The organism is Aliivibrio thorii, from assembly GCF_057368585.1.
The window spans coordinates 749,729-807,399 of the sequence record NZ_CM170655.1 but is presented as its reverse complement, the minus strand read 5'-3'; the positions used below and the strand labels follow the sequence as shown (position 1 = coordinate 807,399).

Annotated in this window: 49 protein-coding genes, 3 pseudogenes and 1 riboswitch (2 of these 53 running past the window's edge); of the genes and pseudogenes, 27 read left to right on the top strand and 25 right to left on the bottom strand. The window is 37.7% G+C overall.

What is annotated here, in order from left to right; genetic code table 11:
• Together AC2IP4_RS17710 and AC2IP4_RS17705 are read right to left on the bottom strand one after the other, a co-directional pair.
• Nucleotides 1-479, bottom strand: the 5' portion of a protein-coding gene (locus AC2IP4_RS17710; RefSeq protein ID WP_486310780.1) for an ATP-binding protein. 3,970 nt of this gene lie to the left of the window's left edge; the window shows 479 of its 4,449 coding nt (coding positions 1-479); the start codon lies at nt 477-479; its stop codon lies off the left edge, out of view.
• Nucleotides 480-489: 10 nt separating this feature from the next.
• Entirely contained in the window at nt 490-1,512 is a 1,023-nt protein-coding gene (locus AC2IP4_RS17705) for an HD domain-containing phosphohydrolase (protein WP_375319866.1), read from the bottom strand.
• A gap of 236 nt (nt 1,513-1,748) precedes the next feature.
• Between AC2IP4_RS17705 and AC2IP4_RS17700 the strand changes: the two are divergent.
• Nucleotides 1,749-2,277 (top strand): annotated as a pseudogene (locus tag AC2IP4_RS17700) (DUF3332 family protein).
• Between the two features lie 81 nt (nt 2,278-2,358).
• On the opposite strand, the pseudogene AC2IP4_RS17695 reads toward AC2IP4_RS17700, so the two are convergent.
• Together AC2IP4_RS17695 and AC2IP4_RS17690 are read right to left on the bottom strand one after the other, a co-directional pair.
• Nucleotides 2,359-4,122: pseudogene (locus AC2IP4_RS17695) on the bottom strand (methyl-accepting chemotaxis protein); the annotation flags it as partial.
• Nucleotides 4,123-4,480: 358 nt separating this feature from the next.
• The gene (locus AC2IP4_RS17690; RefSeq protein WP_375319868.1) at nt 4,481-4,927 is read right to left on the bottom strand and encodes a DoxX family protein; all 447 of its coding nucleotides are present in this window, start codon (nt 4,925-4,927) and stop codon (nt 4,481-4,483) included.
• Between the two features lie 140 nt (nt 4,928-5,067).
• Between AC2IP4_RS17690 and AC2IP4_RS17685 the strand changes: the two genes are divergently transcribed.
• Complete coding sequence (locus AC2IP4_RS17685) at nt 5,068-5,958, top strand: LysR family transcriptional regulator (protein WP_375319869.1); 891 nt, start codon at nt 5,068-5,070, stop codon at nt 5,956-5,958.
• A 72-nt stretch (nt 5,959-6,030) separates the two neighbouring features.
• On the opposite strand, the gene AC2IP4_RS17680 is transcribed toward AC2IP4_RS17685, so the two are convergent.
• From AC2IP4_RS17680 to AC2IP4_RS17665, 4 genes are all read right to left on the bottom strand, one after another.
• Nucleotides 6,031-7,998, bottom strand: coding sequence for a GGDEF domain-containing protein (locus tag AC2IP4_RS17680; protein WP_375319870.1), 1,968 nt, complete (start codon nt 7,996-7,998; stop codon nt 6,031-6,033).
• Complete coding sequence (locus AC2IP4_RS17675; RefSeq protein ID WP_486307346.1) at nt 7,995-9,158, bottom strand: sugar ABC transporter substrate-binding protein; 1,164 nt, start codon at nt 9,156-9,158, stop codon at nt 7,995-7,997. Before AC2IP4_RS17675 ends, AC2IP4_RS17680 begins: the two co-directional genes overlap by 4 nt.
• Before the next feature lie 136 nt (nt 9,159-9,294).
• Nucleotides 9,295-9,894, bottom strand: a complete 600-nt coding sequence (locus AC2IP4_RS17670) for a response regulator transcription factor (RefSeq protein WP_375319872.1) — start codon at nt 9,892-9,894, stop codon at nt 9,295-9,297.
• A gap of 21 nt (nt 9,895-9,915) precedes the next feature.
• Complete coding sequence (locus AC2IP4_RS17665; RefSeq protein ID WP_375319873.1) at nt 9,916-11,745, bottom strand: sensor histidine kinase; 1,830 nt, start codon at nt 11,743-11,745, stop codon at nt 9,916-9,918.
• Between the two features lie 191 nt (nt 11,746-11,936).
• Here AC2IP4_RS17665 and dsrO point away from each other — a divergent pair, with 191 nt between their 5' ends.
• The 9 genes from dsrO (at nt 11,937) to AC2IP4_RS17620 (ending at nt 23,154) form a co-directional block, all read left to right on the top strand.
• Complete coding sequence (dsrO, locus tag AC2IP4_RS17660; protein ID WP_105055711.1) at nt 11,937-12,713, top strand: sulfate reduction electron transfer complex DsrMKJOP subunit DsrO; 777 nt, start codon at nt 11,937-11,939, stop codon at nt 12,711-12,713.
• The gene (gene nrfD / locus AC2IP4_RS17655; RefSeq protein WP_486307344.1) at nt 12,710-13,780 is read left to right on the top strand and encodes an NrfD/PsrC family molybdoenzyme membrane anchor subunit; all 1,071 of its coding nucleotides are present in this window, start codon (nt 12,710-12,712) and stop codon (nt 13,778-13,780) included. The genes dsrO and nrfD overlap by 4 nt, the downstream gene beginning before the upstream one ends.
• A gap of 10 nt (nt 13,781-13,790) precedes the next feature.
• Nucleotides 13,791-16,883, top strand: coding sequence for a molybdopterin-dependent oxidoreductase (locus tag AC2IP4_RS17650; protein WP_486307343.1), 3,093 nt, complete (start codon nt 13,791-13,793; stop codon nt 16,881-16,883).
• A gap of 190 nt (nt 16,884-17,073) precedes the next feature.
• Nucleotides 17,074-17,694 (top strand): c-type cytochrome, encoded by a 621-nt coding sequence (locus AC2IP4_RS17645; protein WP_486307342.1) that lies wholly within the window; start codon nt 17,074-17,076, stop codon nt 17,692-17,694.
• Nucleotides 17,695-17,705: 11 nt separating this feature from the next.
• On the top strand, nt 17,706-18,740 hold the full coding sequence (locus AC2IP4_RS17640; RefSeq protein WP_486310779.1) for a c-type cytochrome: 1,035 nt from the start codon (nt 17,706-17,708) through the stop codon (nt 18,738-18,740).
• 172 nt (nt 18,741-18,912) lie between these two features.
• Nucleotides 18,913-19,488 (top strand): hypothetical protein, encoded by a 576-nt coding sequence (locus tag AC2IP4_RS17635; protein WP_486310778.1) that lies wholly within the window; start codon nt 18,913-18,915, stop codon nt 19,486-19,488.
• Nucleotides 19,489-19,629: 141 nt separating this feature from the next.
• Nucleotides 19,630-21,156 carry a YjjI family glycine radical enzyme gene (locus AC2IP4_RS17630; RefSeq protein WP_375319878.1) on the top strand — a complete coding sequence of 509 codons (1,527 nt, stop codon included), beginning with the start codon at nt 19,630-19,632 and terminating at the stop codon, nt 21,154-21,156.
• A gap of 12 nt (nt 21,157-21,168) precedes the next feature.
• Entirely contained in the window at nt 21,169-22,080 is a 912-nt protein-coding gene (locus tag AC2IP4_RS17625; protein ID WP_375319879.1) for a YjjW family glycine radical enzyme activase, read from the top strand.
• A 66-nt stretch (nt 22,081-22,146) separates the two neighbouring features.
• On the top strand, nt 22,147-23,154 hold the full coding sequence (locus AC2IP4_RS17620; RefSeq protein ID WP_375319880.1) for a substrate-binding domain-containing protein: 1,008 nt from the start codon (nt 22,147-22,149) through the stop codon (nt 23,152-23,154).
• Between the two features lie 55 nt (nt 23,155-23,209).
• Here the strand turns inward: AC2IP4_RS17620 and edd are convergent, their stop codons facing one another.
• Both edd and AC2IP4_RS17610 read right to left on the bottom strand, forming a co-directional pair.
• Nucleotides 23,210-25,006: a phosphogluconate dehydratase gene (edd, locus tag AC2IP4_RS17615; RefSeq protein WP_486307339.1), complete on the bottom strand. Its 1,797-nt coding sequence runs from the start codon at nt 25,004-25,006 to the stop codon at nt 23,210-23,212.
• Nucleotides 25,003-25,557 carry a gluconokinase gene (locus tag AC2IP4_RS17610; RefSeq protein ID WP_486307338.1) on the bottom strand — a complete coding sequence of 185 codons (555 nt, stop codon included), beginning with the start codon at nt 25,555-25,557 and terminating at the stop codon, nt 25,003-25,005. Before AC2IP4_RS17610 ends, edd begins: the two co-directional genes overlap by 4 nt.
• Before the next feature lie 154 nt (nt 25,558-25,711).
• On the opposite strand from AC2IP4_RS17610, the gene AC2IP4_RS17605 reads away from it, so the two are divergent.
• From AC2IP4_RS17605 to AC2IP4_RS17595, 3 genes are all read left to right on the top strand, one after another.
• On the top strand, nt 25,712-26,326 hold the full coding sequence (locus AC2IP4_RS17605; protein ID WP_486307337.1) for a bifunctional 4-hydroxy-2-oxoglutarate aldolase/2-dehydro-3-deoxy-phosphogluconate aldolase: 615 nt from the start codon (nt 25,712-25,714) through the stop codon (nt 26,324-26,326).
• Between the two features lie 114 nt (nt 26,327-26,440).
• The gene (ascF, locus tag AC2IP4_RS17600) at nt 26,441-27,904 is read left to right on the top strand and encodes a PTS cellobiose/arbutin/salicin transporter subunit IIBC (protein ID WP_486307336.1); all 1,464 of its coding nucleotides are present in this window, start codon (nt 26,441-26,443) and stop codon (nt 27,902-27,904) included.
• A 74-nt stretch (nt 27,905-27,978) separates the two neighbouring features.
• Nucleotides 27,979-29,409, top strand: coding sequence for a 6-phospho-beta-glucosidase (locus AC2IP4_RS17595; RefSeq protein WP_486307335.1), 1,431 nt, complete (start codon nt 27,979-27,981; stop codon nt 29,407-29,409).
• A gap of 60 nt (nt 29,410-29,469) precedes the next feature.
• Here AC2IP4_RS17595 and AC2IP4_RS17590 read toward each other — a convergent pair whose 3' ends face one another.
• Together AC2IP4_RS17590 and AC2IP4_RS17585 are read right to left on the bottom strand one after the other, a co-directional pair.
• Nucleotides 29,470-30,234, bottom strand: coding sequence for a class I SAM-dependent methyltransferase (locus AC2IP4_RS17590; protein WP_486307334.1), 765 nt, complete (start codon nt 30,232-30,234; stop codon nt 29,470-29,472).
• A 61-nt stretch (nt 30,235-30,295) separates the two neighbouring features.
• Nucleotides 30,296-31,222 carry a LysR family transcriptional regulator gene (locus tag AC2IP4_RS17585; RefSeq protein WP_486310777.1) on the bottom strand — a complete coding sequence of 309 codons (927 nt, stop codon included), beginning with the start codon at nt 31,220-31,222 and terminating at the stop codon, nt 30,296-30,298.
• Nucleotides 31,223-31,382: 160 nt separating this feature from the next.
• A riboswitch (yybP-ykoY riboswitch) is annotated at nt 31,383-31,508 on the top strand.
• 93 nt (nt 31,509-31,601) lie between these two features.
• Between AC2IP4_RS17585 and AC2IP4_RS17580 the strand changes: the two genes are divergently transcribed.
• From AC2IP4_RS17580 to AC2IP4_RS17570, 3 genes are all read left to right on the top strand, one after another.
• On the top strand, nt 31,602-32,159 hold the full coding sequence (locus tag AC2IP4_RS17580; RefSeq protein WP_375319890.1) for a TMEM165/GDT1 family protein: 558 nt from the start codon (nt 31,602-31,604) through the stop codon (nt 32,157-32,159).
• 102 nt (nt 32,160-32,261) lie between these two features.
• On the top strand, nt 32,262-32,984 hold the full coding sequence (nfsA, locus tag AC2IP4_RS17575) for an oxygen-insensitive NADPH nitroreductase (RefSeq protein WP_486310776.1): 723 nt from the start codon (nt 32,262-32,264) through the stop codon (nt 32,982-32,984).
• 224 nt (nt 32,985-33,208) lie between these two features.
• Nucleotides 33,209-34,579 carry an L-serine ammonia-lyase gene (locus tag AC2IP4_RS17570; protein ID WP_375319892.1) on the top strand — a complete coding sequence of 457 codons (1,371 nt, stop codon included), beginning with the start codon at nt 33,209-33,211 and terminating at the stop codon, nt 34,577-34,579.
• A gap of 81 nt (nt 34,580-34,660) precedes the next feature.
• On the opposite strand, the gene AC2IP4_RS17565 is transcribed toward AC2IP4_RS17570, so the two are convergent.
• From AC2IP4_RS17565 to AC2IP4_RS17555, 3 genes are read right to left on the bottom strand one after another with little or no spacing between them, the layout of a single operon-like run.
• Entirely contained in the window at nt 34,661-35,452 is a 792-nt protein-coding gene (locus tag AC2IP4_RS17565; RefSeq protein WP_486307332.1) for an ABC transporter ATP-binding protein, read from the bottom strand.
• Nucleotides 35,449-36,489 carry a FecCD family ABC transporter permease gene (locus AC2IP4_RS17560; RefSeq protein ID WP_375319894.1) on the bottom strand — a complete coding sequence of 347 codons (1,041 nt, stop codon included), beginning with the start codon at nt 36,487-36,489 and terminating at the stop codon, nt 35,449-35,451. The genes AC2IP4_RS17565 and AC2IP4_RS17560 overlap by 4 nt, the downstream gene beginning before the upstream one ends.
• A complete protein-coding gene (locus tag AC2IP4_RS17555; protein ID WP_375319895.1) occupies nt 36,489-37,406 on the bottom strand; it encodes an ABC transporter substrate-binding protein in 918 nt (305 codons plus the stop codon). The genes AC2IP4_RS17560 and AC2IP4_RS17555 overlap by 1 nt, the downstream gene beginning before the upstream one ends.
• A 277-nt stretch (nt 37,407-37,683) precedes the next feature.
• Between AC2IP4_RS17555 and AC2IP4_RS17550 the strand changes: the two genes are divergently transcribed.
• From AC2IP4_RS17550 to AC2IP4_RS17540, 3 genes are all read left to right on the top strand, one after another.
• Entirely contained in the window at nt 37,684-38,271 is a 588-nt protein-coding gene (locus AC2IP4_RS17550) for a hypothetical protein (RefSeq protein WP_375319896.1), read from the top strand.
• A gap of 53 nt (nt 38,272-38,324) precedes the next feature.
• A complete protein-coding gene (locus AC2IP4_RS17545) occupies nt 38,325-38,876 on the top strand; it encodes a cobalamin adenosyltransferase (protein WP_375319897.1) in 552 nt (183 codons plus the stop codon).
• Between the two features lie 340 nt (nt 38,877-39,216).
• A complete protein-coding gene (locus tag AC2IP4_RS17540; RefSeq protein WP_375319898.1) occupies nt 39,217-40,803 on the top strand; it encodes a diguanylate cyclase domain-containing protein in 1,587 nt (528 codons plus the stop codon).
• Between the two features lie 9 nt (nt 40,804-40,812).
• On the opposite strand, the gene AC2IP4_RS17535 is transcribed toward AC2IP4_RS17540, so the two are convergent.
• Entirely contained in the window at nt 40,813-42,006 is a 1,194-nt protein-coding gene (locus tag AC2IP4_RS17535) for an MFS transporter (RefSeq protein WP_486310775.1), read from the bottom strand.
• A gap of 113 nt (nt 42,007-42,119) precedes the next feature.
• On the opposite strand from AC2IP4_RS17535, the gene AC2IP4_RS17530 reads away from it, so the two are divergent.
• Both AC2IP4_RS17530 and AC2IP4_RS17525 read left to right on the top strand, forming a co-directional pair.
• Nucleotides 42,120-42,989: a LysR family transcriptional regulator gene (locus tag AC2IP4_RS17530; protein ID WP_375319900.1), complete on the top strand. Its 870-nt coding sequence runs from the start codon at nt 42,120-42,122 to the stop codon at nt 42,987-42,989.
• A 212-nt stretch (nt 42,990-43,201) separates the two neighbouring features.
• Complete coding sequence (locus AC2IP4_RS17525) at nt 43,202-43,813, top strand: toxin-antitoxin system YwqK family antitoxin (RefSeq protein ID WP_375319901.1); 612 nt, start codon at nt 43,202-43,204, stop codon at nt 43,811-43,813.
• A 152-nt stretch (nt 43,814-43,965) separates the two neighbouring features.
• Here the strand turns inward: AC2IP4_RS17525 and potE are convergent, their stop codons facing one another.
• Both potE and speF read right to left on the bottom strand, forming a co-directional pair.
• Complete coding sequence (potE, locus tag AC2IP4_RS17520) at nt 43,966-45,285, bottom strand: putrescine-ornithine antiporter (protein WP_375319902.1); 1,320 nt, start codon at nt 45,283-45,285, stop codon at nt 43,966-43,968.
• Between the two features lie 53 nt (nt 45,286-45,338).
• Nucleotides 45,339-47,531 carry an ornithine decarboxylase SpeF gene (gene speF / locus AC2IP4_RS17515; protein ID WP_375319903.1) on the bottom strand — a complete coding sequence of 731 codons (2,193 nt, stop codon included), beginning with the start codon at nt 47,529-47,531 and terminating at the stop codon, nt 45,339-45,341.
• A gap of 399 nt (nt 47,532-47,930) precedes the next feature.
• Here speF and AC2IP4_RS17510 point away from each other — a divergent pair, with 399 nt between their 5' ends.
• From AC2IP4_RS17510 to AC2IP4_RS17495, 4 genes are all read left to right on the top strand, one after another.
• The gene (locus AC2IP4_RS17510; protein ID WP_486307330.1) at nt 47,931-48,404 is read left to right on the top strand and encodes a hypothetical protein; all 474 of its coding nucleotides are present in this window, start codon (nt 47,931-47,933) and stop codon (nt 48,402-48,404) included.
• 499 nt (nt 48,405-48,903) lie between these two features.
• Nucleotides 48,904-49,059, top strand: a complete 156-nt coding sequence (locus AC2IP4_RS17505) for a DUF5993 family protein (RefSeq protein ID WP_219843872.1) — start codon at nt 48,904-48,906, stop codon at nt 49,057-49,059.
• Nucleotides 49,060-49,067: 8 nt separating this feature from the next.
• Nucleotides 49,068-49,616: a disulfide bond formation protein B gene (locus AC2IP4_RS17500; protein WP_105055669.1), complete on the top strand. Its 549-nt coding sequence runs from the start codon at nt 49,068-49,070 to the stop codon at nt 49,614-49,616.
• Between the two features lie 119 nt (nt 49,617-49,735).
• On the top strand, nt 49,736-50,155 hold the full coding sequence (locus AC2IP4_RS17495; protein WP_486310774.1) for a transposase domain-containing protein: 420 nt from the start codon (nt 49,736-49,738) through the stop codon (nt 50,153-50,155).
• 20 nt (nt 50,156-50,175) lie between these two features.
• On the opposite strand, the gene AC2IP4_RS17490 is transcribed toward AC2IP4_RS17495, so the two are convergent.
• The 6 genes from AC2IP4_RS17490 to AC2IP4_RS17465 all read right to left on the bottom strand — a co-directional run bounded on the left by AC2IP4_RS17490 (nt 50,176) and on the right by AC2IP4_RS17465 (nt 55,188).
• Nucleotides 50,176-50,607: an NUDIX domain-containing protein gene (locus tag AC2IP4_RS17490; RefSeq protein ID WP_375319905.1), complete on the bottom strand. Its 432-nt coding sequence runs from the start codon at nt 50,605-50,607 to the stop codon at nt 50,176-50,178.
• Complete coding sequence (locus AC2IP4_RS17485; RefSeq protein ID WP_375319906.1) at nt 50,604-51,914, bottom strand: adenylosuccinate synthetase; 1,311 nt, start codon at nt 51,912-51,914, stop codon at nt 50,604-50,606. The genes AC2IP4_RS17490 and AC2IP4_RS17485 overlap by 4 nt, the downstream gene beginning before the upstream one ends.
• A complete protein-coding gene (locus tag AC2IP4_RS17480) occupies nt 51,896-52,576 on the bottom strand; it encodes an HAD family hydrolase (RefSeq protein ID WP_375319907.1) in 681 nt (226 codons plus the stop codon). The genes AC2IP4_RS17485 and AC2IP4_RS17480 overlap by 19 nt, the downstream gene beginning before the upstream one ends.
• A 44-nt stretch (nt 52,577-52,620) precedes the next feature.
• A complete protein-coding gene (locus tag AC2IP4_RS17475; RefSeq protein ID WP_375319908.1) occupies nt 52,621-53,655 on the bottom strand; it encodes a hypothetical protein in 1,035 nt (344 codons plus the stop codon).
• Complete coding sequence (locus tag AC2IP4_RS17470; RefSeq protein WP_375319909.1) at nt 53,645-54,412, bottom strand: 1-(5-phosphoribosyl)-5-[(5-phosphoribosylamino)methylideneamino] imidazole-4-carboxamide isomerase; 768 nt, start codon at nt 54,410-54,412, stop codon at nt 53,645-53,647. Before AC2IP4_RS17470 ends, AC2IP4_RS17475 begins: the two co-directional genes overlap by 11 nt.
• Nucleotides 54,413-54,690: 278 nt before the next feature.
• Nucleotides 54,691-55,188, bottom strand: coding sequence for a hypothetical protein (locus AC2IP4_RS17465; RefSeq protein ID WP_375319910.1), 498 nt, complete (start codon nt 55,186-55,188; stop codon nt 54,691-54,693).
• Between the two features lie 327 nt (nt 55,189-55,515).
• Here AC2IP4_RS17465 and AC2IP4_RS17460 point away from each other — a divergent pair.
• Nucleotides 55,516-56,367, top strand: a pseudogene (locus AC2IP4_RS17460) (ISAs1 family transposase).
• A gap of 209 nt (nt 56,368-56,576) precedes the next feature.
• Here the strand turns inward: AC2IP4_RS17460 and AC2IP4_RS17455 are convergent.
• A protein-coding gene (locus tag AC2IP4_RS17455; RefSeq protein WP_375319911.1) for a hypothetical protein crosses the window boundary here: on the bottom strand, nt 56,577-57,671 show its end. It continues 1,185 nt past the right edge of the window; only the last 1,095 of its 2,280 coding nucleotides appear in the window; the start codon falls outside the window, past its right edge; its stop codon occupies nt 56,577-56,579.

Sequence of the window (57,671 nt, the reverse complement as noted above, 5' to 3'; positions counted from 1 at the left end):
GGTGTTTTCCAATCAGGTTTGCTTTCACCTCTAATCAAAGCGATTTTAAGATTAAGTATCTGATCTATCCTATTAAAACTAGCTCTTTGAGATAACGTAATCAAAGAATGTTGAAAAGGAAGATACGATATACTGCTATTTACATCTAACCATTGAGCTTGGTCGCCTCGACCAAATAAATAAACATCCCCTAAATTATTTAATAATGCTTTATTAGCTTCTTCACGTGTATTAACTCTAAGGAATCGTATATTTAAATCATAAGAAATACGTAGAAGTTCAGCATATTCTTTTATTATCCCTTTTAATTTATGAGCATTATCAAAATAGGAATAAGGATAATTATCTGATAATACGACAATAGTAATGGTAGGATTATACTCAAGCCATTTATTTTCACTGTCGGTTAAATAAATTTTACTTTCAGACAAAGAATTAAAACTTATTAGAATAAATAAAAAAATAATTACCCTAGCCATACCTATTCCCTTAATCTCTAAACTTTTGTTGATATTCTATAATTAGAGGTAAGTTAACGAGAAACAAATCAACGAGTTCAGGATCAAAATGTTTTCCTTTCTCATCTTTCAAAAGTCCCACTGCTTTTTCAATGCTCCATGCTTTTTTATAAGGTCTCTCGGATATTAATGCATCAAAAACATCAGCAATAGTAGATATTCTCCCGACTAAAGGGATATTACGTCCAGCAGTTCCTCGTGGATATCCTGAACCATCCCATTTCTCATGATGATTTTTTGCGACATCAATTGCCATTTGCATTAACAGTGAAGTGCTTTCTTTACCTAGGATCTCAACGCCAATATCCACATGCAGCTTCATCACCTCAAATTCTTCGACAGTTAACCTACCCGGTTTTAACAAAATTGAATCTGGGATCCCAATTTTTCCTACATCATGCATTGGCGCTGCACTTCTTAATCTTTCAGACTCTTCCTCACTCAATCCAAAAGCTTTTGCTAGTACATAACAAGAATATCCCATTCTTTTTACGTGCATTCCTGTCTCGTTATCTTTGTATTCGGCGGCACGACCCAGGCTAGATAATGTTTCAAGTTGCCCTCGATTAATTTCTTTTGTTTGTTCTTTCACTTTATAGTAAAGAGATCGCTGTTGATTATATAAACTCAGTTGAGTTTTAACGCGTTGTAATGTTACCGCAGGTGTAATAGGTTTTGAGATATAGTCAACCGCACCACATTCTAGCCCTCTTAACTCATCTTGGGATGATATTTTTGAAGTAACAAAAATAACAGGAATATGACGAGTTTGAGGTTGAGATTTTAATACCTTACATACTTGATAACCATCCATCGCTGGCATCATGATATCCAATAAGATCAATTCTGGTTGTGGCTTTTTCTCTGCAAGCTTAATCGCGAGCGGACCATTAATAGCAACTCTTACTTGATAGTTTGAACCTAGAATCCCTGTCAGTACATCAACATTATCGGGACTGTCATCAACAACAAGTATAATTGGTTTATCTTCCATAATTCTCCAAAAAATATTGCCCTAGCTATTAATTAAATATAGAAGACATATCAGTGATAATCATTAATTTCTTTCATGTTTATTACCCTTTGAGCAACATTCAGAACCAGTATTTATTTGAAATATACATCCGATAAATATTATCTGGCACAAAATGGTAAGTATTTTTCTGTAACGAAAAGCATAATAGTGCCAAGAAAACACATCACTGATTACTTACTTTTTGGGTCTCAATTATGAAAAAAACATTTATTAAAACTGCAGGCATTATTATTCTATCGACAACATTAACAGGTTGTATTGGTAGCAACGCAGTAACAGGGAAAGTAATGAAATTCAATGTTGAGGTGGTTGATAACCGCTATGCCTGGGGTAAATTTACTTCTTGCACCAGTTTACGGAATTACGACTGCGGTTGATTATGTTGTATTTAACTCATTAGAATTTTGGACAGGTAAAAATCCAATCTCTGGTAGTCCACATATTTTTGATTCAAAAACAGACACTCATTTTAAAGTAAATGATGAATTAGACCCATCATTGCGTAATGCGCCTATTGACCCATTGGTAAACCAAAGAACTATTTCTACTGGTGAAATGAAAAAGATTGACAATAATACCATTCAAATGAACATCACCTATAACACAGGAGAAACAGGAATTTTGCGAGGGATACGTGATGGTAAAAATGTAAATTACTATATTGATGGGGAGCTTATTTCTCAAACAACTATCGCCCGATTAGAATATCTACAAGAGAGTTAAGACTGATAATTTAAAGTGAAAAAGTCACCCTTATATTGGGTGACTTGATATTACTTACAGTACAGAAATACCGGATTAATGCTAAATTTTAAAAAAGGAAAGGATATCTTTTTGCCTTATCGATAATTCCGACAATTCCTCACTTGCTTTCGCACTTTGATAAATACCACTCACATTTTGAGTCACTAATTCAGAGGCAATATTGATATTTTGTGCAATTTCATTCGTCACACTCGATTGCTCTTCTGATGCTGCAGCAACCAATGTATTCATGTCTGAAATGTCAGTAACAGAACTCGCAATTCCCGTAAATGCACTTGCAACCTTCTCTGCAACCACTTGTGACTCGATCAGTAATTGAGCATTCGATCTCATATAGATATCAGCTTTATCTGATTGCTCTTGCAACTTAGCTATAATCTCTTGAATATCAACCGTAGATTGTTGTGTCTTTCCAGCTAAAGAACGAACCTCATCAGCAACAACAGCAAAGCCACGACCTTGTTCCCCTGCTCTTGCCGCTTCAATTGCCGCATTTAACGCTAATAAATTGGTTTGCTCAGAAATACTATTAATAACATCAATAACCCCACCAATTTCTGTTGAGTATTCTTTTAGTTGATTAACAATTACCACTGAATCTTCTACTGATGAGCTAATCTTAGCCGCTATTGCTGTAGAACTAGATAACGCTTCATGTCCTAAGGCTACATTACTCTGAGCAGCACTTGCAGCACCCTCAGCATTAGAAGCATTTATACTCACCTCAGAAGCGGTACTCGATAACTCGCTTACTGCCGTTGCTATCTGCTCTATTTGTGCAGTCTCTTGTTGAGCATTCACTTCAGATTCCGTCATCACAGAAGCAAGTTCAGTTGAAGCCGTCGAGACATTTTCAGATATCTGATGGCTACCTTCAATTACACGCTTTAACTCTTGTATCATAACAACCGCACTAGCATAAATCCCCGTATTCTTGCTAGATGAAGTTAACTCCATACTTAAATCACCCTGAGAAATACACTTGATAATATGTTCAATATGTTCTGGTTCTCCACCTAATGGCTTATATATATAATCCATAATTACCTTATAGATAATAGAAGAAAATAATGCAATAGACACCAAAGTGATCAACATAGAAATAAATAAGGTGTTATTACTTGGTTCAAGAATAACCTCATTATATTCAAATGATGCCACCATCCAATTTTGACTTTTTTCTACAGATGAAACGACATAAATAGTATCGTCCTGACTATAAGAATCGTAAGTCATTGTTCTATTAGTTGGTGATAAAACAGAATATTGAGGTCTCACATCATGCATGTTTTTACCGATATATTCTGACTTTTTTGATGATAAAATATAACCATCTTTTCTATATACATAAACTTGATTACTATGCGTTAACTCGCGAATAAAATCAGAAAAAATAGAAAGAGGAACGGATGCAGCAAGAACACCAACAATTTGGTTATTTCGTTTAACTGGTATAGCGAAAGAAAAAACTTGATCATTCTCAGTATCAGTATAAACATCAGTAATTACTTTATTTTCACCAGAAAAAACTCTTTTATACCATTCACTCGATTTACCATTGAAATTAGGAATTATACCTTTTCCATCAGAAGAAACCGTCAAACCAGTTTTATCTGCATAAAATATATTATCAAAAACACCCAACTCATTGTTAATATTAGATAATATATTTGATGTTCTATCAATATCAACCAATCTTCCACTAGAGTCAACATCAAGATAAATTGAATTTATTATATTAAAATACTCGGTTATTTTTGATGTTAAATTCGTTGAAATTAAATCTGTTTTCTCTGTCATTGTTCGATTGTAAGAAGAAAGACTTTCTTCTTTAAAATTGAAATATCCAAACCCTGATAATCCAAAGCAAACCACAACACTCATGCTTATAAAAATAAGCATTAACTTCCCTTTTAACGTTTTCATAAATAATTTAACATTTTCATTAATAAGTAAGTAAAGACTACCCAAACAAAAAGTAAATAACAATAAGGTCAATAAGAAATATAGAACAAATATAATAATAAAATAAAATAAAAGCCAAATTTAGCTATGATACCTATCAATAACAACAAATACATACAAAATCTGTATATGATTTTTAATTACTTATCGGCAGGATCAATAATTGCATAGGGAAGAATTTACTGAATAAGTTAGTCTATTTCATTATTTGTTTATTTAACCAAATATCTAACGCCACTTTACCAGATCCAGATAACATTAATGATATACTTGCTGCAAATAACGCTAAACCAAATTCATAACCGCCATTAGACATAAATAGACCATTAGACAAGTGTACGCTTACAATGGCAATTAACATTGTAAATGCAAGTACAAATGCTGAAGGGCGCGTTAATAAACCAAATAAGATAAATAAGCCACCAAAAAACTCAGCACTACCAGCCAAAAATGCCATTGCTATCCCAGGAGCCAAACCTATCGATTCAAAAAACTGACCAGTCCCTTCTAAGCCATAGCCACCAAACCATGCAAATAATTTTTGAGCACCATGAGCCATAAAAATGATACCAATAGGAATACGTAGAGCAAGTGTGCTAAAACCAGCATTAGATGATAATAATTGTGCTATTTTTTGTTTCATAATAATGTCCTAAAGCAAATATATTTATATGAGGTTTCCCCCCTAGTTGTGAGCTAGTATAAATATGTTACCCTCAAAGAAAATTGGAACAATTTGAGCAAGTAGTTCAATTTTTTTGAATACACAAAATAAGGATATACATGAATTCCCTCATTACCCTAGATGCTTTACGTGCCTTAGATGCTATTGACAGAAAAGGAAGCTTTGCAGCAGCTGCTGAATCATTATTTAAAGTTCCATCGGCCCTCACTTACACCATTAAAAAACTCGAAGAAGATCTTGATGTTGCTCTATTTGACCGCTCAAAACAAAAAGCAAATCTCACCCCAGCAGGTAAGCTAATCTTAGAGCAAGGTAGAGAGATTTTAATTGCGACGGATAAACTTGAATCAGCAGTGAAACAACTGACTTCTGGTTGGGAAAGAGAAATAAAAATAGTAAGGGATACGATTATGCCTCTTAATCCCCTCTTAGAGACCATTATTGGGTTTAATAAATTAGAACAAGAGACTGAGATAACCATTTCAGAAGAATCACTCAGTGGAGGCTGGGATGCTCTCCACAGCAACCGTGCCGATATTGCAATTGGCGTTTCTGACCACTTACCAAAAGGCGAATATCAAATAACCGAAATTGGACGCGTGGATTTTCTCTTTGCCGTTGCTAAACACCACCCATTAGCTTCATTAGAACGAATCATTGAAGCGGATGATTTACTTAAATACCCTTCAATTATTGTTTCTGATTCTGCACTTTTATTACCTACTCGAGATACAGGGTTATTTAAAAGTAAACAACGCATTCGTTTTCATACTATGCAAGCCAAAATACAGGCACAATTAGCTGGTGTCGGAACTGGATTTTTACCAAGGCATTTAATTCAACCTTACCTCAACTCTGGAGATTTAGTTGAAAAAAAATGTTCAGTTCCACGAGTAAATCCCCCGCTCTTTATTGGCTGGCATAAAAGCAATGATGGCAAAGCATGTGAGTGGTTTACAAGAGAATTAGCACTTAAGAAATGGTTGTAAATACTTCTTAATGTAACATCTTTATTACTACTTTTTACAATCCACTCGTCGTAATAAAAACAAACCACCTGTTTAGACATTCAGATAATAAGCCTTCTTCTCTCGGTACATATGCTCATCAGCAACGGTAAACATCTTAAATAGTTCCGTAGTATCCGAGCATGACCAGCCTAGGGAGTAATGAGCTTCATAGCTTGTCCCCTCTCTGTCAAAAAAAACTAAGCTCTTTTGGTGTAACTGTAACTTTTCAGCTAATGATGCACATTCTTTCCAAGTCATTCCTTTGGTCAAAAGAGCAAATTCATCTCCACCTATGCGATAAAATGTTTCATTTTTTGTTAATAACTCTGAGATATAGCGACTACTTACCCTGATCAACTCATCACCTAAATCATGTCCATGTTGGTCATTAACCGCTTTTAATCCATTCACGTCTAAGATGAACAATCCAAAATTCCACTCAGCTTCAGTGTCTCGATAACGCTTTTGATAGTGTGCTAAATCTTCATCAAACGCTTTCCTATTTCCACACTTTAATAAGCCATCACTTCTTGCTACATCCACTAACTCTAACCAAGACGACAGTTGCTTCACAAAAAGTTTAAATACTAACTGATGCTCCTCTAATTGAGGTGTAGATATAAAACGCAAGCTTGCAAGCAACTTATCCTTACTCGATAATATTTCAATTCCTGAGTACTCTCCTAGTGATCTAAACCTCAACTGCCAATCAATGTCAGGGAAAAGCTGTTGCAGCTGCTGCTCTACTTTATTTGGTAACTCGCGGTAACTTAGTGTCTTATATATTGAGCCAAATTCTATTACTGCTGCTAAGTTGTTCTTATTTTGCTCTTCTCTAAGTAACGCATCACTAAGTTGAGCAGTCTGTTTCGTTACTTGAACTTCTAACTCTTGGTTAAAACTAGAAAGCTTGTCATTATTTCGCTCTATTAACTCTTGAGATTTATTAAGTTCATCATTGGTATTTTTTAATTCTAGCAGTTGATTTTGAATCGTTATTCTCATTTTACTAAGCACTATTGCCATGCGATTGAATTCAGTAAATTGAAACTGTTTTTCTTTCGGTTCTTGATTTGATGCATAGCTAACAATCGTTTTCTCTATCTCAAGAAAAGCTTTTGATATCCAACGAGTAATCCCCATTGAGATAAAAAGAACCGTGACCAATGTCCACCCAATCACAGTAAACAATGCAACTAACGTTGATTTCATCTCTTTTAAACGAGAAAAATCTGAAAATTGATAAGCAATATCTAACTTTAATGGCGATGAAAAAAACGTATTATTTAACACAAACAAACGTTCAATGCTGTCACTGTCATCGATTTCAAAATTTATTTCTAGATTTTCGCCTACATGTTCTTTAACGCTAAAACTTTCATTTTTAAGTAGAAAGTGCTGGAAATGCTTTTCAATTGTATTAAATGAAATCAATACCACAACATAACCAGAAGCACGATAACGACCAGAACCTTCTAAGTTATAAGGTAGCATGGGAGTCACTAAAGCAACGCCGTTTGATGTAGGTATTCCTTTAATTAAATTAGGTTCTGTGTAAAATCTTGCTGTCGTTAATCCTTGTTCATAAATCGATTTATCTTCACTGATCTCTTGCAGTAATTTGCTGTTTTCAAAATAATATGAGCGTCCATTTAAGTCATATAATGGTTCCCACTCATCATTTAATATATAAACACTATTAATTAAGCTTGATAGTTCGCTAAAGCGCGTAAGGTTATGCATCACTACGCTAGAATATAGAATGTTATCAAGTGCTTGAATATTAAATCGATCACGCGATAACCAATTTAGGCTTTGTTGAATACGATCAAATTCAACCACGATCTCTTGAGCAATCGTTGATACCGCATTTTGTATTTGTTGTTCTTTTTGATTTAATAGTTTTTCACCAATACTGTTTGTCAAAAAATGGCTAATAAACAGCAGTGGGACTAATGTTGTAATCAACAAAACATAAGTAAATACTTTACGTAAACTTAAAAATGGACGACGGATCATTGCTCCTCCACTTTTTTCGAGAATCGATCAATTAAGTTTTCAATATATACCATAGTCTCTTCCTTAGGCATTCCATCTGAATGGCGAGATGCCCCTCTTGCTAGTGCTTCCCAAATAAATGAAACACGTAAGCTAGTAGGAATAGGTTGAGAGCGTAAATATTGTTGATATACAGAATACATCACCGCTTTCTTCGGCGACATTGAAGTATGATTCACTTTGGCGGAAGCTGAGATATATTGGTGTTCATTAATCAATTGAGTTAAGAATTGTTCATCTTGAGAAATCAACATTAATTGCTTAATCATTTCTCTTTTTTCTGGGTTTTGGTAACCGCCTTTTGTAATAGTTAAGATTCTCCCGCCTGATAATGATCTCATTGGAATACCTTGATAGCTCGGCAATGAAGTAATTCCAAGATTATCACCAAACGCTTCCGTTAAACTATTTACAGCCCAGTCTCCATCAATTAAATAAGATGCTTTACGCTCAATAAATTGCTGGCGTCCGCATACATTACTGCATTCAACGCCGATATTATTAAGTGCCGCCATATCATGATAAAATTGCAAGGTATCCATGCTTTTTTCATCATCAAAGATAATCTTATCGAACGAGGTCTCTGGATGAAATAAGCTAAAAAACGACGAAAAAAAGTACATGTCTTTCACACTAAAAACAATATGTGTTTTAGATGGTTCTTGTTGCGAGAGGGCTTGTAATTGCTCCCAGCTTGTTACTGGCTCTTTAATTTTGCTTTTATCATAAAAAAGCATTAGGTGATTACCAAGAAAAAGAGGTAAGCCCATATACTCATTACCCACCATTGCACTTTGCTTCGCTTCAGTTTCAAGTTGATCTTCTTTGACCCATTCTTTAGGAATTATCTTTAAACCTATAAACTTATGTAAACCTAAAAAATCTGAAGGAACCCATGCAACATCTGGCATGTAATTTTTTGAGCGTGATGCTAATAGCAATTCTGCTTTCATTTCATCAATAGAAAACTTACGGATCATCAATTGATTTCCCGTTCTTTTTTCGAATTCATCAGCAAGTTTTTTATCGACGTTATCTCCAAAAGCACTCCAAAATTCAAGTACTCCAGCTTCAGATGAGAACGAAACAATAAAAACAATTAATACGAGGAATTTACGCATGACAGTTAAATAATATCTATTTGAAATGAAAAGAGAGACACAAGCTTCCAATCTATGTCACGAACCGATAATTATATCAGAAAAAAGAGCAATAAACGTTGGCTACCCACAAATGGTCATACCACTAATATGATTCTTATACGTGTATTTTTGCATAAGTCATCACCAAGTCTGCAACCGTTTCAGCATTCAGTTTTTTCATTAAACTAGAACGATGCACTTCTACTGTACGAACCGCAACGAATAGTTCTGCCGCAATTTGTTGATTTCGTTTTCCAGCCACAATTAAATGTAAGATTTCAGCTTCTCTTTCTGTAAGTGACCCAAATACTTTTTTACTTTCTTGCTTATCATAAAGACTCATAGAAGCGACAATAGCTTTACTAATTGCCAGCGCTAATTGTTCGCCATCAACAGGTTTTTGAAAAAAATCAACCGCGCCTAATTTTAAAGCATCCACAGCCATTGGAACATCCCCATGCCCTGTTAGAAAGATCACTGATAAGGGGCTTTTTTGCTGATTCAGTAAAGCATGTACTTCTTGACCGCGAAGGATTGGCATCCTGCTATCCAGAATCACACAACCGGGTTTCATCAAGTCAATCTTATCAATAAAATCTTGCCCATCATTAAAAGAAACGACATAAAAATCATATCCTTCCAACATAAAGATTAAAGAATCACGTACAGATTCATCATCATCAACAATATACACTGGCACGACTAACTCAGACATTTACTTCCCTTATCCAACGCATTATTTCTCATTCTCTTTTTTATTAGGCAATAGTGTACTTAACCGTGGAAATATTACTGTGACACAACACCCTTGTGGTGACGCAGGTTCCAATAAAAATTTCCCTTGGTGCGCTTCAATCACGTCACGACAAATCGCAAGTCCCAATCCTAACCCGTTCTCTTTTGTGGTAAAAAAGGCTTTAAATAATGACTCGCTATCTTCTTCAAACCCAATACCATTATCTCGTATTTTAATCATGACTGTAGAATCGTTACACTGTACGTCAATATCAATATGATGCGGCACTTCTTCACGTTGTAGACACGCATCTGCTGCATTATTAAAGATATTAAGTAACACTTGTTGTATCCCTACCGCGTCTCCCCATAAAGTATAAATTTCAGTGGAATGCTCTCGGGTAATATGAATTTTTTTCTTTTGAAAGTCATATTCTAATAACGCTAAAGTATCACTAATAATACTATTGATTTCACATTCTACTTTGGCTATTTGACGCTTATTAATCAGTTTTCGTAAACGTTGAACAATACTGTCTGCGCGAATAACCTGCTGCTCTATTTTTTCTAAAATAGGGATTAACTCTTGAGCTGATTGCCCTTTTTTAAGGCGTAATAACCCCCCTTGACTGTAATTACGAATAGCGGCTAATGGTTGATTAATTTCATGGGCCAAGCTACTTCCTAATTCTCCAACAATACTTACTCTTTGAGCATGTTCTAGCATTGAGTTTTTCTCTTTTAAACTATGGAGAGTACTTTCTAGTTCACGTTTGCTACGACTGAATCGATACTCCAATAAAAAATGATAGACATTAAGTGAAAGCACTAAAATAAATAACATCCATCCCCACTGTTGATTCAGTTTTAACCATGCGACAGCTTCCTGCCACCACGGTTTTTGCAGTGGATGCATATCCAAACCTTGGTACAATTTATCCACCGAAAGCTGGCTAATGGGAGATGTCCAACCCAGCGAATTAGCAGCAAGAGCCGCATCCTCATGACTCGGTAATGATAATAATGCTCTGGTGATCGGCTTTGCTAATCGTTCATCCCCTTTCCCTGTTTTAGCAAATGACCAATTTGGATAGAGTGGTGTTGAAGTGGCGCAAGAAAAATCGTCAGGAGCGATATTATTGATCACTCGATAGTTAAAGAAATCTATCAGGCCCTCTTTGTTCATTCTTTCAATTAAACACACTGGCACAATCGCGGCATCAATATGTTTATCACGTAATTGATAAATTAAAGCATCCAACGGGAACCCTAAAAATTGAGTATCGGAAAAATACGTTGATTGCCTTAACCCGAGTTTATTAACCTCAAATCGTAAGGTCAGATAACCGCCAAAGGCATTTTCATCGACCGCCGCTAAGGACTGTCCGCTTAATGATTCAATAGTCATAAACGATGAATCACGACGTACCACTAACGCCGAGCCAATTGCATGAGTGGTTCCATTTTTACGAGTGGTGTTCGCGCTGTTTAATGTCGCAAGCCAAGAGAGTGGGTATTGTCTGCCTAATCGTACGGCCTGACCGGGGTTAGTGATAACAAAATCAACGGTTTGGTTCTCGACTGCTTGTTCCATTTGTTGAAGTGTAAAAGGATGCAAAACAAAATGAGTATTAGGAACGCGTTCACTCAACCAATCCAACGTCGGCTGCCAACGGTGTTGCGCCTCTGCTCCGCCACGAGTGGCCAACACTCCGACATCTACATTAACGGTTTGTGCTTGAGCAAAGACTGCATGAGATAACAAACACAAATACCCTACCCACAACGATAGACTGATTTTACGACCCTGTATTTGCCATCCATTGCTCATTATCTTTTCGCTCTTATTTGAAATACTTGCCAAGAATAGCAACTTCAGTGTTTTTCCCAACTCTTTTTTCTTGTTTTAGATCAACCCACCTTACGCTATGTGGAAAACCACAATAGGCGGAACTGACATAATTTTCAATAATCCATTCATATTATGAAATGCACTCTAACTCCTAACCAAAAAGGTGTTTTATGGACAATACCAAACGTCGATTTCTCAGTCGTCTTGGCACCCTTACCGCAGGCGCTGCCATTATTCCTGTCGCTGGCGCAGGCACATTATCAGCCAATACCATTATCCGTAATAATAACCAGCCAGACCGCAAAGGCATGGTGGGTAAACGTTATGCAATGGTTGTTGATTTACGAAAATGTGTTGGCTGCCAAGCCTGTACCGTGGGTTGTTCCATCGAAAACCAAGCCCCTATTGGGCAATTTAGAACGACCGTAAAACAATACGAAGTCACGCTAGATAATGGCGATACTGAAGTTCAAAACGTCAAATCATTCATGTTACCGCGTTTGTGTAACCACTGTGAAAATCCCCCTTGCGTTAAAGTTTGCCCAGTTCAAGCGACCTTCCAACGTGAAGATGGCATTGTCATGGTGGATAACGAACGCTGCGTAGCCTGCGCTTATTGTGTTCAGGCTTGTCCTTACGATGCCCGTTTCATTAATGAAGAAACCCTAACCGCTGACAAATGCACCTTCTGTGCTCACCGCTTAGAAAAAGGCTTATTGCCCGCTTGTGTCGAAACTTGTGTGGGTGGCGCGCGAGTGATTGGGGATTTGAACGATCCTAGCAGTGAAATTGTGCGTTTAATGGCAGAAAATCAAGCAGACATTAACGTACTAAAACCAGAAGAAGGAACACAACCGCACGTATTTTATATCGGCATGGACGAGCGCTTTACCTCTCACATTGAGGGTAAAGCGGCGATTTATGATCCAAAAGGAGAAAATGCATGAACATCACTGAAGTTTTAATTCAACCACAAGCAACCACGTGGCTTCCGTGGGCCGTGCAATATTTCTTATACATTGGCTCTGCTTACGCTGCTGCTATTTTATTTTTACTGAGCTTGGTATTTCAACAATTCACCAGCCATAAAATGCGCTCGGCATTGGTATTAACCCTTGCGATTGGCGCGATTGTTGGCCCGTTAGCATTAACTGGTGATTTGCATCAACCAGGTCGCGCTTGGCATTTCTTCTTCCATCTTACGCCTTGGTCTTGGATGTCTCTTGGTTCGTTGTTCTTACCTCTTTTCTCAGGGCTAGGAGTACTCACTGCATGGCTATATTTACGTGATGACATTGCCCAATTGAAAAACAGCACCAATCCAATCGCAAAATTAGTGGGCTTAGTCACTCTGGGTGATTGGAAAATAAGTGCCGTACAAATGAAAATCGTCGCGGCGATCACGGTTTTATTAGGGTTAAGCATCGCGCTTTATACGGGCGCTGAAATTGCCATTGTAGAAAGCCGTCCATTATGGAATCAAGCCGCTTCTCCTCTACTTTGGTTTATCACCGCTTTCTTAGGTGCGATTGGTTTCTCTGCAATTTTATTGTGGCTGTTCCCATCAGAAAATAACGACGTCATGAAGAGCGGGGATTTATCCCTCATCAAACGCGTGACGACATTAAGCTCACTGCTTGCTTTTATTCTTGTGCCGCTTTGGGCTTCAAATAACCCGTACTTTTCATTGTACGAAAACAGCGATTGGATCACTCGATTAAGCATTGTCAGCATGGGTTTTGTCCTTTGTTTTATTGTGGCTCAAAACATCAAAAAACTGCATCGATTGAGTTTCGCAGTGATTGCATTCAGCACTTTATGTACGAGCTTTTATTTACGCTGGGTCACCATGATGGATGTACAAACCATTCCAAAATTTGATGTCGGTGCTTATCCATACGAACTGCCAATGGGTGGCTCTGGGCTGCTGGGTATTATTGGCATGTTTGGCTTATGGATGGCATTAGCGCTTGCTGCATCTGAACTCATCAACACAACAAAATCAACCAAGTAAGGAATTGAACATGGATAACAAACGTCGTCAGTTTTTAAAATCAGGTCTTGCTGTTGGTGGTGTTGGTGCTTTTGCAGCAGGCTATGCAACAACAGCGAAACACATAGCCCATGGGATGATTGAAGGTACCGCAGGTAAGAAGACCAATCATATTCATCATGGTAATTCACTAGAACCAGAATACACAGTAACAGAAAATGGCAAGTTGATTGCAAATCCAAAGCAACGCGTAGCACCCTCTATGTGCTTTGGCTGTTGGACATTATGTGGCTTACGTGTTCGTATTGATAATGACAGCGATAAAATCTTACGTATCTCTGGCAATCCTTATCACCCGTTATCACACGAGCAGCAAATCCCATTTAATACGTCGGTAAAAGACGCGTACATTGGCTTAGCCGGAGAAACAGGCATTGCTGGTCGCTCAACGGCATGTGCCCGTGGTAATGGCATGATGGAAATTCGTAACAGCCCATATCGTATTACTCAACCATTAAAACGTGTCGGTAAACGTGGTGAAGGTAAATGGGTGCCAATCAGCTATGAGCAACTACTAAAAGAAGTCGTAGAAGGCGGTGATCTGTTTGGTGAAGGTCATGTAGAAGGTCTGCGTGAGATCCGCGATATTAAAACACCATTAGACTCAAATAATCCTGAGTACGGCCCAAAAGCCAATCAATTATTAGTCACCAATGCGGGTAACGAAGGTCGTGATGATATTTTAAAACGCTTTGCTTTCAACAGTTATGGTACACGTAACTTTGGTCATCATGGTTCATATTGTGGTTATGCGTTCCGCGCAGGATCTGGCGCATTAATGAATGACTTAGACAAATTCTCCCACGTAAAACCGGATTTAGAACACACCGAATTTGCGATCTTTATTGGTATGTCTCCCGCACAAGCCGGTAATCCATTTAAACGTCAAGCTCGTCAATTAGCGGCGGCTCGTACTCGTGGTAATTTTGAATACACCATTATCACACCAAGCTTACCGGCAGGCTCATCAAGTCTAGCAGCAGGTGATAACAACCGTTGGATGCCAATTAACTCAGGCACGGATTCCGCCTTAGTGTTAGGTATGATCCAATGGATGATCACGAATGAGCGTTATAATAAAACCTTCTTAGCGCAACCAAGTGCGAATGCAATGAAAAACGCAGGCACAGCCCATTGGTGTAATGCCACTCACCTTGTTATAAGCGATGAATCCCATCCTAGAAATGGGGCATTTTTACGTGCCTCTGAAATGGGGTTACCATACGAAGGCGAAGCACTGTCTGATTCAGATCCTTATGTGATTATTGATGCTGAAACAAACCAATTAGCCATCAATACACAAGACCAACCTGCAATATTATTTGTTAGCCAACAAGTAGAAACCACCACCGGTACAGTAATGGTTAAGTCCTCATTGCAACGCTTAAAAGAAGAAGCGTTTAAATATGACTTGGCGTTCTACAGTGAACAATGTGGTATCTCACAAGAAGATATTATTGCTTTAGCTACTAAATTTACCAGTCATGGAACCAAAGCCGTTGCCGATACTCACGGCGGTAACATGCACAGTAATGGCTTCTATAATGCTTATACTATTTTAATGTTGAACGCCCTTATCGGTAACATTAATCTAAAAGGCGGAACGATGGCAAAAGCCGGCGGATATCCAACCTCTACAGCAGGTCCTCGTTATAATTTCGCTAACTTTAAAGGTAAAGTGAAACCAAAAGGCGTGTTCTTATCGCGCAGCAAGTTCCCTTACGAGAAAACAAACGAGTACAAGCGAAAAGTAGCAGCTGGCCAATCGCCTTACCCAACTCGTTCACCTTGGTATCCTATCTCTGCGCCATTATTAACCGAGCATTTATCTGCGGCGATTGATGGCTATCCATACAGAGCAAAAGCATGGATAAACCACATGGCTAATCCACTGTACGGTGTTCCAGGGTTAAATAATTTATTGGGTGAAAAACTAAAAGATCCAAAACAACTTGGGTTAATCGTCTCTGTCGATGCTTTTATCAATGAAACTACCGCACTGTCTGATTATTTAGTCCCTGATACCGTGACTTATGAAAGCTGGGGAATGGCAACACCTTGGCACGGCGTTCCAACCAAGGCACTGACCGCTCGTTGGCCTATTGTTAATCCATTAACAGAGAAAACTACCGATGGTCGCTCTATTAATTTAGAAAATTTCTTTATCGATGTTGCAAAATCAATGGAACTTGGTGGTTTTGGTGATAATGCAATGCCTGATACTCAAGGAAATTGGCACTCTATTCACTCAGCAGAAGACTTCTATTTACGTTCAGCAGCAAACTTAGCGTATGCGGCTAATGGCGTACCAACCGCTACGGCTGAAGACATTATTCTTTCAGGATTAGAGCGCCTAGTCCCTGATATGCAACGAGTATTAACGCAAGAAGAGTTTGGCAAAGTCGCTTACATCTTTGCTCGTGGGGGTCGGTTTGAAGACGCAACAGAAGCGTACAAAAATGATGAAATGAAATACAAATGGAAAAAAACATTAGCGATTTGGAACGAGAAACTCGGGACCTCTCACAACACCATGACAGGTGAGCAATACAGTGGTTGCCCTACGTGGTATCCACAAAAGCTCGCTGATGGCACACCGTTAAGTGATAAATACCCAAAATCAGAATGGCCATTTACGTTAACTAACTTTAAATCCAACATTCACAGTGCGGTGTCTAACTTATCTCCTCGCTTGAATTCAATTAAAGGCGTAAACCCTGTTTATATTCATCCGACAGATGCACAAAAACTCGGCGTCAAAACTGGCGATGTATTCACAATAACCACACCAAGCGGCTCAACCAAAGCGTTAGCGATGTTAGTTGATGGTATTCAACGTGGCACACTAGGCTTTGAACATGGGTTTGGTCATAAAGAGTTAGGTGAACGTGCCCATTGGATTGGCGATACTCAACAACCAGTAAAAATGAAATCAAACGATGGCGTAAATATCAATGACATTGGTTTGATAGACCCTACTCGTGAAGGCAAAGGTGTCTTACTCGATTGGGTGGTTGGTGCAGCAGCAAGACAAGCTCTTCCTGCTAAGATCAGCCTAAGCTAAATTACTCTCTACAATGGTGGCTGGTGTAGTTCTACACATCAGTCACTGTTCACTACCGTAAATGACATTCATTTCATTAGTATCACAGGCTGCATAATAAATGTGGAAAACCACAATACCCAAGGCTATAAATAATATTGATAATAAAAAGAAAACACCTCTAAAAATAAAGCAATTTTGTGGAGCAAATATGTCGTTAACCAAAATAGTTCAAGGCAGCTTAGGGTTAGGAGTGTTACTTCTATCCATCAGCTCTGCTTTTGCAGCCCCCATCCCCCCATCAGCAACAGTATGTACTAGCTGTCATATGCCTACAGGAATGGGATTACCTAATATGGCACCTATGATTGCAGGAAAAAATGCCAAGTATCTAACACGTCAAATAGATTTATTTCTCGGAGGTGAACGCAACGATCCTCTAATGACACCAATGGCAAGTCTCATTGTGGATCCACAAAAGAAAGCCGAAGCCATTAGCTATTTCGCCTCTTTATCTGCTCCTGAAATTAAAACCCCAGAACAACGTGGCGACCATGTCATCATCTCAGATCCCGCTCGAAAGCTGGTCTACCAAGGCGATTGGAGTCGTAATATTCCCGCTTGCTCTACTTGTCATGGCGCAAATGGCATCGGTGATCAAGATTTCCCACGGTTAGCAAATCAACACCCTGACTATCTTGAAGAACAATTAAAAGCATGGAAAAACAAAACACGTTCAGGGGATCACAATGATGTTATGGGCAGTATTGCCAGACAGCTCACAAATACTGAAATCTCGCAATTATCTCAATATTTTGCCAACGTGAAATAAGGATGATGACAATGATAAAATACCTAATTACTTTGGCTGTCGCTGTATTATTATCAAATAACGCTTTAGCAAATACAGATTTACCAGATAAACAAACAGAATTACCTGCACATCCCAAAACAGAAAAGTCGGATCACTTGGTTCCACGTGATTTCAGTACAATTCCGAATACCCCTTTTGGTGACAAAGTTAAACAAGGCTATTCTTTATTTGTAAACACGCAAACCTTGCAAGGTAAATACGTTAATAGCCAACAAAATTGCGTAAACTGCCATATGCAAGCGGGTATGAAAGCCGATTCAGCGCCACTTTGGGGGGCATTCATGGCCTACCCTGCTTACCGCTCGAAAAATGACAAAGTAAACACCTACGCTGAACGTATTCAAGGGTGTTTCACTTATTCCATGAACGGAACTCCGCCACCAAAAGACTCACCTGAATTAGTTGCATTAAGTGCGTATTCTTATTGGTTAGCCATGGGGGGGTTATTAGACAAATATGGAATGCAAGATACTTCTATTCCTGAGTTATCAGATGCTGCGGTTCAGCTTGGCGGTAATGATGAAACGTTCATCCTACCTACTGAAATGATGCAAGATTTACCCGCTGGTAAACGAGGTAAACTTGCTGGTCGTAGTTTTCCTAAGTTAGATAAACCAGAACAAGTGCCTTCTATGAATCGTGGTGAAATTGTTTATAACACCACGTGTGCAAGTTGTCATGGTGCCAATGGCGAAGGCATTAGAGATCACGGCGTGCAATCTTTCCCACCACTATGGGGCAAAGACTCATTTAACTGGGGCGCGGGCATGCACCGTGTTAATACCGCCGCTTTCTTTATCTATGAAAACATGCCACTTGGGAAAAGCATTCAGATCACCAAACAGGAAGCATGGGATGTGGCAGCCTTCATGAACAGTCATGAACGCCCTCAAGATCCTCGCTTTAGAGGTGACTTAAAAGCAAATAAGGAAAAATACCATAACCACCAAGGTTACTACGGTAAAGAAGTAAATGGCAAAGTATTAGGCGAACATTCATTTTAATAAAAATACCTAATTAACATAATAAATAGCAACGTCTATTAGTTAAATAAAGCCCTTATTAGTTCGATAATAAGGGCTTTTTATTGTAATTTTGTTAACATCATCCCTGTTTATTAAAATAAAATACGTTATATTCTCGCGAAATTAATCCTTATTGACAATTGAGTCCATAATGAAACTCAGCGTTAACACACTACTTATTTCTACTCTATTCGCTTCTTTTTCTGCTTTTTCCACCCCTGTTGAATTTCAAAAGATCCCAGAGATCATGACAAAATTTGAATCTGCTCAACTGTTTGTTAAAAGCTCACCAACTTTAGGCCGATTACCAAAAAAGGCTGAATTAGGAAAAGAGTTTCCAACTTACGTTTCAGATGGCAAAGGCGGTTACCACCTAGAAACAAGCAATACAATAATTAAAGAAGTTGTTGTCGCTAGAATGCCAACTGCAGTTATCGATGATGTCTATAATGAATGGTTAGTACCTCAAGATAAATGGAAAAATACTTATGGTAAATTACCAACATCTACGGAGTTCGCATCATTTAAGCGTATTAAAACTATCAAAGCGGTTAAGATTGACGATGAAATGCTCAAATTGATGGGCAGTGAAAATGGTAAAACAGCCACCATTAAAGTAAGTTGGGATGATAAAGGAATGACAGTCTACAAAGACGGTTATCTTGCTGATTATGAATACGGTATTGCGCCAGAAGAAATGAAAGAAAACTATGAACTAGTAAAATAATGCCAATAAAAAGGCCGCCCCCATTACATAAAGTGAGCATTTAAATTTTCCAAAATGGAAAAGAATCATTGAATTAATTTCACTAACTGAAATGACATTCTTGGCTCATAATAAACCCATACTAATTAAAAGGGTTTTATCATGAGTCAAGAACGTTTCTATAGCATCATTACTGACGCCAGCTTATCGCCAAAACAAAAATCACAATATTTAGCGTTAGAAGCAGAGGCAAGTCTACCTTACATGGAGATTGACTCAGAAACCCAACAAGCCTTAAGTGATGGCGTATTATGTGACATGTTTGAAGGTCACGCTCCGTTTAAACCTCGCTATGTATTGCCTGATTACGCAAAGTTCTTATCTCAAGGTTCTGAATACCTAGAGCTATCTGCGGCCGAAAATTTTGATGATGCATTAAACTTACTGACGATTATCTATCATCATGTCCCTTCCGTTACTTCTATCCCTGTTTACCTTGGCCAGCTTGATACTGTACTTATGCCTTACGTTGGTGCCCTTAGTGATGAAGAAATTTACCAAAAAGTAAAACGCTTCTGGATCATGCTAGATCGCACCCTTCCAGATGCCTTCATGCACGTAAACATTGGTCCAACAGATAACATTATTTGTCGTACTATCTTGCGTGTTGATGCTGAATTAAAGCAAATCGCACCTAACCTAACCTTTATGTATGATGCTGACGTTACGCCTGATGACTTACTTCGCCAAGCGGCATCAAATATCTGTGAATGCAGCAAGCCACACATTGCTAACTATCCTATTCATGCAAAAGCGTATAACAACACTGGTTTTGGCATTGTTAGTTGTTACAACTCTCTGCCACTTGCTGGTGGTTCAAATACGCTAGTTCGTATGAACCTAAAAGAAGTAGCAAAAAAATCACAAAACAAAACAGATTTTGTTGAGAATATTCTTCCTCATTACTGCAGCGTAATGTTTGGTTTGATGGACACTCGTAGTGAGTTCTTACATGAAAAATCAAATTTCTTTGAAGGCTTCTTAACAAAAGAAGGCTTAATCAACGAAGACCGCTTTGCACCAATGTTCGGCATTTTCGGCATGGCTGAAGCGGTAAATATCCTAATGGAGAAAGAGGGTGTTGAAGCAAAATACGGCCATGACGAAGCAGCAAATCTATTAGGTCATGCTATTTCTAAGCAGCTTTCTAAAATCGTTGATGCGACTGATGTAAAATACGGTTACCACAAAAAAGCACTACTTCATGCTCAAGGTGGCATCAGCTTAGATCTTGATGTTACTCCAGGCGTTCGTATTCCTTATGGTACAGAACCAGACCCTGTTTCATATGTACAAGCAACCGCTGGCCACCACCAATACTACACATCAGGTATCAGTGATATTTTAACGATTGATGAAACCGTTAAATCAAACCCTGAAGCGATGTTTAATTTGGCAAAAGGCGCACTGCAATCAGGTTACCGCGAGTTTACGGCTAATGTTGCGTCAAACGATTTGGTACGAGTGACTGGTTACATGATTAAATTGTCTGATATTGCAAAATACGACAATGAAGGTTCTCGCACTAATACCACATTCTTAGGTGCTGAAGCGGCTAAAAATACAGGTATTCTAGAGCGTAAACCTCGTGTTGCGGCATTAGAAATCACACCAACGTACGCAGAATAAGCTAGATAGTATATGGTTGACGTTATCACTCAACAGAGCAATACCATCAACTATGACAAAACAGGATTGGTCAGTAAAATACTGACCTTTTCTTGTGTCGATGGTCCAGGTAATCGCCTTGTGATTTTTTTACAAGGCTGTAATTACGATTGTATAACTTGTCATAACCCTCATACCATTAACCATTGTGATCACTGTGGTGATTGCGTTGAACCTTGTCCTACAGGTGCATTAACCTTTGATAATTCTCCAAGCAGAAAAGTCATTTGGAATGAAGCCTTATGCACTCAATGTGATAAATGCATTGATGTCTGCCCAAGTAAATCCAATCCAAAAATAACGACATATTCGGTAGAAAAGCTGCTTGAATTCACTAAGAAACACGCCCCATTTTTAAGTGGTGTCACAATTTCTGGTGGTGAGGCGACCTTACAATTACCGTTTATTGTTGAATACTTTAAAGCAATTAAATCAGACAACGCATTAGGTCACCTGACTTGTTTTATTGACAGTAATGGCAGTTTGTCAGAGCAAGGGTGGAACAAGGTTTTACCTTATCTTGATGGCACCATGATTGACTTAAAGGCTTGGCAAAATGACACCCATTTATGGTTAGTCGGCAGAGAAAATCATCGCGTTTTACGATCTATAAACCTATTAGCTCAACACGACAAATTACACGAAGTTCGTTTATTACATATACCCAATAAAACCGACTTATTGTGTGAAATTGATGCTGTTAGTGAGTATTTAAAGACATTACCAGATCATATCAGCATTCGCTTAAATGCCTTTCAACATCATGGCGTCGTTGGTGAAGCCTTAAATTGGGATAAATGCAGCAAAGTGCAAATGGAAGAATTTGAACACAGTTTGGCTCAACGATTAGGCCGTTCTGTTATCACACCAACCGTTTATACCTAAACAAACCATTGATTCATAAAGAAAGCCTCAGCTATAATGTTACTGTAACATTAACTAAGGCTTATTATGACTACCGATACACGAAAATCACGCCCCACTTTACAAGACATTGCTGATAGAATCGGCATCACCAAAATGACGGTCAGCCGCTATATGCGAGATCCAAGTTCGGTTGCAGAGCCAACGCGTGTCAAAATAAAAGCGGTAGTTGAAGAGCTTGGATACATTCAAAACCGTGCCCCAGCAATGCTTTCAAAAGCCTCAAGTAAAGCGATAGGTGTATTGCTACCTTCTTTATCAAACCAAGTATTTGCTAATTTTACACAAGGTATTGAAGCGGTAACCAATGCTCGTGGTTATGAAACGCTAATAGCCCACTTTAGTTACAGCAAAGACATTGAAGAAAACAAGATAGCAGCCCTGCTTTCTTATCAGGTAGATGGACTTATTTTAACCAGTTCAGAGCATACTCCGCGTACATTACAAATGATAAAAACCGCTGGCGTACCAATTATCGAAGCCATGGAATTGCCTGAAAACCCAATTGATATCGCTGTCGGATTAGATCACGAATTAGCGGCTTATACTGTCGTTAAATCTATGCTCAATACAGGGAAAAAGCACATCGTCTACTTTGGTGCCCGACTGGATACCCGAACACAACTACGTATGAATGGTTACGATAGAGCGATTACAGAAGCTGGATTTGAGCCAATCCACATCCTAACCGAAGCTCACTCAAGCTTTACCTTAGGTCAAAAACTTCTTGAACAAACATTAAACAAACACCCTACTGTAGACGGGATCTTCTGTACTAATGATGATATCGCTATCGGAACAATCATGGCTTGCCAAAAAAGAAAAATCCCAGTTCCACAACAAATTAGTGTAGTCGGGTATAACTCGTTAGACATAGGCCAAGCAATGTCACCAAAACTAACCAGCGTAGATACGCCTTTGTACGCGATTGGTGAAAAAAGTGCACAATTACTGCTAGATTCTCTGGCAGGAAAAAGCCCAGAACAAACAGTTTTTGATCTGGGCTTTACGATTACACAAGGAGAAAGCTTGTAATTTCAGTTTTCTCTATTGCGCTTTATCTCTGAACCTTAGATATTAAGTCTATCAATTAATACAAGAATGAAGCGCCTTCTTCTGCACTCGAAACATTATCTCGCATAATTTTGAACATATCTCGTCCCCACGTGATCTGATCTTTTTCCGTATCAAGGAACATAGGTTGACGCCCCTCATACGAGGTTAATAAATCTAACTTTCCATTTTCACTGTCAAGACGAACAATATCTCCTTCTTGAATCAATCCAATCACACCACCACGTAGGGCTTCAGGAGAAATATGGATAGCCGCAGGGATCTTTCCTGACGCACCAGATAATCGACCATCAGTAACCAAGGCAACTTTATAACCGTCTTTCTGAATATTTCCCAAAATAGGCATTAGCTTATGTAGCTCAGGCATTCCATTCGCTGCGGGTCCATTGTGGGTCACGACAATAATACAATCTTGATTTAATAGGCCTTTTTTGTACGCTATTTCCACATCATGTTGTGAAATAAACACTTTCGCAGGGGCTTCTATAAATCGGTATTCTTTTGCCACAGCAGACACTTTAATCACTGCGCTACCTAAATTTCCATGTAGCACTTTTGTACCACCAGTACTTTGAAACTCTTCGCCACTACATGCAATAACATTAGGGTTTGCAGTACCTATTACATCGATCCAGTCAAGCTGCCCATCAACTAGCGTCGGTGACATTAGCTGTTGGTTGAAATCGCCAAAAGCTGGGGTAACATCAGTATGTAACAATTCATTTTCGTGTAGGCGTTTCATTAATGCAGGAACACCGCCTGCAACTTGAAATTCATTAATATCTGCGGGACCGTTTGGATACACTTTTACTAATAATGGGACGATATCAGACAAGTCGCTTAAATCTTCCCACGTTAAAATGAAACCTGCGGCACGTGCAATTGCAATCATATGAATGCTGTGGTTTGTGCTACCACCAGAGGCTAATAATGCAATTAAGCCATTCACTAAACTCTTCTCTGTAAACACCTTTTTTAACGGTCTATATGATGGGGTATCAGCCGTCATCGATGCTAAACGCACAGATGCATAATCGGTTAATGCCGCACGAAGTGGCGATTCTGGATGAACAAAAGCGGAACCTGACAACATTAATCCCATCGCTTCAAAAACAAGCTGGTTTGTATTCGCGGTACCATAAAAGGTACAAGTTCCAGAAGAGTGATAAGCATTACATTCCATCTTCTGCAACGCATCTTGCCCGACTTTGCCCGCTACAAATTTTTGTCGAACATCGACTTTTTCTTCATTGGTAATACCAGTAGACATTGGTCCTGCAGGAATAAATGCCGTCGGTAAATGAGCATAACTTAGTGCCCCCATTAACTGTCCCGGGGCTATCTTGTCACAAATCCCAAGTAGTAATGTCGCATCAAATACATTATGGCTTAACGAAAACGCGGTAGATTGGGCAATTAAATCACGAGAGAAAAGAGACATATCCATGCCCGCTTGACCTTGCGTCACACCATCGCACATTGCAGGAACACCGCCTGCAATTTGTGCGGTATGGCCATGTTGATTCAATGCTGCTTTAATTTGGTCAGGATAATCTTTATACGTTTGATGAGCACTTAGCATGTCGTTGTATGCAGTAATAATCGCAACGTTTGCGTGTGTTAAATTCAATATCGTCGATTTTTCACTAGAACAAGAAGAGGCAACTGCATGGGCTAAATTACCACAAGACATTTGAGATCTACCTTTACCCGCCTTTTCTTGTTCTTCAATTTTATTCAAAAAAGCCTGACGACTATCAACACTTCGTTCTTGAATTCGTTTCGTTACCGCTAAGATGGCTGAGTGAGTCATGCTACTACCTTATTTTGTTGTGTATTATCTAGGTTGCTAAAGCGAGAAAGGCTTTCTAATTCTAAAACGGTTTTTTCAATAATGTCATTCAGCGTCGCATCTATATTTATGGTAATAACGCTTTTTTCACTCTCTGGTCGCTCTAAAATATCAAACTGACTCTTTACCATATTCTCTTTCATGAAATGACCAGAGCGAGAAGACATTCTTTGCAAAATAAGCTCAATACTTCCATCCAGAAAAACAAAACTCACGTTTTTATTCCCTTCTCGGATTTTATCACGATATCTTTTTTTCAATGATGAGCAAACAATCACACCCGTTTCGTTTTTACTTTCAATACTAAAAGCAGCATCACGCACGCGTTCTAACCAAGGTGAGCGATCGTCATCGTTTAATGGTTCACCGCGTGACATTTTTAAAATATTCGCTTTTGGGTGTAAGTCATCTCCATCAATAAATTTCGCTGAAATTCGTGTTGCCAGCAATTCACCAATCGTACTTTTACCACAGCCTGAGACACCCATAATAATGATGCTTTTTCCTGACATTTTTGCTCCCTAAGTTTTTTTGAGCTAGCTCTCACTTTTCAAACATCGTAAAGAATTTAGTTTATTTCCCAAATGTTATTGGTAACATGTTACCCGTAACTTGGAGGTTTGTGAAACTATTTTATTCAAACTTCGACCAATTAAGGGATAAAAAATGCAAACTATCGAACAACAATTAAAAGAAATCAAAGTCGTTCCAGTTATCGCAATTGAAGACAAAAATAATGCGGTGCCACTTGCTCAAGTACTTATAGAAAATGGATTACCTTGCGCTGAAATCACATTCAGAACCGAGGCTGCTGCAGAATCAATTCGTTTAATGAGAGATGCATATCCAACACTGTTGATTGGTGCAGGAACAGTATTAACAACTCAGCAAATTGATGACGCTATCGATGCGGGTGCCGATTTCATTGTTAGCCCAGGGCTGAATCCAACCACGGTAATTTACTGCCAAGAAAAGAACATTCCAATTATTCCAGGGGTTAATAATCCAAGCTTAGTTGAACAAGCGATGTCTTTAGGGTTAAAAACCGTCAAATTCTTTCCAGCAGAACCGTCTGGTGGTTTATCTATGTTGAAGGCTTTATCTGCCGTTTATCCTGTCAGCTTTATGCCAACCGGCGGCATTAGCCCTGCAAACGTTTCAGATTACCTTGCTTTACCTTCTGTTGTCGCCTGTGGTGGAACTTGGATGGTACCAAACGCCATGATCAACAACGGTGATTGGGAAGGTCTAGCTCAGCTAGTAAAAGACGTAAACAATTAAATTCTGACAGAAACAAAACAATAACAAGACGAACGATGCGTACTCTTGTTGATTATTTAATCAACATTTCGTTCGTCTGTTCTCACACATGGAAAGTAAAATCTGGAGTTAAGCATGTCAAAGAATTATGGCGCTACTGCACAATCCGTTGTTGAAAAACTCGGTGGTTCACACAACGTTATTGCAGTCACTCACTGTATGACTCGATTACGCTTTGTTTTAAAAGATGAAAGTTTAATTGACCTTGCTGCACTAAAGACAATCAAAGGTGTAATGGGTGTTGTTCATAATAATGATAAATGCCAAGTCATTATTGGTAATACTGTCTCTTATGTATTTAAAGAAGTAACTGCACTTTGTAATTTAAGTGGCCAAGAAGATGTCGAGACAGCAAAAGTAAAGCTGACACCAAAAGTCATTGGTGCAAAAATTTTAGATGCTTTAATTGGTACCATGTCTCCCCTGATCCCAGCGATCATTGGTGGCTCAATGGTAAAGTTATTAGGCATGCTCCTGTTAATGGCAGGGGTATTTGAAAAAACGGATTCTACCCTTATTATTTTAAATACCATCGGCGACGGTGCTTTCTTCTTCTTACCAATTATGGTTGCCGCTTCTGCTTCTATTAAATTTAAAACCAATATGTCATTGGCTATTGCGATAGCAGGTGTCCTTGTTCACCCCGCATTTGTTGACTTAATGGCGCAAGCAGCAAAAGGAGTTGAAACCGATTTCTTTGGTATTCCCATTACTGCTGTAAAATATACATATACGGTTATCCCTGTATTATGTATGACGTGGGTACTTTCTTATATTGAACGTTGGGTTGATAGTATTACGCCTGCAGTAACCAAGAACTTCCTTAAACCAATGCTCATTGTTCTAATTTCTGCTCCTATTGCCATTGTAATCATTGGCCCTGTAGGTATTTGGATCGGTACCGCCATTTCTGCATTAGTTTATACCGTTCATGACATACTAGGTTGGTTAGCTGTTGCTATTATGGGCGCAATTTGGCCTCTACTTGTTCTTACGGGAATGCACCGTGTATTTACACCTACAATTATCCAAACGATTGCAGAAACAGGTCGTGAGGGCATGGTTATGCCATCTGAAATTGGCGCTAACTTATCACTAGGTGGTTCATCATTAGCTGTCGCCTACAAGACTAAAAACAGTGAATTACGTCAAACTTCATTAGCAGCCGCAGCTTCAGCTATTTTAGCAGGTATTTCAGAACCTGCGCTTTATGGTGTTGCCGTTCGATTGAAAACGCCATTAATTGCAAGTGTCATCAGTGGATTCATTTGTGGTGCATTAGCTGGCATGGCTGGATTATTTAGTCATTCAATGGCAGCTCCAGGCTTATTTACTAGTGTGCAATTCTTCGATGTTGCTAACCCAATGAGTATTGTATGGGTATTTGGAATAATGGCTCTTTCAGTCGTTCTTTCTTTTGCGCTAACGTTGATCATTGGTTTTAAAGATATCCCTGAAGATGAAACTGACATTGAGCAAAAAGAGAATCAAGACGAAACCACTCCAGTTAACGTCAATACAAAACCAGAAACCGCGTAACTGATAAACCAATTTATATCATAAAATCAAAGTGCTAATCTCAATTGGCGCTTTGCTATTTAAAGGATAACAAGATGTCCAAGAATGTATTCCCTAACGATTTTTTATGGGGCGGCGCCATTGCTGCAAACCAAGCAGAAGGGGCACACTTAGAAGGCGGTAAAGGATTAACAACTGTTGATATGATCCCTTACGGTGAAAATCGTATGGCAACAAAATTAGGTTTATTGGAAAGTGTTTCATTAAATGAATCTGAATATTACCCTAGCCATCAAGCCATTGATTTTTACCATCGCTATAAAGAAGATATCGCCCTACTGGCCCAAATGGGATTCAAAGTATTTAGAACCTCTATTGCATGGAGTCGCATCTTTCCTAAAGGTGACGAGTTAGAGCCAAACCAAGAAGGCATTCGTTTTTATCGTGATCTCTTTTTAGAATGTAAAAAGCATGACATTGAGCCGTTAGTAACGCTATGCCATTTCGATGTTCCTATGCATTTAGTCAACGAATACGGTTCTTGGCGCAGCAGAGAAATGATTTCATTTTTTGAACGCTATGCAAAAACCTGTTTTACTGAATTTGATGGATTAGTAAAGCATTGGCTTACTTTCAACGAAATTAATATCTTACTGCACAGCCCATTTTCTGGTGCAGGTATCCTTTTCAAAGACGGTGAAAACAAAGAACAAGTTAAATACCAAGCTGCGCACCATGAGTTAGTTGCTAGTGCACTAGTCACACGCATCGCACATGAGATTAACCCACAGAACCAAGTCGGCTGTATGCTAGCGGGGGGGAATTTTTACCCATATTCATGCAAACCAGAAGACGTATTAATCGCAATGCAAAAAGACAGAGAAAACCTGTTTTTTATTGATGTTCAGTCGCGTGGTTACTACCCATCTTATGCTCAAAAGGTGTTTGATGAAAAAGGTGTGGTTATCGATATTACAGATGAAGATCGTGAGATATTAAAAAATACGGTCGATTTCATCTCATTCAGTTATTACGCTTCTCGTTGTGCCTCTGCAGATATGAACGATAACAATACCAGTGAAGCCAATGTCGTTAAATCAATTAAAAACCCTCATTTAGAAGCCAGTGATTGGGGCTGGGTTATTGATCCTGTCGGTTTGCGTATCACCATGAATACTCTATACGACCGTTATCAAAAACCATTATTCTTAGTCGAGAATGGATTAGGTGCGATAGATACTATTGATGAAAATAGTGAGATAAATGATGACTATCGCATCAATTACCTTAAAGAACATATTAAAGCGATGAAGGATGCAATTTCTGATGGCGTTCCATTAATGGGCTACACCCCATGGGGAAGCATTGATCTAGTAGCGGCTTCGACGGGTGAAATGAGTAAAAGATATGGTTTTATCTATGTTGACCGAGATAATCTAGGTAATGGCTCATTAGATAGAATGCCTAAAAAATCCTTTTACTGGTATAAAAAAGTCATCGCTAGTAATGGCGAAGATTTAGAATAAAAAAATCCTAATAATAAATAGCCAACCTCTTCCTCCAGAGGTTGGCTATTTTTTTATTCTTTATTCAGAAAAAACAGCGGTTAGATAACGATTGTTTAGTCCTTTCGTTAATATCGAATGCACTCTAAAGAACAACGCACTTGGTTTTTTAACATAGTGTTTAACGATATTTCGTCCCACACCTTGTGAACGGTTTTCTTTCGATTCTTTTTTCGAAAACAGTCCTTTAAATTCCCAATATTGGATCTGTTCAAAAGTCTCATTCGGCTGATAATTTGATTGTGAAAACAAACGGTAAAAAGAGGCAACCGTAAAGTCATGTAAATGATGCGGATTACCATCAACCGTTGGTGTTATCGGGACAGACGCAATCATAGCCCCTTCTTTACTCAGTTGAGTTAATAAATGGGTGACCATTTTTTGAGGTTCAGGTACATGTTCAATCGTTTCTAAGCTAATAATAGTGTCAAACTGTTGGTATCCACCATCATTAAGTGAGAGTTGAAAATTCATCCCATTACCGCATTCATAGCGTAAGTTATCCGCTTGATAATGTATTTTGGCGTATTCAACGGCTTTAGGATCTATATCTACACCTACAAATTGTTTATCAGGATGAGCCTCTGCCATCAACGCGGTTCCATACCCACAACCACAAGCAATATCTAACACATAAGTTCCACATAATTGCTTTGAAGCAAATTCATAGCGTTCTAAATGAATATCTAATACATCTTGATGACTTTTCTCATCTTGATTCAGCTGTTTTGGATAAATTCGCTCTAAAGAATGCTCAGCTGTTATCTTTTCTTTTGTAAAATCCATTTAAATACCTTGATAAGTGACGCCTAAAAATAGTAGCGACAATGCTCATATTGATTGAGGATCAAATAGTAACATTATTTGGGTTTTTCATACGCCCACATAACCAATTTAGCGACTGATCATTCAAACTTAATTTGTTATAAACCATGCTATAAGCCACCTGGCCATAATCAAAAGGTAACGCTTTAATAACTAATCCTTGCGCTTGCTTTGCCGTTTCAGCCCATCTTTTAGAGCAGGTAAATAAAAATTCAGTTTGATGACAAAGAGTCGCAGCACTGCCAAAATCAGCCACTGAAATCACAACGTCTCTCGGCGTAAATTGTTGGCTTAAACACTGTTCAAAATAAGGCACATTTAATTCCTTATCAAAAATACCTACGTGTTTGTATGCTAAATAGTCTTCAACGGTTAATTCTTTATCAACTAGCGGATGATCCGCGCCCATTAAACAAACCATCTCATCATCAAGTACGGTTTCCCACACTAATTGCTTTTCTGTCGTTGGAGGCTGGCTTCTATCATGAGGCAACAAAATGACATCAACCTGACCATTTAATAAAGCATCAAACCCTAATTGCTCTTTAGAGTGAATTTCAATATGAGAATTAGGGGCTTGAGTAGATAAAATATCACTAATGATATAAGAGAATATTTCAAAGGTACTCTCACGCATAGAAAGAGAGAATTTACCTGAGAATGCCTGAGGTTCAAAAGCTGATTGATTTAGTAACCCATTCATGTGATTAAGAATTTTATGAACTGTCGAACCAATTTTTAGTGCGTATGGTGTAGGGATAAGTTGAGTACCGTCTCGATAAAACAGCTCATCCCCCAATAAAATACGTAATTGAGATAATGTTTTACTCACGCTTGATGGGCTCATACACAACACTTCAGCACTTTTCGTGACACTATGAGTCGATAGCATGACGTGTAAAGCCGTTAGTTGTTTAAAGTTAATACGAGAGAGTTGTATAAGATCCATAATACCTGATGAATAAATCGATTGTATAACACAAATTATAATACGAACCAGAGTAAATAGATGCGTAAAAATATCAGTAATTAAATCTGAAAATCACAGCATTCACATTTCCTAACAATACCCTGACTTGAACCTGAGTGATGATTCCCCTATTATCACGCCCTTACTCTTTGGGGAGTAGCCCGCTTTCTCGTTTTAATAATCAAAAATAAACAGAGAGTTCGTACATCAACATAATTGGTGCAAAATCACCATGGTGTGCGAGACAAGCCTGAGCAGCTTGTTCGGCAAGACCTTAGATTAACATCACGACCATTGGGTGGGCGTGAGGTTTTTCTATGGATCTTATAATTATAATCCCGCCCAAGTGAGTAATGTCGTGAGTGTATTAGCAATATCAATAACCACCATCGCACTAGCTGAAATCGGTGATAAAACCCAGCTTCTCTCTTTGCTGCTTGCCAGTAGATACCGAAAACCAATCCCTATTATTGCCGCGATCTTTTTTGCGACTATTTTAAATCATGCTTTAGCAGCATATTTAGGCGTGGTTGTCGCTGATTTTTTAACCCCTGAAACCTTAAAGTGGGCTCTCATTGTTAGTTTTGTAACAATGGCTGGTTGGGTGTTGATTCCTGACAAATTAGATGACGATGAAACCATCTCAAGCAGAGGCCCTTTTGTTGCTAGCTTCATTGCTTTTTTCATTGCTGAGATTGGAGATAAAACTCAAATCGCCACGTCTATCTTAGGAGCTCAAAATGCCGATGCTCTATATTGGGTTATTTTAGGTACAACCGTAGGTATGTTACTTGCCAATGTCCCTGTTGTTCTTATCGGTAAATTCTCTGCAGACAAGCTACCACTGACCTTGATTCACCGTATTACTGCTATCATATTCCTAGGATTAGCTATTGGTACTTTCTTCGGAATTTAACTCTCTTAACTTGTATTCTATTAATAAGCCCTTATCTTTGTAATATAAGCAGATCATCTTTTGGGTGATCTGCCCTCCTACTATCATAAGATGGAATGTATTATGAACCCAGTTATCGATACGATTTTAAACCACCGCTCGATCCGCTCTTTCACTAATCAACCTATCTCTAAAGAGCAATTAGGTACCATCATCAGCGCCGGTATTGCAGCCTCTTCTTCTAGTTTACTTCAAGTAAATTCTATTATTCGTGTTACCGATATAGATAAACGTAAAGCATTAGTTGAGCTTTCTGGCGGTCAACCTTATGTGGAAGGCGCTGCGGAATTTTTGGTTTTTTGTATTGATTTTCAACGTCACCATGAAATGAACCCAGAAGTAAAAGCGGAATATACAGAATTAACCCTGATTGGAGCTGTTGATGCAGGGATCATGGCGCAAAATTGCTTATTAGCAGCAGAATCAATGAACCTCGGTGGCGTATATATTGGTGGCTTACGAACTCACGCACAAGAAATGGATGATTTACTTGAGTTGCCAGATTACACCGCCGTTCTATTTGGCATGTGTTTAGGTCACCCTGCTCAAACACCACAGAAGAAACCTCGTTTAAGTCCAGAGGTTATCGTTCATGAAAATACCTATCAACAACTCGATAAAAACAAGGTCCATGAATACGACGACATCATGTCGACATACTATGCAACACGTACCAGTAATCAAAAACAAAGTTCATGGTCAGAGCAAATTACAGGCAAGTTGTCACAAGAGTCACGCCCTCATATCAAGGAGTACTTGAATAACAAAGGCCTAGCGATTAAGTAATCAAGAAATCCTTTACCCCTTCTTTTTTGGGGTATTTGTCCTCATTCATTTATGTTACGTTTCACTATCTTAATCCCGAGTTCTAGTTGTTAGTGCTTGGGATTCGTCATTTTTAAGCACAAATCTACAAAACAACTAAACTTAATAATTATAATAGTAAACCAATAAACGATGCTCACACGTTTATGATTTTGGTTTTACTGCATTTAAATAGGTAATGTCTTATGCTGTCTATCTTTGATATCTACAAAATTGGCGTTGGGCCATCAAGCTCACACACAAATGGTCCTATGATTGCTGGGTACAATTTCACACAATTAATCCAACCTCATTTAGCACAAGTTTCTCGTGTCCAAGTTGATTTATATGGCTCACTCTCTTTAACAGGTATCGGTCACCACACTGACCGCGCAACCATTTTAGGGTTATTAGGCAATCGCCCTGACACAATCAAGATAACCAGTGCAAATTTGGCAATGAAGAAAGCAATCGAAGATAAGATATTGCATATCGCGGGTGATCACGAAATCATCTTTGACTATGAAACCGACATGCTTTTCCATGAAACTAACTTACCATTGCACGAAAATGGTATGACGATTTCAATTTTTGATACGGCAGGCCAACAGCTTGCCATCGAAACTTATTACTCTGTTGGTGGTGGTTTTATTGCAACCGCAGATGAATTAACGAATGGTAAAAGCACCACTGATGTTGAGGTCGAGTTTCCCTTCAAATCCGCTGATGAGATGCTAGAAAAAGCAGAAGAGCAAGGATTAAGTTTAGGCGCTTTTGTACTACGTAACGAAGTTGCCTTCCAACCGATGGAAGCGATTGATGCAAAAGCCGACCAAATTTGGAAGGTAATGTCTCTTTGTATGGATCGCGGTTTTCAAACCGAAGGCATTCTTGATGGCGGCTTAAACGTGGTCCGCCGTGCGCCTGCATTATTAAAAAAACTAGAAGCAAACGCCTCTATTGAAAACGATCCAATGGAGATCATGGATTGGATTAACTTATTTGCCTTTGCGGTAAGCGAAGAAAACGCAGCAGGTGGACAAGTGGTTACATCACCAACCAATGGCGCCTCTGGTGTTATTCCTGGTGTATTGATGTATTACCATCGCTTCATTAAAGAGCTAGACACTAAACAGCTAAAAGACTTCTTAGCGGTATCTGGTGCGATTGGTATTTTATACAAAACCAATGCGTCGATTTCTGGTGCTGAGGTAGGTTGTCAGGGTGAAGTCGGCGTTTCATCCTCAATGGCAGCAGCAGGCTTAACTGCGCTTCGCGGTGGCAGTAATGAGCAAATCTGTATGGCAGCGGAAATTGCAATGGAACACTCATTGGGCATGACCTGTGACCCGATTGGGGGCCTTGTTCAAGTGCCTTGTATCGAACGCAATGCGATGGGTTCAATGAAAGCAATTAACGCGTCTCGCATGGCGTTAAAGCGCACAAGTAAATGCCTAATCTCGTTAGATAAAGTGATCGATACCATGTATCAAACGGGTAAAGACATGAACCGTAAATACCGTGAGACATCACTTGGCGGTTTAGCGTTAATTCACATGGCACCGCCGTGTGAATAATTTCACCTAACCAATAAATAAAAAAATCCAGAGTTCTCAAACGAGGCTCTGGATTTTTATAGGGTAAATTTGGTTACTGTTCTATCTTTTATACGGTGACACTATCGTATTCCCTGTCACTGCATGATGAGACACCATCACTAAGTCTTGGTATAAAGCTCGGATATTCTCTTCACTCAATACCTCATTAGGCTTACCTTCAGCCATCACTTCACCTTGATTAATCAAGATTAGACGATCACAAAACTCGGCGGCGGTATTTAGATTATGAATCGCAACCAAGGCAGATTTTCCATTTTGACACTCTTTATGGAGTACATTCATTAACTGGGATTCATGGCCAATATCCAAACTAGCTGTCGGTTCATCAAGCAGCATTAATGGCGTACCTTGCACTAATGATCGAGCAAAGTGAACTAGTTGCTTTTCACCGCCAGATAAGTCTGTCACGGTTCGAGCGCTTAAATGCCCAATTCCAACCATCTCTAACGCCGCTTTGCTTTTTTCTTTAATGACTATAGGCGAAATGACTTCTTGTTGCTGACGAGCATGAAACCCTAAACCAATAGTCTCCATTACACTGAATGGGAATGCCGCTTCACTGTATTGGGGTAAATAGCTCATGCTTAATGCTCGTTCAATATGAGAAAGAGTCGATAGCGACTTGCCTTTAATTGATATTTCACCCTGTGAATATGCTTGAAAGCCACTGATGCATTTCATCAAGGTACTTTTACCTGCGCCATTAGGGCCGATAATACCAACCAACTCACCTGCATTCACAGAAAAAGAAATATCTTTTAATAGCGTTTTTGAACCAACTTGATAACTTAGGTTTGATACATTCAGTAGTGCCGCTGTTGAATTCATCATGCTAAACGCCCTTTTCTTTGGAATCGAATAATCAAACCGATAAAGTAACAACCACCGATAAACGACGTAATGATCCCCGCTTTCAATTCATTTGGTGCGATAATCCAACGGCCTAACAAATCACATACAAGTAAGAAAATAACACCAAAAATAGCAGAGAACGGCAACAGTTTTTCATGCGCAGGCCCAACCAATAAACGCACCAAATGCGGAACCATTAAACCAATAAAGCCAATTGGTCCGGCTATCGCTATCGACATTGCGGTAAGTAAAGTAGCGAACATCAATAGTTTGAATCGGGTTTGCTTTACATTAAGCCCCATGCCGTGCGCACTTTCTTCACCTAATGCTAATAAATTCAATGCTCTGCTCTCTTTTAGTAACAAGAACGATACAATGATAATGACAGGCGTTGGCCATAATAAATGTTGCCACATACGGCCATCTAAGCCCCCCATTGCCCAAAAGACAAATTGGCTGACTTCGTATTGCTGAGCCATTAATAGCAACCCCATTCGTGCCCCCCCCAATAAACTAGAAAGTGCTAAGCCAGTTAAGATCAAAAACAAAATTTGAGACGACGAACTGCGAGAGGCTAAAACATAGATAAATGCTGATGCCGCCAATGCGCCAACCGTAGTAAAAATAGGTAACCACATCGGATTCATAAACGAGAAGCCAGATACAATTGCGATGACTGCCCCAAAACTACTGCCAGAGCTCACACCTAGCACATCTGGACTGGCTAATGGATTTTTAAATAAACCCTGAGTACAAGCTCCTGCCAACGCCAATGCACCACCAGCCAGAATAGCGGCGCACGCTCTAGGCAATCGAATGTGCATGACAATTGCAGAGGCTAATGGGTATTCCTTTGCTGCGAGCTCGCTGCTATTCATCAGATAACTCTTAAACATCGACAAAATATCGAGAACTGGGATGTGTACCGCTCCAAGGCTGAGATACGCCAAAAACAGACCAATAAACAGGCTGACTGAGATAATAATTTGAACTGAGGTTAAACGATAAAAAGGCATTAGAGTTTCTTATACGCAGAATGGTTAACAAAAAGAACTGCATCAATAATGTATTGGCTATAAACACTCCTTAATACATGAGGCATTTGATACACACGCCCTTCTTTAATAGCTGTGACTGATTGCAATGACGGATCAGACATCACTTCTTGTTTGAACTGCTCTGCGCCATTCTTATCACCATAAACCCATGCAGGGATAAACAATACATCAGGATTCAGTACAATCACCATCTCTTTTGATACAAGTACTTGGCCGTACTTATCACTAACAAGTCCTTCAATCGCATTATCTAAATCGGCTTGCTCTAATACTTCATCCCATGTTGAGTCTTGTCCGCTTGAGGTTCCCCACGGGTTGTAGTCTAGCGCTGTTAATCTTTGTTTTGGCTTAATCACATCTTGAGTTAATCGCGCTTTCATTTTGGCAACAACTTTTTTAGCCGCTTCGCTTTTGTTAACTATCTCGCCAACACGTAAGATCTCAGTTTCAATCTCTGTAATTGTTTTAGGTGTTTGAATTCGATAAACAGGAATACCTGCACTTTCAATAATGGCTAATTTTGATGCGTCACTCCAATTGGCCGCAAACACAATGTCAGGACGATTTGCGATGATCATTTCAACATTCAGTGCTAACAACGGGACTGATTTTGGAAGAATGTCTTTTACCGCTGAGTAATTGGGGTTGTTTGCTAAATCAGTCAAACTAGATAGTGAACCATCATCCACCAGTTCAAGTAAAACCGCATCGGTAAAAAGAGTTTTAGATGAAATTTTTGTTGGTTCTTGTTCGATAATGACTTGTTTTCCTAAACCATCAATTAAAGACAGTGGATACACTGTTTCTGCTATTGAAGGTAACGATACAAGTAAAGATGAAATAATAAAAAAATACTTAAACGCCGGCCAATGCATGGCTACTCCTGTAAATCGCGTACCTAATAAAATGGCTTACGTCATTGTAAACCTGACCTTCGTATCTGACTTAAATACACCTAGGTATTCTCACAGTGGCGCGCCCGTTACGGACTTTCACCGTATTCCGAAGATAAGCGGTATTGTACTTTGCTGTCGCGATATATTCTATCTTTATACTTTCAAACCCTTTTTTATTAGAGTTAAACCATGGTAATAAAAGCAATTTCTTTCTATAGTTACTCTCCTATGGGATATATTGTGCAAAGGATTAAAAATGAAATACACGCTACTGCTTCTACTCACCCTGTTTACTTCTGTTAGTTTTGCCAATACCGAAGAAAAAATTGCCCCACCTCTTATCAGTATTAACGCCATGATTGATATTAAAGGCATTGAGCAGTCTGCAGAACAAGGCGCCCAAGCAATGCAAAAGATGGCAAACTCTCTTGAACTCATCGCACAAAATAGAAATCTCACCCCAGAGCAGCAACAAAATATTCATAGGACGATAGAAAACATTAATAACCTTGTCGATGTATCATCTAACTCTCTTCAATCGTTACCCACTTTTTTAAAAGAATCAAAAGAGACTCTTTCTACAACCAGCACACAATTCTTTGATGACCTCACTTTTAAAGTCATTTTGTTACTCGCTATCGTGGTACTTGCTTTAGTCGCGATTATTGCCTGCTTCTATTGGTTTATCCTTCGTCCGTTACAAAACACCTTATTACAAGCGACTACTAATATTTCAACCATGGCAAAAGCCATCGAGAATTCAGCCCTATCTCTTGAAATGACCAATAAAAATCACGACAACATTTTACAATTACTAGGCCAAGAAAAGGATAATCAATCCTAGAGTAGACGTGATAAAGTACCTTCATTCTTTATTGATAACTAAGTGATTTAATTATGGCATTAAAAGCATCAGGTGTGGTTGGTGAGCTTTCATACCCTTTCATTTTTGAAGACAGTCCATTGTGTGATTTTGAGATTTTAACCGATGAGCTATGTGCCTATACAGGCTTAGCACTCTCTCAAATCACTCATGCACAAGTAAGAGAATCTCTAGAGCGTTTACAACCAAAGATATTTCATTTAAATGGTTCAATACGTGGAAAATGCGGTATTTTTGAAGAAGACGTACAAGAACTACTCGCTGAAATGCTCGCTTTTAAAGAACAAGTAGAAGATAAAGGAAAACGCTTTGTCCTTCCAAGAGGGACTGGGGCTGTGATCCAATTACACCAGTGTCGTAGCCTAAGTAAAAAAGTAGTTCGCGCTTTGGTTCAAGTCGATAAATTAACCACAAAGAAGATACCAGAAACCCTACCTCGCTTTGCCAATGTATTAGCTAACTACTATTTCGTACTAACACGCGTATTAAACCAAGATGCAGGTATAGAAGAACCAGAATACATTAGCATTAATTACCCAATGCCATCAAAATCCACTTCAATTTAAATTAAAAGCATTCGCTTTCTAGACTAAATAGAAATAAGAAAGCCAATGCTTATATTCAACCCTTAATAACAATAAAATTAATAATGATTATTGTTACAGTTGTGCAATATATGTAACTGCAGTTAAAAGTAAGGTTTAATTTAGAATATTCCCTACTTTCATAGTAATAAAGCTCAATTAATATTCACTTAACTATTCTATAAGCATTGATAGCAATCATTATATATTATAAAGTTCCTCTCACGGTTATTTTCCAAATTTAGTGATTTCCACCTCAAAATCGAGCCTGTTTTCACTAAGTTCTTTAACATTTGTTAATTTTTTGTAAGTGAATGAAGTAATGAAATTAAATAAGCCTACTAAATTCTTTTTTTGGCCACGCTTTATCGTTTTATTCTTACTGTTTTTTACATTGCTATTCTCTGCTTTTTATTTTTATAAGTATTCAGAAAACGAAATCTCTATTAATAAAATCAAATCTGAGCAAAAAGCAATTATTGCTGCACAGAAGAAATATATTTCAATGACACTTGATAGTATTGGACAAGATTTACTGTTACTGTCTGACTTTATTGAAATCCATCACGCTTACAGTGGCCGAAATAAAAAACTTACTGAACTTGCAGAGTTAAATACCCTTGCCTTAAGTTTACGTAAGGGACTCTATGATCAGCTTCGTTATCTTGATCTTCAAGGTAATGAAATTATTAGAATTAACTATAATGACGGTATCCCTTCGATTGTTCCAAAAAAACAATTACAAAATAAAGCTGATCGTTACTACTTTAAAGACAGTTTAAAATTACATGATGGCGACGTTTATATCTCTGCGCTTGATCTTAATGTCGAGCATGGTGAAATTGAATTGCCTCATAAGCCTATGATCCGCCTTGCAACTCCGGTCTATGATAAAGAAGGCCGCAAGCGTGGCATCGTGATTTTAAATTACTTAGCTGAGCATCTACTTGATGGTTTAAAAATCTTTAATCTAAATGATAAAGATCACCACATGCTCATTAACAATAATGATTATTTTCTATTCTATGATCGTCGTCCTGAGCTTGAATTTGCCTTTATGCTCCCTAATCATGAGCATAAAAAGTTTTCTGATATTTACCCAAAAACATATGATTGTATAAATAATAAAGATTATGGCCAACTCACGCTAGATACCGGTGTATTAACATTTAACTCTGTTTTTTCTTACCCTAAAAATATAGATTCATTAAAAGAAGTTCATATAATAAAACAAGACACTTGTTGGCGTTTAATCACTTTCGCTCCACATTCAAATCAATGGTCATTAAAAAATGTATCAGCCAATGACTTGTATATTTCATTAAGTATCATCTTATTCTCATTCGTGATGGCCTATGTTATTGCTCGATTACAACTAAAAAAATCTATCGACCATAATGAAATTAGAAAATTAGCCCATCACGATAGTTTAACGGGATTAATTAACCGTGGTTACTTTAAGAAATTATTCCATTGGAAAATGCAAAACGCACGACGAACTGGCACAAAACTCGCGCTGATCTATATTGATCTGGATGGATTTAAAGATCTTAATGACAGCTTTGGCCACAGTGTCGGAGATCTTGCATTAAAAGCCGTGTCTAAGAATCTAGAGTATGCATTTTCAGTTAATGCGTATGTTTCTCGAATTGGAGGAGATGAATTTGCGATCCTCATTTATGATTTTGAAGATACAAAAAACATTATTTCACAAGTTGAAGCTTACCTGTATTTATCTCATCGACCACTAACTCTTGATGGTGAACAACACATGCTAAACACAAGTATTGGTGTTGCCTTCTACCCTGAGCATGGTTCAAACATTAATGACTTAATGCATAATGCAGATGAAGCCATGTATTACATTAAGCGTTCAGGTAAAAATGGGTTCCAAATATTTAACGCTTAATCTTTTCCTTTATGCCCACACTGTCTTGGTGTGGGTATAATGATACAAACGCCAACATAACCAAAAAATCACACCATATAATACACCAGCACCTAATATCACTCTTTCCCATCCACCGTGTTGCCAGAAATACATCAAATAAAAGCCACCTAAACTACCACTAACATAATAATGAACTAGATATAAAGCCGTTGCTGTAGATTTTGCGGTTTCCGCTTGCTGACTAACCCAACCATAAGCTAAAGAGTGAGTAAAAAAAGCACCAAAACTAAGTACATTCAACCCTATAATGATCATAATAAGTGACTCATTACTAGCAATGAACATCCCCAATAAGCTTAATAATGACCCAACAAACATCCCTGATACCGAACTAAAATGTTGGCACCACAGCCCTACTAATCGAGAACTAACAGTACCAGATAAATAACAGAGGAAAATCATAGAAGCAATACTAATAGGTAACACATAAGGCGCACCGACTAAACGAAAACCTGTCACTGTGTATAGATTAACAAATAAAGCAAAGTTCACCCCACCAATCAACATAGCAAACAGAATCTTTTTATTTCTAAGATGTTGAAAGATAATTCGATGATATTGAGATAATTCCGGCATTTTAGTGCTAGATTGTGTCTCTTTAGGAAGAACAAAAGCGACCACAATAGCGCCTACTAAGCTAAGTATTGCCATACTAATAACTGCGGTCTGCCAATCAAAGTGATCAGTTATCATTCCCCCAAAAATACGTCCCGAGATCCCACCTAATGAATTAGCGCTAATATAAGCACCAATCGCATGACTAAATGCCTTTCCCGAAAACTCTTCAGCCATGTAAGCAACTGCCACCGCAGTAAATCCACCTAAAGCAAAGCCCATTAGTACGCGACTTATGATGAGTAATATCAGATTATCCGTAAGCAATGACGTCAAACCAATCGCGGGCAGTAAAAATAAACTAATCAATAATACTCTACGTCTGCCTATTATCTCAGAAACAATAGCCCAAGGTAATAGCATTAAAGCGAGAGTAAATGTACCTGCTGCTAATAACCAATTAATTTGAGTTGCTGAAACAGAAAAATGAACAGCTAAAACAGGTAGCATAGGCTGAAATAAATATAGGTTACAAAATACCAAAAACGATCCAAAGGCCAATCCTGCACTCACTTGGTAATAAGCTCGGCTACGAAATTCAATCATCTCAGTGATCATCATCAGGAAAACAATATCAAAACAGTAGCAAGTTCATTGAAATAGTGAAAATATATAATAATTATTAATTTGATAGTTTTTAGTTATGGTGAGTAATTAAGATGGATACAAGATTATTGAAGTATTTTGTTGCGGTTGCCGAGCACCAAAACATTACTCATGCAGCAAATGCGTTATACATTGCCCAACCTGCATTAAGTGTTGCTATCAAAAAACTTGAAGGTCAGCTAGAACTGGAACTTCTTCGTCGTCATGAACGCAGAATAACCCTTACTCATGAAGGAGAAACCTTACTTAAACACGCCAAACTTATCCTACAGCAGTTGGATGATGCAACTTTAGCTATGAAAGAACTAAGAGGACTAGAAAAAGGAGAGGTTCGATTGGGTGTGCCTAGCATAATGGGAACCTATTATTTTCCTGATGTACTGATGGCCTTTAAAAGCCGCTATCCTAAATTAAAACTCACAATGGTAGAAGCAGGCGCTCAATCAATTCAAAAAATGTTACTTGATGGGGAAATTGACCTTGGTATTACTCAAGTAAGAGATTTACCTGACGCCCTCGATTCTGACCATTTATTACGTTCTCAAATGGTGGCAGTAGTCAGCCCTGAACATGAGTTTGCAACCAAAAAAACATTATCATTCAAAGAGTTTTTCTCTCAAGAACTCGTTATGTTTAAGCAAGGATATTTTCATCGTGAAAGGTTAGACACCATTTGCCAACAGAAAAATCTAACCGCAAATTTTTCTTTTGAAACCAACTTATTACCTGTGATTTTAAAAATTGTAAAACGAGACTTCGCCATTAGTGCCTTGTTAGAGTTAGCCACCGCAAACGAGCCAGATATTATCTCTATCCCTTTTAGTGAACCTCTTTTTCTTGATATTTCGATTGCATGGAGAAAGAACGGTTACCTATCCAAAGCCGACAGAACCTTCTTAGACTTTGTAAAACAAAACCACTAGTACTACCTTAAGAAGCACGAAAAGTTCCCTAAATTTATACCTCATAAATGAAATGTATGACTACAAAATCCGGTACTGACATTCATGAAAATAAATGAAATATTGAATACCAGCTTAGCTTTTAACATCAAAAAAATAAAAATGATGAAAGCAATATAGGCCAAACCACAGCCGTTCAATGTGAAATGTTAGCCAAAAAATGAGGTGCCACTATGAAGAAATATATCCCTGTTCTACTTGCTCTAAGTGCAGTGTCTGGTGCCAGTTACGCAGCAACAGCACCAAAAGACAGTTCTGTTAATTATTTACAAATGCGTAATGGTGTAGCTTATCAAGTAAACCAAGAAAGCCCGTACACAGGAGCATTCGTTCAAAAATACGATAATGGACAAATCTCAACCAAAGCGCAGTTCAACAAAGGATTAGAAGTTGGCACCGAAAGTAATTGGTATCCAAATGGCCAAATGGCTTCAAAACTTAATTACAAAGACGGTAAGTTAAACGGCCAAATGCAAACTTGGTATGCAAACGGTCAAAAGAAAACAGAATTTACTTACAAGAATAATCAGCTAGATGGTCAAGCTACCCGTTGGTATGACAATGGCGAGAAGAATTTAACCATCAGCTACGATGATGGACAAAAATACGGTCAATACACCAGCTACTATGCTAACGGGAAAAAAGCGACCCAAGCCAATTATGATGACGGTAAAATCAAAGATGGTTCAGTCACTCATTGGAACAATCATGGCGATAAAGTTGAACAATTGACGTTCAAAAACCAGAAGATCGTTTCTGAACAAACATGGTTGCCAGAGAGTTAACTCTTTCTTACCTAACAAAGAATAACCTTATCAAAGCCCTTACGCTGTATCATGCTAAGGGCTTTTCTATGTCTACGTAGTTATAAATAACATAATAACCCCCCCCATTTCAACCACTGTCGAAATGGGGGGGTTATTGATTTATTCACTTTCTATCTAATTTCTTCTGCTTCTACATCTTCATGCTTGTATGCGATAAAACCATACATAGTCCAACCAAAGAAGGTTACTATCGAACCCCACATCATGGCGTCATAACCAGAACCATACAGTGCATAAAAACTGTATACCGCAGCAACTACTGCAATAAAATTCGTTTTACTCATCTCTTTTTTACTAACATGAGCGAACTTTTGCATAATAAAGATAGCTGCCATACATAGGATATAAGGCACTACGTTGGTAACCACAGCTAAATTGACTAGCGATTCAAATTGTTCATTCAATGTAGGACTAATCGTCATTAGCGATAATACCGTTTGAATAACCGTAATAATGATCATGCCTTTTACTGGTGTTCCTCGTTGATCAATTTCAGAAAATACTTTTGGGAAAAAGCCTTCATCTGCAGAGCTTTTAAATACAGAAGCAATGGTAAACTGCCAACCTAATAAAGACCCTGTACATGCGATTACAGCTAAACCGGCCACTGCTTTACCAGCCCAAGAGCCAAGCATTACTTGCCATACTAAACTGAATGGCGCGGTTGACGCAGCTAAAGCACCATTCTCAACAATACCAGCACAAATATTAGTAGATACAATATAAACCACTGCCGCAATTAACGTACCGCCAAGCACTGCGATAGGTACATTTTTCTCTGGATTCTCAACTGAATCACTGTTTGCACAGGCTGATTCTAATCCAAGGAATGCCCATAATGTCATGGCAATTGAAGCACTCACCGCCTCACCAAATGGTAAACTATGTGGATTCCAAGAGTTAACGTACATCTCAGGGCTAAACCAAAACCAACCAATAATCCCTAAACTACATACAGGTAAAATCACCCCCCACACTGTAAACGTACCAATCTGACCAGTCACTTTTGCACCACCAAAGTTAGCAGCGGTACATAACCATAAAACACCAATTGTAGCGATACAAGTTTGAATTGGCGTTAACGAAACTTCAAAAAAAGCTTGGGCGTAACCAACTGAAGTAATGGCAATGGCAATATTCGCTATTAGTAAAGATAGACCATAAGTCCACCCTGCCATGAAAGCACCTGAATCACCAAAAGCATAAGATGCATACCCATTCATGCCGCCAGGACGTTTACTAAATCGCCCACACTTAGCAAATACATAAGCTAAACTCATAGACCCTATAGCAGTCACAAGCCATGAAATAATTGAAATCGAGCCTACTTGTGCCAATTTACTTGGCAGCATAATAATGCCGGACCCGGCCATATTAATGAAAGTTAGGACGGTAAGCTGCACTACGCCCATTTTTGATTTTTGTGTCATAAGTTCACCACTGAAGTGGCGCGGAAGGAGGCTCCCACCGTGCTCATTAGTTATTAATTTGATTCGTTAAGGACGTAACAAAATGCGGTTGTTCGGCCATTTACTTCTTCTAAATAAACACCTTGAATTTCAGGAGCGAATCCTGGGAATTGGTTAATCCCTTCTTCTAACGCCAAGAAGTATTGAGTGACTTCAGGAGTCCATGCCTCACCAGGGATCACACATAGCACGCCAGGTGGATAAGGGAGAGCGCCTTCAGCTGCGATACGACCCGTAGCTGCTTTTAATTCAACGTATTCACAATCACCACGGAAATACTGCGTATTCGCTTGTTGAGGAACGACTTTCATCTCAGGGAAATAAGCTTCTCGGAACATACAACGTTGCAGTTCTTTTACATTTAACTCTCGGTACATATTGTGCATTTCAAGACACAATTGTTGAATCGTATATCCTCTATAACGCTCTTTATTAGCTTCATATACGGTTGGCAATACCACTTGTAATGGCGCATCATCTTTAACAAATTGTTCAAAACGATTAATTTGTGCCACTAACTGGTGCATTTTTGCCATATCTTCTGCTGGTGTAAGTAAGAACAGAATTGAGTTTAAATCGCATTTTTCAGGGACAATGCCATTTTCACGTAAGAAGTTAGCCAATAAGGTTGCAGGGATACCAAAATCAGCATAACCACCATGTTCATTAATACCGGCCGTTGTTAGCAATAACTTACAAGGGTCAACAAAGTATTGTTCATTTCCATAACCTTCAAACTTATGCCACGTATCTTCTGGATTAAATAAAAAGAATTTTTTCTCATTAGCAATGAGTTCGGTATCGTATTCTTGCCATAATTGTCCATCTACTTTTTCAGGAATGAACGGAATAATGTATTCACAACTGTTTAATAACTCTTTACGAGTATCTATACCAATTTTCACACATTCATGCCACAGCTTACGACCAGAAGCACCATCATGGATTTTCGCGTTCACATCCAATGCTGAGAACAACGCATAAAATGGACTGGTTGATGCATGCATCATAAAGGCATTATTGAAACGCTTATGATTACAATAGCGAGCTTGCCCTTTGATGTGACTGTCTTTTTTATGAATTTGAGACGTTTGAGAGAAGCCCGCCTGCTGTTTATGAACGGACTGAGTAACAAGTACTCCCGCATCTTCAGGCTTCAAATCCAATAACAGTGGTGAACAGTCTTTCATCATAGGAATAAATTGTTCATACCCTACCCACGCAGAGTCGAACAAAATGTAATCACATAAATGACCAATTTTATCCATAACAAAACGGGCGTTATAAATCGTACCGTCGTATGTACCTAGCTGAATAATCGCCATTCTAAATGGACGTTCTTCTTTTGCTCTTTCTGGATCGGTCTTTGCGATGAGGTCGCGAATATAACTTTCATCAAAACAATGCTCATCAATACCACCAATAAAACCGTAAGGGTTACGAGCCGTTTCTAAATAAACAGGAAGTGCGCCAGCTTGAAATAATGCACCGTGGTGATTTGATTTATGATTATTTCTATCAAATAATACTAAATCCCCCGGGGTTAAAATAGCATTACAAGCAACCTTGTTTGATGCTGATGTTCCGTTAAGAACAAAATAAGTTTTATCTGCGTTAAATACTTTTGCTGCATGTTTTTGTGCTGCACACGCATGCCCTTCATGGATCAGTAAATCACCTAGTGCAACATCCGCATTACATAAATCACTTCGGAATAAGTTTTCACCAAAGAAATCATAAAACTGCTTACCCGCAGGGTGCTTTTTAAAAAACTGACCACCTTGGTGCCCCGGGCAATCAAATGCGGCATTCCCTTGATCAACATATCGCGTAATCTTTTCAAAAAACGGTGGCAAAACTTTTGACTCGTATTTATGCGCCGCTTCGTTAATTTGTCGGCAATAATACGAGATAGATTGTTGAGTTAAGTCAATCACACTGGTTACTTTCGCATAATCACAAGAACACAATTGGCGTGTTCCATTACCACAAATAACAAACACTGGAATGCCATAACACGTTTCTTCAATTTGCTTATGTACGTTTCCCGACACATCCTCAATTGACAAAATCACTGCGCTAACATCTGTTAGCGCCACTGTATCAATAGGTCTTAATTCTCGATTAAACGTTTCAACTAACATATCAGCGAGAGGCATGAAGTAATCACCAAGATTATTACTTATCGCAATGCTTAAATTTTTCATAATTAATTTCTTCTGTTTGAATGACGGGGAGAAAATTAAAGTAATTAAAATACTAAAAACAACATAGAGAGTAATTTGTTGATCTAACTCACACTAATTACATTAATAAAAAAGACAATCATAAATGTCCAATCAGATTACTTTCATTATTAATTAAAAAGTGTTAATCGCGAACGCATATTAATAATGAACACTATTACTCATGTTATTAAAATTAACCAGAATTAACAAAAAATACACTTATGGCATCCTGTAAATATACGGTTGCATCTTTCTAACCTGTAATTTATATTCTTAAAAAAGCCACAGATTAATGGCTAAAGATTAAACATAAAGATTAATTATATTTAAATACATTACTTTAATTAAAGTTAATTTAAATATTATAGGGATATGACTATGTATAATATTAATACCCATTATAAGTTCATTGCTGCTCGATTTTTACTTGAATTGAATACTGCATATCTTTCAAAACTATTTGGAGTACCGTTATCAAAAATAAATAGGATGGAGGCTAATACTTGTAACATACCAGCGATCTACTCATACGCCCTTAACAACTTGATTTCACAAGAGGAAAATTCAAAAGGTATATATAAATCATTAGAAAATGATGATCTAGAAAGTTTTTGTCGAAAAATAGACAAAGCATCAAAAATAAACAGATTAAGTTGTTCTAAATGTCATTCAAGAAAGCTTCATGTTATGAAAATAAAAGAAGGAATATATTTTATCGAATGTATGAAATGTAAAAAAACAATGTATTCAAGTAAAGATTCGGCCGTAAGATATTACTCCTGGCAAAATAGAGGAATTTATTTATCTCATTATTTATATACAAAAAAACAAACACCAATTGATTTAAAATAGAGCTGAATTATAAATAAAGACTATAAAAAATAAGAAACAAAATACTAAAACATAAAAATTACATTCCATTTTTGGTAATTAAAATAATTTTACCTTTCTGAATTTAATATTGTTAATTTAATCCTATCATTATTTATTTCACTTAGACTTTACCAGAGTTAATGATTACTATTTTATTTATTAAAACGTTAATCATTGACTCCTCACTGAATGTGACATTCTCCTTTTATTTATCCTTGTTATAATATCATCTTTTATTTATCTATGACTAAGAAATAAACACTTAACTCTTAGAAAAAAGCTCTCCTTTTCCCTTAACATCTCTTAAACTAGCTCTCGAAAAGTAGATCAGTCTGAACATTACATTTAATTATATGAATTTATGTCATTTTCAGCCTATATTTAAGATCTCGAAAGTAAAACTAAAGTCAGGTACTCATAAATCCAATATAGGATTTAGGGTAATCAATTAAACCTTAACTAAAGGAAGTGTTAACTTATGATGAGTTTAATCTTCTTGCTTCTACTCGTTGCGATGCTCTGCGCGTTTAGTGGCAAAAAAAGTCTCAGTTACGTTTTATTTACCGCCTCTGTCATTATTGGCTTGTATTGGTTTCATCATCACGCGACAGATCCTCTGTCTATCTTACTGTAGGTGAACATATGAATAGTAAAAACGTAACCTTACTTAATATTTTGGGACTGCTTGGTATTACGTTTGTATTACTGATGGGTTCTGTACTTCAAGTTGCTTGGAATGAACTGCCTTGTCCGCTTTGTCTTTTACAGCGTATTGGCTTTGTTATGGTGATGTTTGGTTTCATGCTAAACATTATTTATGGTACACAGCAGCGACACTACGGTGTAATCCTAATTGGTGCATTATTCGGCGCAGCAACTGCACTACGCCAAGTATCTTTACACGTCATACCTGGAACTCCAGGTTTTGGTAGCCCAATCCTAGGTATGCATTATTACACATGGGCGTTTGTAATCTTTATGATGACAATTGTTGGTGTAGCCGTCTTACTTATGCTTTGGAATAAAGAATGGTCATCTGAAGTCTATCAAATGGGTACATTTGGTAAATTTGCTTGTATCTTGGCGATTGTAGCAGTGTTAATCAATGTGCTCTCTACGTTCATTGAATGCGGTCCATATCAATGTCCAGACAACCCTGTAAGCTACTGGTTATTGGATATGTTTAGCTAATCTTAGTAACTAGCAAACAATAAAACGGCACTAATTAGCTAATGCCGACCGTTTAGCTACTTGAACGATCCTCCATAGGCCTCATAATCGGTCGTAACGTAAGTTACGGCCGATTTTTTATGTCTGAATTTTCAAAAGAGTTACAAGTGACCGCAGAGTTTTGCCACGAACGTCCAATCGATGTGTTCAGTAAACATATTCCTTTGGAGTGGGTTGAAGAGGCGATTCAACAAACGGAACGAACATCGCTCCGAAAACGCCGACTACCCGCAGATCAAGCTGTTTGGCTAGTTCTAGGGATTGGGCTCCAGCGTAATCGCTCTATTCAAGATGTCTGTGACAAGTTGGAGTTGGCATTCCCTGATGTGGATGGCAAATTCACGCCTATGGCAACAAGCAGTATTATCAAGAGAAAAGAACGTCTCGGTGATAAACCTATGCGCTACTTATTTAAAACTACAGCGCAACAATGGGAGCAACAGTCAGGCTTTGATGAAGTTTGCGGTTTGAAGCTGCTTAATACAGTTTATTATTTGTAACTATCTTCTATAATCATTATTTATGTTCTTGAAAGTTCGTTTAATATTAAGGGAGCTCGAAAAGTCAGTTTGGGGTCTAGCGCAAGTGGAATTAGCCAACGTAGATTCCAAATGATATTTTCAGGAAGTTGATTTACTTGAAAAATAGAAACAACTTCTTTCTCAATGGTTTGAACGGTGTAAACTTGGTTGCTTATCATAAAGAAAAAGGATACTTCATATTCATTTTGACAAGTAATGATGGTATATAACGTCCATTCATCAGGGTGTGTTTTTACTCCTGTTTCCTCTTCAAATTCACGAACCATTGCCTCTGATGTTGTCTCGTTACACCCTACTTCCCCCCCTATGCCGTTATATAGCCCTTTTTGCCATGTCGGTTTTATTTTTTTGATTAATGCTACATTTTTAATATTTTGAGAAAACATGAACCCAGTAACATATGAAATCATACCATTGTCTCCATTGTGATTTTTATTTGTGCTTTAAATTCCCCAGAATTAATTCTAAGCGTTTTATTTCTATCTGGTCCATAAGATATATACCGTATATCTGCACTTATTTTCGATTGGATAAACGAAAGGTACTTTATTAAATTAAATGGTAAATCATCTATGCAATAATAAGTGCCATAAAGTTCAGGCCAGCTATCAAACTGTTCATAAATAGGCTCAACATGGTCGAAGTGTAGTAAAGCTTCATTTATACATACTTCTAACCCGTTAAGGCGATATCCGACACATATCTTCAAGTTTTGTATGTTAGATAGTACATCTACATTTGTTATACTTACTTCATTAACACCATTTAATTCAATTGCATGTTCAATAAGCGCTAAATCGAGCCATGCACACCTTCTAGGACGATTAGAAACAGTGCCAAATTCATTCCCTCTTTCTCTAATATAGAGAGCTTGCTCATCATTTATCTCTGTTGGCAATGGTCCATTACCAACTCTAATCATGTAAGACTTCATTACTCCTAATACATTAAGTTTTTCAGCTGGAACTCCCATTGATGTAAAACAGCTCTGAATTAATGTTTGATAAGCGACTGTGTATGGATAAGTGCCAAAGCTGTTATCAAGAAAAGTGGCTTGGGAAGACTCTAATAATACATCAGTACCATTATCTAGAAGTTTTTTGATAAGGTCATTAGTAAAACAAAAATAAGGTTGAAGCCATTTTCCCAATAGAGATAAACGGTTTAACTCCTGATAGAAACAAAGCGTTAATTCCCCACCAAAAACATTGGAAATCTGTTTGTCTTTTATTTCCCAAAGAGTTTGTAGTTTATCTTTTAGTGTTTCCTCATCAATAAGGTCTATTAGTCGTATACCAACACGATTCGATTTATCTTCAAAACAAGCACCGACACCAACACCAACAGATCCTATTTTTTTTTCTCCTTTATATACTTCTGAGGCTTTATTTAGTTGAACATGAATCGGCATGACAATATGGCATCGAGGGTCAATATAAATTTTACTATTTGGGCATACTGAATGAATAAAATCGATCTCTTGGATCATTCTTTCCATACTGATTAAAGCTCCTTGGCAAATATATAAAGATTTACCATCAGTAACTGTGGCTGGTATTTGTGAAAATGCAGCGTGCTCCCCATTAACGATAACAGTATGACCAGCATTTGCTCCACCATTAAACCTCACTATATGTTGGTAGTCACAGGCTAAAAAATCGACAAACTTCCCTTTTCCTTCATCTCCAAATTGAAGTCCTACAACGGCTTTAAGCATAAATTTCTCTCTTTTATTATATTATCAGCAAGATAAACGGCTTCTTTCAATGTCTTAGCTACAGGGATCCCTGTATTGACCAAACGTTCATAACTATAGGTACCTCCAGAATAAAGAATTGCAGGAATTCCTAATGAATATGCAGAGTTGGCATCATCTTCTGTGTCACCTATCACTACAATTTCCTCTCTCGTTACAGAGTGTTTACTCAATAAATTATGAACATGTTGCTCCAAATGTTTATGTTTTCCTTCTTTTGACAAAGGATCTATTCTTCCGTGAACATCTAAGAATAAATGGGAAATTTGAAAATTGTTTAGCATACGAACTAAAAGATTATGTTCCATTAATGAGCATATTGATTGATGTTTTCTGCTTTGAAGTAACTCCATTCCTTCATCAGCGAGTAAAGCATTAAGAATTTCTAGTTTATATATATTATTGAATATTTGACCAATTTTTCTCCACTCCTCGCTGGTTGGAGTTCTACCTAACACGTTATAGTAAAAATCATGAACAGGTACGCTATAATTTGAACGATACTCATCAGGTGTAAGAGGTAAGCAACCAATACCAATTAATGCCTGATTTGTAGCAGAAAGAGAAACATGGAAATCATTCAAAAGCGTACCGTTCCAGTCCCAAATAATGTGAGCTTTCATATAAGTCCTTTAGAATCGAAATTTTTAATATGTACTGATTACCTTCATCTAATCCAAGCATTTTTTAATTGTTCTAGATCCGGAGTCACTTCTCCTAAATCAGCTAATAAACTTAGAATAATTTGTGAGTATTCAACCCATTCCTTAACACTTGTTTGGTGCATTGTTATTTGTTCATTTTTAGTGACAAATTGATTTAATAAATGATGATGCCTAACACTCAATGGTGTTAAATAATCTAAAGAACCCGTATCAAAAACAACATCTTGATGCCTATACCCTTTGACCCTTAATAATTTTTCCCAGTGAAGTTCTATTGCTGCAATTTTGGCATTAATCTGATAATTATTTTTTAACATTTGTTGTGCCAACATCAAAGTCTTACCGGTGCCACAGTTATCATCTAAGATAAGCACGGATGTATTACTATTAATCTCTGCCCCCCATAAATTTTCACTGTTGAAGCTCGCATCGTCATAACAAGACAGTTTCACATAATTGAGTTGAGAATGATGATAAGCAGAATAAATCGAAGCACTTACTGCACCGCCAAATAATACGCCTACACATACACTTGATGCTGGCATTTGCATTACAGACAATAATGATAAAAGGTGATTATCACCTTCTAGATACGTCCTTGTTTTTTTTAATCCAAGATACTTAGGGAAATCCATAGAATAATCAGACAGAGAAGACAGCCTTTTCCCTATGAAAAAGTTAATAATTAAAACGGATAATTCTTTTATTTTATCAATATAATAATTGATTAATTTAACTTCATTGAAAGATGCTAAAATATCCAATAAACGAACCATTCCATTTAATGCGTGATCAAGTAATATGTACTTATAAGGTAAGCAATTTGTAGTATTGTATTCATTGTGATATTTTTTCACATCCATAACTAAGTCATTGCATATTAATTCAGAGTAGTATCGTTTTCCTCTTGATAATAAAAAACCATCCATTATCTTTATATTTAAATGACGTTCTAAAAAACCGTCATCAGCGATTATTAAGTTTTTAGGAAACCTTACATCACCTAAAATACCAACATCTGATAATCTAATGTGCATAATTTAATACTTTAGCTTCATTAATAAATTGACAAAGTGGAAGCTTCTTAGTATGAATTACTTGCCCTAGAATTGCCCCCTCAACCCCAATAGATTGTAAATTTTTAATATCACTTAGATTGGATATACCACCTCCAGAAACAATGGATTTATTAGTCATTTTTAGTACTTTATTAAGTAACTCTATATTAGGGTGATTCATCATCCCTCCTCTATTTATATCGGTAACTACATAGCGAGTACATCCGCATTGTTCAAGCCATTCAATAGTAGAACACAAACTACCTTGTAATTTATTCCAGCCTTGAGTCGTTAGTTGATAGTTAAAACCGACTAGTTTAGCATCTAATGCGATAGCTACTTTATCCCCATATTCTTTTAAAATTAACTCACATAGCTTTGGTTTATCAAAGACCATTGAACTAATGTTTACTCTTGTACATCCTGCACTTATATACTTATCTAATTGTTCAATTGTTCTAATTCCGCCACATATTTGTGTTTTCATTTTAATATTTTTGTTCTCAATAATACTGACAATAATATCACTGTTATCTTTTTTACCTGATGCGGCATCAAGATCTACTATATGAATCCAATCAGCGCCTAAATTTTGATAAGCAAAAGCTATATCTATAGGGCTTCCTATCTCTTTTATTCTATTCCCTTTTTTTTGTGTTATTTCTATTGCTGATTTAGACGTTAATGCTTTTCCTGAAACTATGTCTAACGATGGATATAATTCAAAGATGCTCATTAATTCTCCTCATCTAAATTATTTTTATATATAGGCCTATCATATAAGCGACAAACTATCATATTTCGTTAGGTAATAAATTAGTATTATGATATTAGAGTTTCCCTTACTACCATATGACAATGAAGTGATGAATAGTTTTAACCTAATTTAAATTAAAACGTAATCGCGATCGAAAAGAAAGACTGCCAATAATTTGTTTTCTAACGATTGTAGATCGCTTCAGATTAACGGCCTTTATAATATTCTAATTATTATTTGATACAGAATAACTTTTCTCAGCCTAAAGAGGGGACTAGATTGATAAGACTTGGACTAGACCCTGTTGCGTCTAGTAAAGGAAGACGAATAACAAATTCGTCTTTTTCATTTTTAGAGATTAAAATCAGAGTGCTTGAGTTATAGTAGCTATAATAATCTTTAAAGTAAAAAGGCAAAGTCATAGTTCGATACCCTTCATTTAACTTAAAAACAGCTTGAATTTGAGGGTCATTAATATCAGCTAAATCAAAAGTTTCTCGGAGAAATGTATAAAGTTGTGGGCGCTTATTTTGTTCATTTTTAAAGGGCGTTGTAAAATTGAGTAGATCTGAGATGTTTGGTGCGCGTGAATCAACGTATTTTTCATTACAAATTTGATCTAAATCAGAAAAGTATGGATCAATACTTGAGTCTAGTGTTATCTGTTTCCATCTCTTTGATTCAAATATTTCTTCAGTAGCAAAACTAGAAAATGAAGAGATGAGCAAGATACTTGATAACAGTAATCGTTTCATATATATCCTTTTTTATTTTTCGATAACATAAAAAATAATGAGGGGCTGTTTTATTTGCTCTAAAGCCCCCCTAATGGGAACGCTCCCAATATATATCATTTTTATACTTTGCCACTATAGACAATATCTATAGTTATTGTGAGATATTTACCATATTAGTAATAAATGCAAGTTTGATTTTATATCTTCCTCAGTATATGTAATAAACATTTTCTTAAGCTATGCAATGGCTAGGGTGAGATCGTGAACGTTTTTTAGTCAATTTAAGGATCGATTTGACGATCACATTTAGTTGTGATCATATACTTCCTTTTTAGGGAGAGCATCATGCATATTGACCATTTTAAAAAGCATTTTCACACGGTCACTGACCAACGCCAAAGTGCGAAAACTACTTATTGCCTGTTTGAGGTTCTATTTGGCTCTTTATGCTCGGTAATCGCTGGAGCTAAAGGGTGGTTCGATATTCGTGAATACATCCTTGGCCATCATGACTGGTTTAAACGCAATGGATTGTTTTAAATGAAATTACGGCAATACCTGAACTAATAAAGATGCTCGACATAAAGGGAGCATTGATAACTATCGATGCAATGGCATGTCAAACCAAGATAGCAAAAGTCATTACTGACAAGGGCGGAGACTACTTACTTGCAGTAAAAAGCAATCAAGGAAAGCTTCGTAAAGCAGTAGAAAAAGCATTTTCAAAAGAACGAGCAAACCTAGCAGATACTGTTGTTTTTGAAGAAAGTCATGGACGCATCGAATCACGTCAATGTTATGTAGTAGGGAGTAAAAAACTTGAGGGTGACTTCAGTCGTTGGGCTAGCCTAAAAAGCATAGTAATGGTTGAAAATTTTCGTTTTGAGGAAGGAAAGAAACTAGATTTAGAGTACCGTTAAACTGAGTGCAGAGCAGGCTGCTAATGCGGTTAGAGAGCATTGGGGTATTGAATTTATGCATTGGGTACTTGATGTTAGTATGAATGAAGATGCGTGTCAGATATACAAGGATCATGGCGCAGAAAACGTAGCTTGCTTGCGCCATATGAGTCTGAATATGCTTCGAGAAGAGCCAACTAAACTTAGTATTGTCGGAAAGCAGAAACGCTGCATGATGAATACTTCTATGTTAGAGGCAGTATTGAACGCTGGTTTTAATAGTATGGCTAAAATCTAAACACTCATGCGGTCGCCCTGATGCAATGGCACGACGAGATGTTGAGATATTATTACTGCTATATGAAAATAGAGTTACGCTTAATTTTCTAGGAATTTAAAATAAAGTGTGATCGCGCCCTGAAAAGGGCGCAAAACTTAAGACTCACTTACTTTATTATTAATCCATAGCTACTTTTACTCGTTAAGATAATAAAATAGTCACCCTGTTTATTTCGTTGTAATATGATTTTCCCAGTCACGATAATAGCTTGAACGGAATATATAAAAAGGGGAGTAATAACTAGTACTTGTTGCCCCATATACATATGCCCACTCTTTACTTATCGGATCCTGAACTTCATCAAACCCTGCCCCTGACCAACTTTCATAAAAATGTCTAGAAAACTGATGACGGAACTGTGAAAGAAAATTGTTTTCAGGAGTGCGTGATGGTTCCCACTCACTATTAAAGTAAGATCGTAAGTTATGACTAGGTATATTTTTTACACCAAATTCTGTCGTTGAGCTAAAAGATGAGTCTCCTGTTAGAATCGGACCCGCTATATTTATAGGTGGTATGTTTAACCTTCTCTCTTCTCGGTAGCGTTCATAATATTCAACAATATCTAAAAAAGGATTCTCGGGAGAAAACAACCTCTCAGTCATCTTGACAGCGTCTTCATAAAATGGGCCAGGGGTCGTCGCAATACTAAAGTTCAAAAAAGAAAAAACCAAATGGGGATGGATATATGAAGTCCCGACTCTTACCGACTCAGAGAGAGCCCAGTGTTCAAATATTGACTCTTTAATGCTCTCTGTTCGACGATAAGCTTCCCGTTCAAAATCGCTCCCTTCCGCTCCTACTTTTTGAATAAGAAAGAAAAAAGCCGCCGTCGTTTGTTCAAGAATACGTTCTTCATTTAAGAAAATATCATAACCTATAGGAGAAAAAAGAGAAAAAGCACCATGTCGGTTATAAGTATTCGATTGTGCATTGGCATATTGAATTAAGCGTTGCAGCACGCTCCACTTGTCATCCTCATGAAGTAAAAAAAAAGGAAGGCCTCTTTCTACATTACTCTCTTTCATTAATTCTTCGAATACATTTAATATACTGTGAGAGAGAAGATTGACCGCTTCTCGGTATTTTTCAAGTTCAAATGATAGTGATTTTTCAGTGTTAATAAAATTATAAACCGAATGATTAATAACATCAGAAGTAGCCGCACTATTACCTTCTATTTTTGCGCTAAGTTTACTTAACTGTGCTTGTTGTTTTCCGGCTAGATTCGCTAAAAAAAGCTGATTAGTTACAATACCTCC

Excerpts from the sequence above, each read along its gene's own strand:
- potE (WP_375319902.1), bottom strand. The coding sequence starts at position 45,285 with ATGACACAAAAATCAAAAATGGGCGTAGTGCAGCTTACCGTCCTAACT.
- AC2IP4_RS17495 (WP_486310774.1), top strand. The coding sequence starts at position 49,736 with ATGTCTGAATTTTCAAAAGAGTTACAAGTGACCGCAGAGTTTTGCCAC.
- AC2IP4_RS17535 (WP_486310775.1), bottom strand. The coding sequence starts at position 42,006 with ATGATTGAATTTCGTAGCCGAGCTTATTACCAAGTGAGTGCAGGATTG.
- AC2IP4_RS17570 (WP_375319892.1), top strand. The coding sequence starts at position 33,209 with ATGCTGTCTATCTTTGATATCTACAAAATTGGCGTTGGGCCATCAAGC.
- dsrO (WP_105055711.1), top strand. The coding sequence starts at position 11,937 with ATGGACAATACCAAACGTCGATTTCTCAGTCGTCTTGGCACCCTTACC.
- ascF (WP_486307336.1), top strand. The coding sequence starts at position 26,441 with ATGTCAAAGAATTATGGCGCTACTGCACAATCCGTTGTTGAAAAACTC.
- AC2IP4_RS17630 (WP_375319878.1), top strand. The coding sequence starts at position 19,630 with ATGAGTCAAGAACGTTTCTATAGCATCATTACTGACGCCAGCTTATCG.
- nfsA (WP_486310776.1), top strand. The coding sequence starts at position 32,262 with ATGAACCCAGTTATCGATACGATTTTAAACCACCGCTCGATCCGCTCT.
- AC2IP4_RS17625 (WP_375319879.1), top strand. The coding sequence starts at position 21,169 with ATGGTTGACGTTATCACTCAACAGAGCAATACCATCAACTATGACAAA.
- AC2IP4_RS17485 (WP_375319906.1), bottom strand. The coding sequence starts at position 51,914 with ATGCTTAAAGCCGTTGTAGGACTTCAATTTGGAGATGAAGGAAAAGGG.
- AC2IP4_RS17540 (WP_375319898.1), top strand. The coding sequence starts at position 39,217 with ATGAAATTAAATAAGCCTACTAAATTCTTTTTTTGGCCACGCTTTATC.
- AC2IP4_RS17635 (WP_486310778.1), top strand. The coding sequence starts at position 18,913 with ATGAAACTCAGCGTTAACACACTACTTATTTCTACTCTATTCGCTTCT.
- AC2IP4_RS17530 (WP_375319900.1), top strand. The coding sequence starts at position 42,120 with ATGGATACAAGATTATTGAAGTATTTTGTTGCGGTTGCCGAGCACCAA.
- AC2IP4_RS17475 (WP_375319908.1), bottom strand. The coding sequence starts at position 53,655 with ATGCACATTAGATTATCAGATGTTGGTATTTTAGGTGATGTAAGGTTT.
- AC2IP4_RS17620 (WP_375319880.1), top strand. The coding sequence starts at position 22,147 with ATGACTACCGATACACGAAAATCACGCCCCACTTTACAAGACATTGCT.
- AC2IP4_RS17505 (WP_219843872.1), top strand. The coding sequence starts at position 48,904 with ATGATGAGTTTAATCTTCTTGCTTCTACTCGTTGCGATGCTCTGCGCG.
- edd (WP_486307339.1), bottom strand. The coding sequence starts at position 25,006 with ATGACTCACTCAGCCATCTTAGCGGTAACGAAACGAATTCAAGAACGA.
- AC2IP4_RS17565 (WP_486307332.1), bottom strand. The coding sequence starts at position 35,452 with ATGATGAATTCAACAGCGGCACTACTGAATGTATCAAACCTAAGTTAT.
- AC2IP4_RS17465 (WP_375319910.1), bottom strand. The coding sequence starts at position 55,188 with ATGAAACGATTACTGTTATCAAGTATCTTGCTCATCTCTTCATTTTCT.
- AC2IP4_RS17675 (WP_486307346.1), bottom strand. The coding sequence starts at position 9,158 with ATGCGTAAATTCCTCGTATTAATTGTTTTTATTGTTTCGTTCTCATCT.
- AC2IP4_RS17645 (WP_486307342.1), top strand. The coding sequence starts at position 17,074 with ATGTCGTTAACCAAAATAGTTCAAGGCAGCTTAGGGTTAGGAGTGTTA.
- AC2IP4_RS17685 (WP_375319869.1), top strand. The coding sequence starts at position 5,068 with ATGAATTCCCTCATTACCCTAGATGCTTTACGTGCCTTAGATGCTATT.
- AC2IP4_RS17510 (WP_486307330.1), top strand. The coding sequence starts at position 47,931 with ATGTATAATATTAATACCCATTATAAGTTCATTGCTGCTCGATTTTTA.
- AC2IP4_RS17480 (WP_375319907.1), bottom strand. The coding sequence starts at position 52,576 with ATGAAAGCTCACATTATTTGGGACTGGAACGGTACGCTTTTGAATGAT.
- AC2IP4_RS17595 (WP_486307335.1), top strand. The coding sequence starts at position 27,979 with ATGTCCAAGAATGTATTCCCTAACGATTTTTTATGGGGCGGCGCCATT.
- AC2IP4_RS17500 (WP_105055669.1), top strand. The coding sequence starts at position 49,068 with ATGAATAGTAAAAACGTAACCTTACTTAATATTTTGGGACTGCTTGGT.
- AC2IP4_RS17705 (WP_375319866.1), bottom strand. The coding sequence starts at position 1,512 with ATGGAAGATAAACCAATTATACTTGTTGTTGATGACAGTCCCGATAAT.
- AC2IP4_RS17560 (WP_375319894.1), bottom strand. The coding sequence starts at position 36,489 with ATGCCTTTTTATCGTTTAACCTCAGTTCAAATTATTATCTCAGTCAGC.
- AC2IP4_RS17670 (WP_375319872.1), bottom strand. The coding sequence starts at position 9,894 with ATGTCTGAGTTAGTCGTGCCAGTGTATATTGTTGATGATGATGAATCT.
- AC2IP4_RS17690 (WP_375319868.1), bottom strand. The coding sequence starts at position 4,927 with ATGAAACAAAAAATAGCACAATTATTATCATCTAATGCTGGTTTTAGC.
- AC2IP4_RS17680 (WP_375319870.1), bottom strand. The coding sequence starts at position 7,998 with ATGATCCGTCGTCCATTTTTAAGTTTACGTAAAGTATTTACTTATGTT.
- AC2IP4_RS17610 (WP_486307338.1), bottom strand. The coding sequence starts at position 25,557 with ATGTCAGGAAAAAGCATCATTATTATGGGTGTCTCAGGCTGTGGTAAA.
- AC2IP4_RS17525 (WP_375319901.1), top strand. The coding sequence starts at position 43,202 with ATGAAGAAATATATCCCTGTTCTACTTGCTCTAAGTGCAGTGTCTGGT.
- AC2IP4_RS17590 (WP_486307334.1), bottom strand. The coding sequence starts at position 30,234 with ATGGATTTTACAAAAGAAAAGATAACAGCTGAGCATTCTTTAGAGCGA.
- AC2IP4_RS17640 (WP_486310779.1), top strand. The coding sequence starts at position 17,706 with ATGATAAAATACCTAATTACTTTGGCTGTCGCTGTATTATTATCAAAT.
- nrfD (WP_486307344.1), top strand. The coding sequence starts at position 12,710 with ATGAACATCACTGAAGTTTTAATTCAACCACAAGCAACCACGTGGCTT.
- AC2IP4_RS17555 (WP_375319895.1), bottom strand. The coding sequence starts at position 37,406 with ATGCATTGGCCGGCGTTTAAGTATTTTTTTATTATTTCATCTTTACTT.
- AC2IP4_RS17585 (WP_486310777.1), bottom strand. The coding sequence starts at position 31,222 with ATGGATCTTATACAACTCTCTCGTATTAACTTTAAACAACTAACGGCT.
- speF (WP_375319903.1), bottom strand. The coding sequence starts at position 47,531 with ATGAAAAATTTAAGCATTGCGATAAGTAATAATCTTGGTGATTACTTC.
- AC2IP4_RS17665 (WP_375319873.1), bottom strand. The coding sequence starts at position 11,745 with ATGAGCAATGGATGGCAAATACAGGGTCGTAAAATCAGTCTATCGTTG.
- AC2IP4_RS17650 (WP_486307343.1), top strand. The coding sequence starts at position 13,791 with ATGGATAACAAACGTCGTCAGTTTTTAAAATCAGGTCTTGCTGTTGGT.
- AC2IP4_RS17545 (WP_375319897.1), top strand. The coding sequence starts at position 38,325 with ATGGCATTAAAAGCATCAGGTGTGGTTGGTGAGCTTTCATACCCTTTC.
- AC2IP4_RS17605 (WP_486307337.1), top strand. The coding sequence starts at position 25,712 with ATGCAAACTATCGAACAACAATTAAAAGAAATCAAAGTCGTTCCAGTT.
- AC2IP4_RS17490 (WP_375319905.1), bottom strand. The coding sequence starts at position 50,607 with ATGATTTCATATGTTACTGGGTTCATGTTTTCTCAAAATATTAAAAAT.
- AC2IP4_RS17550 (WP_375319896.1), top strand. The coding sequence starts at position 37,684 with ATGAAATACACGCTACTGCTTCTACTCACCCTGTTTACTTCTGTTAGT.
- AC2IP4_RS17470 (WP_375319909.1), bottom strand. The coding sequence starts at position 54,412 with ATGAGCATCTTTGAATTATATCCATCGTTAGACATAGTTTCAGGAAAA.